The 57,671-nt window shown below is 39.0% G+C and carries 54 protein-coding genes and 2 tRNA genes (2 of these 56 cut by a window edge); 35 read left to right on the top strand and 21 right to left on the bottom strand.

Annotation, left to right across the window (positions count from 1 at the left end; all coding sequences use genetic code 11):
- The 14 genes from sprA to LZF87_RS01510 form a co-directional block, all read left to right on the top strand.
- Positions 1–72 carry the final stretch of a cell surface protein SprA gene (gene sprA, locus LZF87_RS01575; protein ID WP_244343843.1) on the top strand. It extends 7,125 nt beyond the left edge of the window, so only the last 72 of its 7,197 coding nucleotides appear in the window; the start codon falls outside the window, past its left edge; the stop codon is at positions 70–72.
- Between the two features lie 61 nt (positions 73–133).
- Positions 134–514, top strand: a complete 381-nt coding sequence (gene gcvH, locus LZF87_RS01570; RefSeq protein WP_023573352.1) for a glycine cleavage system protein GcvH — start codon at positions 134–136, stop codon at positions 512–514.
- On the top strand, positions 504–893 hold the full coding sequence (locus LZF87_RS01565; RefSeq protein ID WP_244340606.1) for a VanZ family protein: 390 nt from the start codon (positions 504–506) through the stop codon (positions 891–893). The genes gcvH and LZF87_RS01565 overlap by 11 nt, the downstream gene beginning before the upstream one ends.
- Positions 894–938: 45 nt before the next feature.
- Positions 939–1,682 (top strand): deoxyribose-phosphate aldolase, encoded by a 744-nt coding sequence (deoC, locus tag LZF87_RS01560; protein ID WP_244340604.1) that lies wholly within the window; start codon positions 939–941, stop codon positions 1,680–1,682.
- Positions 1,683–1,754: 72 nt separating this feature from the next.
- The gene (locus LZF87_RS01555; RefSeq protein ID WP_244340602.1) at positions 1,755–3,890 is read left to right on the top strand and encodes a gliding motility protein RemB; all 2,136 of its coding nucleotides are present in this window, start codon (positions 1,755–1,757) and stop codon (positions 3,888–3,890) included.
- Positions 3,891–3,943: 53 nt separating this feature from the next.
- Positions 3,944–4,486: an SRPBCC family protein gene (locus tag LZF87_RS01550; protein WP_244340600.1), complete on the top strand. Its 543-nt coding sequence runs from the start codon at positions 3,944–3,946 to the stop codon at positions 4,484–4,486.
- Positions 4,487–4,625: 139 nt separating this feature from the next.
- Entirely contained in the window at positions 4,626–5,540 is a 915-nt protein-coding gene (cyoE, locus tag LZF87_RS01545) for a heme o synthase (protein ID WP_413614294.1), read from the top strand.
- A 6-nt stretch (positions 5,541–5,546) separates the two neighbouring features.
- Positions 5,547–6,134: a cytochrome c oxidase subunit 3 gene (locus LZF87_RS01540; protein ID WP_244340598.1), complete on the top strand. Its 588-nt coding sequence runs from the start codon at positions 5,547–5,549 to the stop codon at positions 6,132–6,134.
- A 44-nt stretch (positions 6,135–6,178) separates the two neighbouring features.
- Complete coding sequence (locus tag LZF87_RS01535) at positions 6,179–7,156, top strand: cytochrome c oxidase subunit 3 (RefSeq protein ID WP_244340596.1); 978 nt, start codon at positions 6,179–6,181, stop codon at positions 7,154–7,156.
- 21 nt (positions 7,157–7,177) lie between these two features.
- Positions 7,178–7,534, top strand: a complete 357-nt coding sequence (locus LZF87_RS01530; RefSeq protein ID WP_244340594.1) for a cytochrome C oxidase subunit IV family protein — start codon at positions 7,178–7,180, stop codon at positions 7,532–7,534.
- A 78-nt stretch (positions 7,535–7,612) separates the two neighbouring features.
- Positions 7,613–8,263: a hypothetical protein gene (locus LZF87_RS01525; protein WP_244340592.1), complete on the top strand. Its 651-nt coding sequence runs from the start codon at positions 7,613–7,615 to the stop codon at positions 8,261–8,263.
- 6 nt (positions 8,264–8,269) lie between these two features.
- Positions 8,270–8,896: an SCO family protein gene (locus tag LZF87_RS01520; protein WP_244340590.1), complete on the top strand. Its 627-nt coding sequence runs from the start codon at positions 8,270–8,272 to the stop codon at positions 8,894–8,896.
- Positions 8,897–9,448 carry a DUF420 domain-containing protein gene (locus LZF87_RS01515; RefSeq protein ID WP_244340588.1) on the top strand — a complete coding sequence of 184 codons (552 nt, stop codon included), beginning with the start codon at positions 8,897–8,899 and terminating at the stop codon, positions 9,446–9,448.
- A complete protein-coding gene (locus LZF87_RS01510) occupies positions 9,438–9,716 on the top strand; it encodes a hypothetical protein (RefSeq protein ID WP_244340574.1) in 279 nt (92 codons plus the stop codon). Before LZF87_RS01515 ends, LZF87_RS01510 begins: the two co-directional genes overlap by 11 nt.
- Before the next feature lie 53 nt (positions 9,717–9,769).
- On the opposite strand, the gene LZF87_RS01505 is transcribed toward LZF87_RS01510, so the two are convergent.
- Both LZF87_RS01505 and LZF87_RS01500 read right to left on the bottom strand, forming a co-directional pair.
- On the bottom strand, positions 9,770–10,177 hold the full coding sequence (locus LZF87_RS01505) for a hypothetical protein (protein ID WP_244340560.1): 408 nt from the start codon (positions 10,175–10,177) through the stop codon (positions 9,770–9,772).
- Positions 10,178–10,331: 154 nt separating this feature from the next.
- The gene (locus tag LZF87_RS01500; protein ID WP_244340558.1) at positions 10,332–10,850 is read right to left on the bottom strand and encodes a helix-turn-helix domain-containing protein; all 519 of its coding nucleotides are present in this window, start codon (positions 10,848–10,850) and stop codon (positions 10,332–10,334) included.
- 302 nt (positions 10,851–11,152) lie between these two features.
- Between LZF87_RS01500 and LZF87_RS01495 the strand changes: the two genes are divergently transcribed.
- The 3 genes from LZF87_RS01495 (at position 11,153) to LZF87_RS01485 (ending at position 18,229) form a co-directional block, all read left to right on the top strand.
- A complete protein-coding gene (locus LZF87_RS01495) occupies positions 11,153–14,548 on the top strand; it encodes a T9SS type A sorting domain-containing protein (protein ID WP_244340556.1) in 3,396 nt (1,131 codons plus the stop codon).
- A gap of 166 nt (positions 14,549–14,714) precedes the next feature.
- Positions 14,715–16,643, top strand: a complete 1,929-nt coding sequence (locus LZF87_RS01490) for a T9SS type A sorting domain-containing protein (protein WP_244340554.1) — start codon at positions 14,715–14,717, stop codon at positions 16,641–16,643.
- A gap of 305 nt (positions 16,644–16,948) precedes the next feature.
- Positions 16,949–18,229, top strand: a complete 1,281-nt coding sequence (locus tag LZF87_RS01485) for a DUF445 domain-containing protein (protein WP_244340552.1) — start codon at positions 16,949–16,951, stop codon at positions 18,227–18,229.
- Positions 18,230–18,707: 478 nt separating this feature from the next.
- On the opposite strand, the gene LZF87_RS01480 is transcribed toward LZF87_RS01485, so the two are convergent.
- The gene (locus LZF87_RS01480; RefSeq protein WP_244340550.1) at positions 18,708–20,099 is read right to left on the bottom strand and encodes a DUF4403 family protein; all 1,392 of its coding nucleotides are present in this window, start codon (positions 20,097–20,099) and stop codon (positions 18,708–18,710) included.
- A gap of 144 nt (positions 20,100–20,243) precedes the next feature.
- On the opposite strand from LZF87_RS01480, the gene LZF87_RS01475 reads away from it, so the two are divergent.
- The 3 genes from LZF87_RS01475 (at position 20,244) to tsaB (ending at position 23,755) form a co-directional block, all read left to right on the top strand.
- On the top strand, positions 20,244–21,623 hold the full coding sequence (locus LZF87_RS01475) for a TolC family protein (protein WP_244340548.1): 1,380 nt from the start codon (positions 20,244–20,246) through the stop codon (positions 21,621–21,623).
- Between the two features lie 3 nt (positions 21,624–21,626).
- Positions 21,627–22,949, top strand: coding sequence for an efflux RND transporter periplasmic adaptor subunit (locus LZF87_RS01470; RefSeq protein ID WP_244340546.1), 1,323 nt, complete (start codon positions 21,627–21,629; stop codon positions 22,947–22,949).
- Between the two features lie 134 nt (positions 22,950–23,083).
- Positions 23,084–23,755: a tRNA (adenosine(37)-N6)-threonylcarbamoyltransferase complex dimerization subunit type 1 TsaB gene (tsaB, locus tag LZF87_RS01465; RefSeq protein ID WP_244340544.1), complete on the top strand. Its 672-nt coding sequence runs from the start codon at positions 23,084–23,086 to the stop codon at positions 23,753–23,755.
- Here the strand turns inward: tsaB and LZF87_RS01460 are convergent.
- The 4 genes from LZF87_RS01460 to LZF87_RS01445 form a co-directional block, all read right to left on the bottom strand.
- Positions 23,745–24,521 carry a mechanosensitive ion channel family protein gene (locus LZF87_RS01460; RefSeq protein ID WP_244340542.1) on the bottom strand — a complete coding sequence of 259 codons (777 nt, stop codon included), beginning with the start codon at positions 24,519–24,521 and terminating at the stop codon, positions 23,745–23,747. The genes tsaB and LZF87_RS01460 overlap by 11 nt on opposite strands.
- Positions 24,522–26,543, bottom strand: a complete 2,022-nt coding sequence (locus tag LZF87_RS01455) for a thioredoxin domain-containing protein (protein ID WP_244340540.1) — start codon at positions 26,541–26,543, stop codon at positions 24,522–24,524.
- Between the two features lie 60 nt (positions 26,544–26,603).
- Positions 26,604–26,807 carry a dodecin family protein gene (locus tag LZF87_RS01450; protein ID WP_023573373.1) on the bottom strand — a complete coding sequence of 68 codons (204 nt, stop codon included), beginning with the start codon at positions 26,805–26,807 and terminating at the stop codon, positions 26,604–26,606.
- A gap of 93 nt (positions 26,808–26,900) precedes the next feature.
- A complete protein-coding gene (locus LZF87_RS01445; RefSeq protein WP_244340538.1) occupies positions 26,901–27,800 on the bottom strand; it encodes a NifU family protein in 900 nt (299 codons plus the stop codon).
- A 219-nt stretch (positions 27,801–28,019) separates the two neighbouring features.
- Here LZF87_RS01445 and LZF87_RS01440 point away from each other — a divergent pair, with 219 nt between their 5' ends.
- Positions 28,020–29,018, top strand: coding sequence for a PorP/SprF family type IX secretion system membrane protein (locus LZF87_RS01440; RefSeq protein WP_244340536.1), 999 nt, complete (start codon positions 28,020–28,022; stop codon positions 29,016–29,018).
- A 47-nt stretch (positions 29,019–29,065) separates the two neighbouring features.
- Entirely contained in the window at positions 29,066–29,587 is a 522-nt protein-coding gene (locus LZF87_RS01435; RefSeq protein ID WP_244340534.1) for a gamma carbonic anhydrase family protein, read from the top strand.
- Here LZF87_RS01435 and murI read toward each other — a convergent pair.
- The 8 genes from murI to LZF87_RS01395 form a co-directional block, all read right to left on the bottom strand.
- Positions 29,584–30,363, bottom strand: a complete 780-nt coding sequence (gene murI / locus LZF87_RS01430; RefSeq protein WP_244340532.1) for a glutamate racemase — start codon at positions 30,361–30,363, stop codon at positions 29,584–29,586. The genes LZF87_RS01435 and murI overlap by 4 nt on opposite strands.
- A gap of 63 nt (positions 30,364–30,426) precedes the next feature.
- Complete coding sequence (locus tag LZF87_RS01425) at positions 30,427–30,936, bottom strand: OmpH family outer membrane protein (RefSeq protein ID WP_244340530.1); 510 nt, start codon at positions 30,934–30,936, stop codon at positions 30,427–30,429.
- A 24-nt stretch (positions 30,937–30,960) separates the two neighbouring features.
- Positions 30,961–32,076, bottom strand: coding sequence for an OmpH family outer membrane protein (locus LZF87_RS01420; protein WP_244340528.1), 1,116 nt, complete (start codon positions 32,074–32,076; stop codon positions 30,961–30,963).
- A 38-nt stretch (positions 32,077–32,114) separates the two neighbouring features.
- Entirely contained in the window at positions 32,115–34,865 is a 2,751-nt protein-coding gene (bamA, locus tag LZF87_RS01415) for an outer membrane protein assembly factor BamA (RefSeq protein WP_244340526.1), read from the bottom strand.
- A complete protein-coding gene (locus tag LZF87_RS01410) occupies positions 34,798–35,538 on the bottom strand; it encodes an isoprenyl transferase (RefSeq protein ID WP_244340524.1) in 741 nt (246 codons plus the stop codon). The genes bamA and LZF87_RS01410 overlap by 68 nt, the downstream gene beginning before the upstream one ends.
- 1 nt (position 35,539) lies before the next feature.
- Complete coding sequence (locus tag LZF87_RS01405; protein WP_244340522.1) at positions 35,540–36,223, bottom strand: DUF6089 family protein; 684 nt, start codon at positions 36,221–36,223, stop codon at positions 35,540–35,542.
- A 152-nt stretch (positions 36,224–36,375) separates the two neighbouring features.
- The gene (locus LZF87_RS01400; RefSeq protein WP_244340520.1) at positions 36,376–37,260 is read right to left on the bottom strand and encodes an NAD kinase; all 885 of its coding nucleotides are present in this window, start codon (positions 37,258–37,260) and stop codon (positions 36,376–36,378) included.
- A 15-nt stretch (positions 37,261–37,275) separates the two neighbouring features.
- Positions 37,276–37,935 carry a CBS domain-containing protein gene (locus tag LZF87_RS01395; RefSeq protein ID WP_244340515.1) on the bottom strand — a complete coding sequence of 220 codons (660 nt, stop codon included), beginning with the start codon at positions 37,933–37,935 and terminating at the stop codon, positions 37,276–37,278.
- 92 nt (positions 37,936–38,027) lie between these two features.
- Here LZF87_RS01395 and LZF87_RS01390 point away from each other — a divergent pair, with 92 nt between their 5' ends.
- The 8 genes from LZF87_RS01390 (at position 38,028) to clpX (ending at position 46,607) form a co-directional block, all read left to right on the top strand.
- Positions 38,028–38,741: a pyridoxine 5'-phosphate synthase gene (locus LZF87_RS01390; protein WP_244340509.1), complete on the top strand. Its 714-nt coding sequence runs from the start codon at positions 38,028–38,030 to the stop codon at positions 38,739–38,741.
- Positions 38,741–39,508 carry an alpha/beta fold hydrolase gene (locus LZF87_RS01385; RefSeq protein ID WP_244340507.1) on the top strand — a complete coding sequence of 256 codons (768 nt, stop codon included), beginning with the start codon at positions 38,741–38,743 and terminating at the stop codon, positions 39,506–39,508. The genes LZF87_RS01390 and LZF87_RS01385 overlap by 1 nt, the downstream gene beginning before the upstream one ends.
- A gap of 143 nt (positions 39,509–39,651) precedes the next feature.
- Complete coding sequence (locus LZF87_RS01380; protein ID WP_244340505.1) at positions 39,652–40,920, top strand: OmpP1/FadL family transporter; 1,269 nt, start codon at positions 39,652–39,654, stop codon at positions 40,918–40,920.
- A 20-nt stretch (positions 40,921–40,940) separates the two neighbouring features.
- Entirely contained in the window at positions 40,941–42,530 is a 1,590-nt protein-coding gene (locus tag LZF87_RS01375; RefSeq protein WP_244340503.1) for an SGNH/GDSL hydrolase family protein, read from the top strand.
- A gap of 156 nt (positions 42,531–42,686) precedes the next feature.
- The gene (locus LZF87_RS01370) at positions 42,687–43,031 is read left to right on the top strand and encodes a phage holin family protein (protein WP_244340501.1); all 345 of its coding nucleotides are present in this window, start codon (positions 42,687–42,689) and stop codon (positions 43,029–43,031) included.
- Positions 43,032–43,231: 200 nt separating this feature from the next.
- A complete protein-coding gene (gene tig, locus LZF87_RS01365) occupies positions 43,232–44,557 on the top strand; it encodes a trigger factor (protein WP_244340499.1) in 1,326 nt (441 codons plus the stop codon).
- An 85-nt stretch (positions 44,558–44,642) separates the two neighbouring features.
- Positions 44,643–45,302 carry an ATP-dependent Clp endopeptidase proteolytic subunit ClpP gene (gene clpP, locus LZF87_RS01360; protein WP_244340496.1) on the top strand — a complete coding sequence of 220 codons (660 nt, stop codon included), beginning with the start codon at positions 44,643–44,645 and terminating at the stop codon, positions 45,300–45,302.
- A 72-nt stretch (positions 45,303–45,374) separates the two neighbouring features.
- Positions 45,375–46,607 carry an ATP-dependent Clp protease ATP-binding subunit ClpX gene (clpX, locus tag LZF87_RS01355; protein WP_244340494.1) on the top strand — a complete coding sequence of 411 codons (1,233 nt, stop codon included), beginning with the start codon at positions 45,375–45,377 and terminating at the stop codon, positions 46,605–46,607.
- Between the two features lie 37 nt (positions 46,608–46,644).
- Here the strand turns inward: clpX and LZF87_RS01350 are convergent, their stop codons facing one another.
- The 4 genes from LZF87_RS01350 to mutS form a co-directional block, all read right to left on the bottom strand.
- Complete coding sequence (locus LZF87_RS01350) at positions 46,645–46,986, bottom strand: DUF1508 domain-containing protein (RefSeq protein ID WP_244340482.1); 342 nt, start codon at positions 46,984–46,986, stop codon at positions 46,645–46,647.
- A gap of 236 nt (positions 46,987–47,222) precedes the next feature.
- A tRNA-Leu gene (locus LZF87_RS01345) sits at positions 47,223–47,306 on the bottom strand.
- A gap of 14 nt (positions 47,307–47,320) precedes the next feature.
- Positions 47,321–47,393 (bottom strand) — tRNA-Gly (locus LZF87_RS01340).
- Between the two features lie 143 nt (positions 47,394–47,536).
- Positions 47,537–50,143 carry a DNA mismatch repair protein MutS gene (gene mutS / locus LZF87_RS01335; RefSeq protein ID WP_244340473.1) on the bottom strand — a complete coding sequence of 869 codons (2,607 nt, stop codon included), beginning with the start codon at positions 50,141–50,143 and terminating at the stop codon, positions 47,537–47,539.
- A gap of 143 nt (positions 50,144–50,286) precedes the next feature.
- Between mutS and LZF87_RS01330 the strand changes: the two genes are divergently transcribed.
- Together LZF87_RS01330 and LZF87_RS01325 are read left to right on the top strand one after the other, a co-directional pair.
- The gene (locus LZF87_RS01330; protein ID WP_244340471.1) at positions 50,287–50,847 is read left to right on the top strand and encodes a DUF1573 domain-containing protein; all 561 of its coding nucleotides are present in this window, start codon (positions 50,287–50,289) and stop codon (positions 50,845–50,847) included.
- Positions 50,848–50,915: 68 nt separating this feature from the next.
- The gene (locus LZF87_RS01325; RefSeq protein ID WP_244340466.1) at positions 50,916–51,446 is read left to right on the top strand and encodes an RNA methyltransferase; all 531 of its coding nucleotides are present in this window, start codon (positions 50,916–50,918) and stop codon (positions 51,444–51,446) included.
- A 26-nt stretch (positions 51,447–51,472) separates the two neighbouring features.
- On the opposite strand, the gene folK is transcribed toward LZF87_RS01325, so the two are convergent.
- The gene (gene folK, locus LZF87_RS01320) at positions 51,473–51,982 is read right to left on the bottom strand and encodes a 2-amino-4-hydroxy-6-hydroxymethyldihydropteridine diphosphokinase (RefSeq protein ID WP_244340464.1); all 510 of its coding nucleotides are present in this window, start codon (positions 51,980–51,982) and stop codon (positions 51,473–51,475) included.
- A 126-nt stretch (positions 51,983–52,108) separates the two neighbouring features.
- Here folK and sppA point away from each other — a divergent pair, with 126 nt between their 5' ends.
- Complete coding sequence (gene sppA, locus LZF87_RS01315; RefSeq protein ID WP_244340462.1) at positions 52,109–53,875, top strand: signal peptide peptidase SppA; 1,767 nt, start codon at positions 52,109–52,111, stop codon at positions 53,873–53,875.
- A gap of 99 nt (positions 53,876–53,974) precedes the next feature.
- On the top strand, positions 53,975–56,605 hold the full coding sequence (locus LZF87_RS01310; RefSeq protein ID WP_244340460.1) for an AsmA family protein: 2,631 nt from the start codon (positions 53,975–53,977) through the stop codon (positions 56,603–56,605).
- A 26-nt stretch (positions 56,606–56,631) separates the two neighbouring features.
- Here LZF87_RS01310 and LZF87_RS01305 read toward each other — a convergent pair whose 3' ends face one another.
- On the bottom strand, positions 56,632–57,429 hold the full coding sequence (locus tag LZF87_RS01305; RefSeq protein ID WP_244340458.1) for a DUF2797 domain-containing protein: 798 nt from the start codon (positions 57,427–57,429) through the stop codon (positions 56,632–56,634).
- Between the two features lie 128 nt (positions 57,430–57,557).
- On the opposite strand from LZF87_RS01305, the gene LZF87_RS01300 reads away from it, so the two are divergent.
- Positions 57,558–57,671, top strand: the beginning of a protein-coding gene (locus tag LZF87_RS01300; RefSeq protein ID WP_244340456.1) for a GH3 auxin-responsive promoter family protein. 1,413 nt of this gene lie beyond the right edge of the window; 114 of the gene's 1,527 nt are visible here — the first part of the coding sequence; it begins with the start codon at positions 57,558–57,560; the stop codon falls past the right edge of the window.

The following is a 57,671-nucleotide window of genomic DNA, read 5'->3' as shown; positions in this document are numbered from 1 at the left end:
GTTATATCTACTACATTCCCGATAACAAACATCCGTTCAGGATTTACACTACGATATAACTTTGGAAATTAAAGAAAAAACATTTTATAGTTAACGCGAATAAATATACATTTGTCGAATAAAAATTAACACAATGAATATACCAGCTAATTTAAAGTACACAAAAGACCATGAATGGGTTAGCATTGATGGCGATGTTGCAACTGTAGGGATTACAGATTTTGCACAGAAAGAACTTGGAGATATCGTTTACGTTGAAGTAGAAACGTTAGATCAGACTTTAGCAAAAGATGAAGTTTTTGGAACTGTTGAGGCAGTAAAAACTGTTTCTGATTTATTTTTACCGCTTTCAGGTGAAATCATCGAGTTCAACGAAGAATTGGAAACAACTCCGGAAGCTGTGAATTCAGATGCGTATGGAGCAGGATGGATGGTGAAAGTTAAAATTTCTGATGCTTCTGAAATCGATTCATTGTTATCCAGCGAACAATACAAAGAACTGATTGGAGCATAAGAAAAATTTTCTTTTAGCTGTTCTCTGGACTGCGGCTATAGGTGCAGCTTGCATGATTGGTGCAGGTAATGTGCCCAAAGTAGCAGTTTTTGGAAAAGACAAAACGATTCATGCTATATTCTATTTTGTTTTTTCCGTATTGTGGTTCTTGTTTCTCACTAAGGAATTGCCTAAATTAACATTTGCCCAAAAGGCTTGGTTTGTATTGGCTTCTACTTTTTTGTACGGCGGAATAATAGAAATTTGTCAGAGTCAGTTTACCGCTACGCGGCAAGCCGATGTGTATGATGTGATTGCTAATATATCCGGTAGTATAGTTGGAATTTTAGTCCTGCATTTTATTACGAAACCCAGAGAGGACAGTGCTTCAAAAAAATAGTACAAATAAATCTCCCACTTCGGGGGATTTTTTTATTTTTATCGCATGGATATACAACAATACTTGGATTCAACCTACTTAAAAACAGCGGCTCAGGCCGGTTTGACAAAAGTCCAGAACAGAGAAGTTGTTAAGGGTTTTGTACAAGAAGCCATTGATGAAAAATTCAAGTTGATAATGCTTCGTCCCGATATGGTTGCTATGTCTAAAGAAATGGTTTCCAGCGCGAATTCAAAAGTCTGCATCGGAACAGTGATCGATTTTCCGGAAGGGAATGGTTCAATCGAAAAAAAACTCAAGGAGGCCGCCACGGCAATTGCTGATGGTGCGGACGATCTTGATTTTGTGGTCGATTATGAAGCGTTCAAACGGGGTGAGCTTGATTTGGTGAAAAAACAGGTCTTGGAAGGAACCCGCCTCGGACTTTTCCATAACCGGATTGTTAAGTGGATTATCGAAGTTGCGGCACTTGATGCGCATCAGATTGTGCAGCTTTCTGCTCTGATAAAAAATGTAGTTATTGCCAATTTTAAAGAAGAACAGTACGGTAGTGTCTTTGTAAAGTCTTCAACCGGTTTTTATAAAACGGAAGAAGGATTGCCTAATGGAGCCACTATTCCGGCGATAAAATTAATGATTGAAAATGCTTTTCCACTGCCAGTAAAAGCTGCTGGAGGTGTGCGTAGCTACGAGGAAGCAATAGAGATGATTTCACTCGGCGTAAAGCGAATCGGAACGTCGTCTGCAAAGGCAATCGTAACTGGTCAAGTGTCCCAAAATGAATATTGAAAAAAAACCTGTTGAACGAATAACTTTAGATATAAGTCCCCAAAAAATCTAGTTATAATCCTAAATAATCAAATGAAGTATTTATTACCGTTATTTTTTTTCCTTGGCTTTGGCCAATTTGTTACTGCTCAGATTACTACCATGGAACAGTTTCCGGTTTTTCCGGACTGCAAAGTAGCTACTACCCGTGAACAAGAAGCATGTTTTTATAATCAACTGCAGAATTTTGTTTATGATAATTTTAAAGTACCGCAATCCGTAACCGATAAAAATTTCAAAGGCAATGTAATTGCTCTTTTTGAAGTGGATACTACCGGAACGTTTAAAGTTCTTTATGTCGATGCCCCTTTTCCGGAACTGATTGATGAGACAAAACGTGTTTTTTCGCAATTGCCAAAAGTCGAACCTTCTAAATATGCCGGAAAACCTACGTATTCAAAATATTCCATAAAAATTGCTATTCCTACAGTTAAGCCAACTGTTTTCGGTGCGCCGGCAATAGTGGATCAGGCACAAAAGAATGCGACTATTGATCCTAAATCGGAATCGAAAGAATATGAATCGGTCAAATATCAGAAATTTGATAATCCTCAGTATAGAAGCAGTTTGAATATTCCTTTTACACATACTGCTTACAGTGAGTTCGATGCATCTCTGAATCAGGTTGGGACTAATAATCATACTGCTTCAAAACCTTATGTTTATACAGAAGTGACTAAGTATAAGGATTTAGAAGGGGTGTACAAGCAAAACCTGCTAAAAAAGGAATCTTGGTTTGGTCGAAAATTGTGGAATGAGCATTTGATTGCACTTAAAGGTGATGTTTATTGGTTTACTCTGGATCCGATTTTTGACTTCCGATTAGGGAAAGACTTCAGCAGTGAAACTGTTGATAATACTTTTGTGAATACCCGTGGAATCAACGTCCAGGGAGGTCTTGGAGAGCAGTTGTTTTTTACGACGTCGATTTTTGAAAGCCAGGGACGATTTGCCGATTACTACAATGAATATGCTGAATCGATTAAACCTTCGGGAGGAAATCCGGCTATTATTCCTGGAATTGGTATTGCTAAACGATTTAAAGAAGATGCCTATGATTTTCCTTCAGCAGATGCCAACCTAATGTTTGCCCCGGCTAAGTTCATTAATCTTCAGCTGGGTTATGGCCGAAACTTTATCGGAGACGGTTATCGTTCTTTGTTTACCAGTGACGCGGCAAGTCCGTATCCTTATTTTAAAATTAATACGACATTCTGGAAAATCAAATATACCAATACTTATATGTGGCTGAAAGATGTTCGTCCTGAAGTTACCGTGGATGGAACCTATGCGTCAAAATATATGGCCAATCATTATTTGAGTTGGAATGTGTCAAAACGTGTCAATATTGGTTTCTTTGAATCGGTTGTCTGGACGGATACTAACGGCAGGGGATTTGATATGAGTTTTGTTAATCCGATTATTTTCTTCCGTTCTGTAGAGTTTTCATCTTCCTCAAAAAGCGGAAATGCCACTTTAGGTTTTGCTTCAAAATACAAATGGAACAGCAAAGTAAATCTGTATGGGCAGTTTTTCCTGGATGAATTTTCATTGGATGACATGAAAGCAGGCAATCAAAGCTGGAAGAATAAATTTGCCTATCAATTAGGGGCAAAATATTACGATGCTTTCAAGGTTAAGAATCTGATGCTGCAGTCGGAATTCAACTTGGTTCGTCCATATACATATTCGCATAGTGCCGCTATCACTAATTACGGTCACAACAATCAAAGTATGGCTCATTTGTGGGGAGCGAATTTTTATGAATTGGCGTTTATCGGGCGTTATTATAAAGGGAGATGGTTTGCCAATACGAAGTTGACATATGGAGTAAAAGGGTTCGATTTTGAAAAACCAGCTCCGGGTGTCGAGATTGCTAATTCCAATTATGGGGGAGATATCTATCGTGAATATGAGCAGGATCGTTATGCTGATACAGGTGTAAAAGTCGGACAAGGAAATAAAACCAATATTCTGATTGCTGATTTGCAGGGAGGTTATGTGGTTAACCCTGCTATGAATCTGAAAATCTTCGGAAACTTAATTTACCGAAATTTTGATCCGACTACTGAAGTTAACAGTGAGACTTTAAAAATTACTCGAAGAAGTACAACTTGGTTTTCCATAGGTTTGAGATCGGATTTGTTTAACTGGTATTATGATTTTTAATATTTTATAAATTTTTTTCGTACATTTAATAGCCAACTTTAAAAATCAACGGTATGCAAATTGTGAAAAAACTGCTATTATTTGTACTGGCCATTGCTGTTATCTTAATGGTTGCCGGCCTTTTTGTTAAGAAAGACTATGCTTTGGAGCGAGAAATTATTATTAATAAACCAGTAGTTGAAGTTTTCAAGTACGTACGAATGGTCAAAAATCAGGATAATTTCAGTGTTTGGAATAAAAAAGATCCTGGGGCTAAAAAAGAATACAAAGGAATTGATGGAGAAGTAGGTTTTGTGTATTCCTGGGATAGTGAGAATGACGAAGTTGGTAGGGGCGAGCAGGAAATCGTGAAAATAGTCGAAAATGAAAGAATCGATTTGAAATTGCGTTTCAAAGAGCCTTTTGAGGCTGAGGATGATGCTTATTTCGTGACTGAAGATCTTTCTCCGAACCAAACCAAAGTGAAATGGGGTTTTAAAGGTCATCTGGATTATCCGATGAATTTGTTTCTTTTGATGGTGGATATGGAAAAAGAGATTGGCGGAGCTTTGGAGACGGGTTTGAGTGATCTGAAGAAAATTTTGGAACAACGATAAGATTAAAACGATAAAAAACGAAAGGCAGGCTGAAAAGTTTGCCTTTTTTGTTAAAACTTTTTTTGCGACTTGATTTTAAAGGATTGCTATTGAGAAATATAAATTTTGAAGTATATTTGCCACCGTTTTTGGAAACTAAATGAAGACTGCATTGAATACTTCGGAAAAATCGTTAACATTAGCTTCGTTGCTTACTGATTTTAAAGAAATCACAAAGGCCGGATTGGCTGTCAGTGTGGTTTTTTCTTCTATCGTTGGATATCTTTTAGGTGTTTCGGAAGAATTTCCGTTTTCATGGGTAACCTTCATATTGCTTGCCATTGGGGGATACTGTATGGTGGGCGCTTCCAATGTTTTCAATCAAATCATTGAAAAAGATTTGGATGTATTGATGGACAGGACCAAGAACAGGCCTTTGCCTTCTGGTAGGACATCAAAACAAAATGCATTTATTCTTGGCGTAATCCTTACGCTGATCGGATTGGCGATTTTGTACAGCATTAATCCGAAAACATCCATGTTCGGTGCGATTTCAATTTTTCTTTATACCTGTGTCTATACGCCTTTAAAGACGGTTACGCCACTTTCGGTTTTTGTTGGTGCATTCCCCGGAGCTATCCCTTTTATGTTGGGTTGGGTTGCGGCTACCAATAATTTTGGGATTGAAGCCGGAACATTGTTTTTGATTCAGTTTTTCTGGCAGTTTCCTCATTTTTGGGCAATTGGCTGGTTTTTATATAAGGATTATGAAAAAGCAGGTTTCTTTATGTTGCCTACCGGGAAACAGGATAAGAAAACGGCGCTGCAAACCATTTTGTATACCATTTGGCTGATAGTGGCTTCGTTACTGCCGGTATTAGGTTTTACAGGGGAATTGAAGTTGAGTTATATCGCTGCAGGAATCGTATTGCTTCTGGGTTTATGGATGCTTTATTTTGCAGTGAAATTATATAAAGAAATGGATGAGAAAGCAGCTAGGAAGCTAATGTTGGTAAGCGTGTCTTATATTTCCTTGTTGCAGTTGGTGTATGTTATAGATAAATTTTTAAGATAGAGTATTATGGAAATGGAAATGTCACTTCAGGAGCATAATGAAAGAAAAGCAAAATCGTATAAGATGTTGCTTTGGTTTGCAATGATAAGTATTGTTATGGTTTTTGCCGGATTGACAAGTGCTTATGTGATCAGTAAATCACGACCGGACTGGTTGAATACTTTTACCTTGCCATCGGCATTTATTGCAAGTACAGTGGTAATGGTGTTGAGTAGTCTTTCTTTTCATTTGTCGAAGAAAGCTATTCAGAAAGATAACAGAAAAGCGACAACCATGTATTTGTTAGCTACATTGGTGTTAGGTTTAACTTTCGTTTTTTTACAGTTTCAAGGATTTAGTCAGGTAATTGCTTCTGGGTATTTCTTTACCGGAAGTGAAAGTACTATTACCACTTCGTTTCTTTATGTGGTGGTTATCGTGCACTTAGCACACCTTTTTGGCGGGCTTGCAGCGCTTTTAATCATAATTTATAATCATTTTAAACAAAAATACAATTCAACTCAAACCCTTGGTATTGAGCTAGGTGCAATGTTTTGGCACTTTCTTGATTTCTTGTGGTTGTACTTGTTTTTATTTTTCTATTTCTACAAATAGAAAAAAGATGTAAATTTGGGAACTTTTTAACTAATAACTTTACAATGGGAGCGACAGTTACTACAACAGCTACTAACGAAAAAACTTGGGATGGCGGAAATGAGCCAATGGGAGCAAGTTACGGCAAAATGATGATGTGGTTTTTCATCGTATCAGATGCTTTAACATTCTCAGGATTCCTTGCAGCTTACGGATTTTCAAGATTTAAATTTATCGAAACTTGGCCAATTGCCGATGAAGTGTTTACTCACTTTCCTTTCTTACATGGTGTAGATGCACCTATGTATTATGTGGCCTTAATGACATTTATATTAATCTTCTCCTCTGTAACTATGGTGTTGGCTGTAGATGCAGGACATCAATTGCAAAAATCAAAAGTTGCAGTTTATATGCTTTTAACCATTTTAGGAGGTTTGATCTTCTTGGGTTCTCAGGCATGGGAGTGGAAAAATTTCATTCAGGGTTCTCACGGAGCTGTAGAAACTAAAGGAGGCTCTATTCTTCAATTCGTTGACAAGGATGGTAAGAGAGTTGCATTGGCTGACTTTGCATCGCATTTGCCGAAAGAGAGGATTCAAAAAGAAACTCACTTAGGTGTTTGGTTTGAGAGTGGTGAGACAATGGCTAGCTACTCGGTTGCGGAGGTTGTTGAAGGTTTCAAAGCAAACCCGAATTTGTTAATCCGTTCTGAGCATTTAAATAGCGATAAAAAGAAAACCGTTTTATCCAGAGAAGAGTCTTTAGCTCGTTTGAAAGAAGCTACTATGGTTGTTGAAGGAGCTAACCTGAAACATAATGAATACGGTCATAAATTATTCGCTAACTTCTTTTTCTTTATCACAGGATTCCACGGATTCCACGTATTCTCCGGAGTGGTTATCAATATCTTGATTTTCTTCAACGTAATTCTAGGAACGTATGAGAAAAGAAGAAGCTATGAAATGGTTGAAAAAGTTGGATTATACTGGCACTTTGTAGATTTAGTTTGGGTGTTTGTATTTACATTCTTCTATTTAGTATAATTTATATAATAAGAAAGTATCATGGGACAGGCACACGCACACGAATCAAATACGAAAAGAATATGGGTAGTATTTGCCCTTTTATCGGCAGTAACTATCGTTGAAGTTTACTTGGGAATAGAAAAGCCACTTTGGCTTTATAAACCGGAACTTTTATCAATGAATTTACTAAACTGGATATTCATCATATTGACGATTGTTAAAGCTTACTACATTATGTGGGCTTTCATGCACTTGGAAGGTGAGAAAAACAATTTCAAAACGTCAATTGTTGGACCATTGGTGTTTTTAATACTCTATTTAGTGTTCATCTTACTAGTAGAAGGTAATTATGTTTTTGATGTGTTTAAAACTTCACATTATAAGTGGATTTTTTAAGAACATATTAACTTATAAAAAGGGTACGCTATTGCGTACCTTTTTTTATTTTTGCACCCAAGTAATCAGTAGTATAACATGAAAAAATATATTGTCCTTACAGTTTTATTCGCTTTGCCTATTTGTGCCTATCTTTTTTTCTCTTCCGGCGTAAATAACTTTGTGAAATTACCTACCCTTACGTCTAATGTGCCGGAGGTGTCACAATGGACTTCCTTGGACGGAAAACCAATACAGCTTAAGGAAAAAATAACCGTATTGGGTTTTCCCGGTTCAGAGATTATAAAGGAAAAAGGAAATGCGTTCAATCTGGATCAGAAAATCTACGATAAGAACAAAGAGTTTAAAGATTTTCAAGTGGTGATGGTGGCTCCGATAGGAACTGAAAATCAAGCTAAGCAGTTAATGGCAGAATTGGGTACGATTTCCGATTTGTCCAACTGGCATTTCGTTTTCGCCAAACCGGAAGAAATAAAAGCATTCCACTCCAAATTGAAACTGGTAGGGCAGCTGAATGATAACTTAGCGACTTCCAATGTTTATATAATCGATAAAGACTTAAATCTTCGAGGGCGTAAAGGAAAAAACAAAAAAGGAGAAGTAGAGTATAAAGAAGGTTATAACACTATTTCAGCAGCCGATCTTCATAATGAAATGTCGGATGATGTAAAAATCATTTTGGCTGAATACCGCCTGGAACTCAAAAGAAACAATAAAAGAAAAATATAATAAGCAATGAAAAACAAATCATATATAGGTATTTCATTCATCGTATTGCTGTTCGGGATATGGGCGGTGCCGAAAATAGTGGCAAAATTCCAGAAATCAGATTTGCATACCATGGGACCGGTGCCTGCTTTCGAATTAACGGATCAGAACAATAAGAAGATTTCCAATAAGGATTATTTAGGCAAAGTATATGTGGTGGAGTTCTTCTTTTCGACTTGTCCGACCATCTGCCCGAAAATGAATCAGAACATGCTTCAGTTGCAAAAAGATTTCTATGGTAAGCCGGACTTCGGAATTGCATCGATAACGATTGACCCTGCAACCGACACACCGGAGAATTTGAAAAAGCATGCCGAAACATTAGGAGTGAAGCACTACAATTGGCATTTTCTGACTGGCAATAAAGAGTACATTTATAAATTGGCTCAAAGCGGATTTAATCTTTATGCGGGAGAAAACAAAGATGTAAATGGAGGATTCGAACATTCCGGAATGTTTGCGCTGATTGACAAGGAAGGTAATATTCGTTGCAGAAGAGATACATACGATAATCCGATTTTATACTACGACGGATTGGAACAACCGGGTATTGACATGTTAAAAGAAGATATTAAAAAACTATTAGAAGAATAAATGGAAAATACATTAACAAACGCTGAAGAAAGCAAATACAATAAATGGATTGTACTCTTGTCTGTGGCAATTCCTTTGGTAGTTGCCTTATTGTTCGGGGTTAACCTGAGGAAATTAGGATACGACGTGCAGCCGTTGTCTTTTTTGCCGCCAATTTACGCTACTGTCAACGGGATAACGGCTGTATTGCTGGTTGCGGCAGTTTGGGCTATTAAAAACGGCAAACGAAGCCTGCATGAGCGTCTTATTAAAGTTGCCATAGCTTGTTCGGTTGCTTTTTTAGGAATGTATGTGGCGTATCACATGACGTCGGATTCTACAAAATTCGGTGGTGAAGGAATAATTAAATACATTTATTATTTCATTTTGGTAACCCATATTTTGCTTTCAGTGGTTATTATTCCTTTTGTTTTAATTACTTACGTTCGTGCGATTTCCAAAAGCTTTGAACGTCATAAAAAGATTGCTAAGATTACATTTCCGTTGTGGCTGTATGTGGCGGTAACTGGTGTAATTGTTTATTTAATGATTTCTCCATATTATGTTCAGTAAAGATAAAATTGGAAAAGGAAGAAAGGGAATGAGGGTAGTATTGCTTCTGCTTCTGGTTTCTTGTTTCTTTTCTGTTGATGCTAATGCGCAATGTGCTATGTGCCGAGCTGCTTTAGAAAGTGAAGAATCCGGGGTTCAGGCCGGCGCGGTTAACGACGGAATTGTTTACTTGATGGCGATTCCGTATATATTGGTTGGTGCGATAGGTTATGCGATTTACCGATTGAAATACGGGAAGAAAAACAAGGAAAAAGTAATGAATAACTAAAAAAGAGGGCTGTCTCAATGTGAAGACAGCCCTCTTTTTTTATTACAGTTTTATTACAGCATAGCCTTGTGTGCTGTAACCCCGGCAATGAAACCGTCTACTGCTGCAAGTTCATTATTAATGCGATCCAGGTCAAGTTCTTTTTCCAAAAGGGCGACCGAACCGTAGCGCTCTTTTCGATCCTCCAATTGTAATTTTTTGTATTGCAAAAGACTTGTCCTCTTCAGTAAGTCTTTTTTTGTAACTCCGTCAGGTAAGGCATTTGCCACGATGGTGTTGGCCTCAATTTCAGCGATTACTCCTTGTAATATCGCTTCTATTTCTACGGAAGTGTGGCTGTAATTGTCCGTAAGCCTGTCAATCATATACTGCTTATGAAGTAAATCGGATTTTTCTTTTTCTGCCCATGTTAATAGTACATCGCAATCTGCTATTGTACTGATTTTGTCTAACGAATACATAATTTAAGAAGTTTAAAAGTTAATAGTATTCCTACATCTTTCAAAACCAGTGCCAAAAAAATGCGCAATTCTTAAAAAAGTTAATTTTAACATTTTGTAAGAAAATATTTTGTTTTAATGTTTTAAATATGCAATTGAACGGCAGTATGTTTTCTTATGATTTTAATTTTTCTTCGATTTTTAATTTTAACATTTCGAGATTCTCTTTCTTGAGTTGCAATTCATTCAAATGGGATAAACTATGTTTCTTTAAAGTGAGGATGACCCTCTGGTGCACCCTTTTGATTAGTGCCTCAATGTGCGGAATGTTTTTTTGCGATTCGAGAGCTGCTACGGTTTCCAATGCGGCAAAGCTTTCTGTCCTTATGTTTTCGACAATAGTAATATTCTTTTCGATGCGGTCTAATTTAAGGCTCATATTGCCGTATTCGTGCTGAAGTTTGGTTTTTGCGTCCAGCTGTTCTTTTTTAATTAGTTTTTGTATTTCTTTTGATGGTTGTTTTTTCTTTTGTACCGTTTGCATAAGACTTCCCAATTGTTGTTTTGAGTTTAGCGATAAATCCCTTTTGCCGGATTTAAACATAGACCAATTACTTCTCTTTATTCCCAGCAGTATAGCCATTTCTTCTTGTGTTAATCCAAGGGTGTTTTTTATAGTTTGACTGTCTTCCATTTGTGCTTAATTTTTTATTTTTAAGAAATGGGCACAAATTTTATACCGTTTTTCTGAAACGGATTTTATTTGATGCAAAAAAAATGTGCTCATTTTAAAAAAAAAATAATTTTGACACGTATTCGATAAGCCCTCTAATGCTCATAATTCATAACTCCCACCTCGTAATTCGTAATTCTTCATTCGTAATTCTTCATTCGTAATTTTTAACTTAAAATTCGTAAACAAAATCACCTGTTTTAGTGATTGTTTGGTCGTTATAAATTGGTTTTCTTTACCAAGAATTATTAAACAGTTATTTGATGAGGAAATATTATTTGTTATTAGTATGCATTTTGAGTTTAGGATACATCGATACTTCGTTTGCACAGGGTGCGCCACAGCTTCAATGGGTTTTAAATGCGGCTAACGATGCCAACACTCCGTGGGGAGGAAGTTCCGTGGGAGCAAGTATAGCAGTGGATGCCTCAGGGAATCGCTATGTGACAGGTTATTTTACAGATATTGCTGATTTTGACCCTTCGTCAGGCATAGCCAACCTGACTGCGATAGGAACTGGAGATATTTTCATTGCGAAATATGATAGTAGCGGTAATTATCTATGGGCGAAGGCTATAGGGGGGGCATATGGGGATATAGGTCGCTCGATTGCTTTAAATAACAGTGGCGAGGTATATGTTACGGGATTTTTTTGGCAAACTGCAGATTTTGACCCTTCTGGGGCGACCGCTAATTTAACCTCGGCAGGTGGTTCAGATGCCTTCGTGGCGAAATATGACACCAACGGAAACTACCTTTGGGCGAAAGCCATGGGAGGAGCAAGTCAGGATCTGGCTTATTCTCTTGTTATAAACAGTGGAGGAGAGGTATATGTTGCAGGGTCTTTTGAGGGAACTTCCGACTTTGACCCTTCAGCGGCAACGAACAATATTACTTCCGCTGGGAACAATGATATTTTCATAGCGAAATACGACACTAATGGGAATTGCCTTTGGGCGAAAGCCATGGGGGGAACAAGTAGGGATGAGGCGATGGCGATCGCTTTAGACGGTAGCGGACAGATCCATATTACTGGGTACACTGGAGGTGGCGATTTTGATCCCTCAGTTGCTGTGACCAATTTGAGTCCAACTGGAGAAACCGATATCTTCATAGCAAAGTACGACAGTAATGGGAATTATATCTGGGCTAAATCCATCACTAGTGGCATATCTAGTCAGGTGGGGACTTCTATTGTGGTAAAAAGCGACGGTAACGTATATGTCACGGGATATTTTTCTGGTTGGGCCGATTTTGACCCTTCAACGAACACTGCCTATCTATATTCGAAATCTGATTCTCAGGATGTATTTATTGCGGGATACAGCTCGAACGGCGATTATCTTTGGGCGAAAGCGATGGGAGGGACTGGTATTGATGAAGGCCATTCTATTGCTCTGGATCAATATGGAGACTTGTGGGTCGCAGGGGATTTTAGTGGTACAGCAGATTTTAATCCTTCATCATTAACAACGAATCTCGTCTCGAATGGAGATTCGGATCTCTTTATTGCGAAATATCTCACTATGGATTCCCGTGGAGGTGAACTTGTTTTTGCAAGAAAACGAGGAGGGTCAAAAAGAGATAGTGCTGGTTGCATAGTATTAAAAAATAACGGGAATGACCACAATGTATATGTCACCGGATCTTTTCAGGAAACTGTTGCTTTCAACCCTCCGAATAGTAATTTGACAGCGGGGACAGGAGCTTCAAACTGTTTTATTGGACACTATTTTAATTCTGCGGGTGGATTTATAGATTACAGAGATGCACAGGCTATAGGAGGATATCCAAATCAGTCTCCTCGCGAAAGCGGAAAAAGTGTGGCTACAGATTCTTTTGGGAATGTGTATGTTGTGGGTACTTTTTCCGGGACTGCGGATTTCGATCGTTCGGCAGCCACGGTCACTCTGACCGCGGCAGGAGGTGGTGATATGTTTCTTGCGAAGTATGACAGTAATGGGAACTATCTTTGGGCAAAAGCTATTGGAGGAGCAAGTAAATATGAGACACCAATGTCTATAGCCGTAAACACTGTTGGAGAGGTTATAATTGGAGGTTTTTTTTATGATACAACCGATTTTGATCCTTCGGCCGCTACAGCCAATTTGACGTCGCAAGGGGATTCTGATGTTTTTATTGCAAAATATGACAGTAATGGGAACTACCTTTGGGCGAAGTCCATGGGAGGCACAGGTTATGAATATTCTTTTAATATGGTGTTAAACAACAGCGGGCAGATCCATATTATTGGCGAGCTGGATTCTCAATCGGCCGATTTTGATCCATCGGGAGCCACGGCTATTATATCCGCGATTAATAATACGGATGGATCACAGAGTGCTGATTTATATATTGCGAAATACGATACTAATGGTAATTATCTTTGGGCGAAGGTTTTGGGTGGCGACCAATCTGGTTCTATGGGATTTGAGTCAAAACTGGTTGTGAATAGTAGCGGGGAAGTGTATATCGGGGGAGGTTTTAGCGGTACCGTCGATTTTGACCCTTCGACCGCAACGGCTAATTTAACTTCGGTAGATAATAGTTGGGATATGTTTATTGCGAAATACGACAGTTATGGTAGTTACCTTTGGGCGAAGACTATGGGGGGAGAAGGAAAACATGATATAGTTAAAACCATTGCTGTAAGCAGCAGTGGGGATTTGTTTGTCATAGGCGCTTTTGGAAGTACTGTCGATTTTGACCCTTCAGCAGCCACAGTTAATTTGACAGCGACAGGAGAGACCTCGAATTTGTTTATAGCGAAATATGGCAGTAACGGTAATTACATTTGGGCGAAAGCTACGGGAGTTATAGATAATGTGTGGGGGCTTAATCCAAGTTCCATTGCTTTAAGCAGCAATGATGATATGTATATTGGTGGTGTTTTTCAGGGAACTGGCGATTTTGATCCTTCGGCTGCAGTGGCCAATCTGACTTCGGCGGGAGGTAATGATATGTATGTCGCAAAATACGACAGCAACGGAAACTACCTTTGGGCGAAAGCCATGGGAAGTGCGGCTGATGACAATGTCAATTCCATTACGCTAAACAGTAATGGAGAGTTGTATGCAACCGGGTCTTTTCAAAATACAGTCGATTTTGAATCTGTAAATACCTGCAATGACAGCCTGACTGCTATGAGTGAAGACATGTTTTTGGCTAAGTATGGTAATGGTACGTGTATTTTCGCAGTCTCACCTACAGTAACGCAAGTAGGTGCTACTTTAACAGTGAATTCAACTGCCGATACTTACCAATGGATCGATTGTGATAATGGGAATGCACCAATACCGGGTGCAACAGGTCAGTCTTTTACTCCTGCGGTGAGCGGAAATTATGCCGTAGTATTAACAGTTGGAAGTACGCAAGTTACTTCGCATTGCAGTAGATTATTAGGTGTTAATGACGAGGAAATGGCATCTGTAATGTTATATCCAAACCCAACAACGGGTAACTTTACCATCAGCTGGGCTGGTGAGTTGGAATCGGCAGAGATTGTTGTTACCGACATAATGGGGAAAACTATCAAAACAATGCAGTGCCAAGGACAGCAGGAAGCAAGACTTTCTTTGGACGGCGCTGCAAACGGTATCTACTTCGTTCGTTTACAGAGCGGGCAGAAAACCAAACAGTTTAAGTTGATTAAAAAATAGTAATGTTTTCAAATTGATATAAGAAGGCCTTTCCTAAACGGAAAGGCTTTTTTTGTTGGGTTTTTGAATTCCTAATTCTAAACAATGAAACAAAAAGGCTAAGTTTTGTGATTGCCTGAACTTTAAATATTGTTTTCTTTTGTAAGGAATCTTAATCAGTTATTAAATGAAGAAATTTTACTTGTTGATAATATGTGTTTTGGGCTTAGGAAATGCTTTTCCTTCATTTGCACAGGGTGCTCCGCAACTGCAGTGGGTTTTTAATGCGGTAAACAATTCTGCTCCTGAAGCACCATCAATAGGAAGAAGTGTGGCCACTGATACTTTTGGGAATGTTTATGTTGCGGGAGAGTTTTTCGGTACAGCCGATTTTGATCCATCTGCTGCCATAGCTACTTTAACCTCGACGGGTACGGACGATATCTTTATTGCTAAATATGACGGCAACGGAAACTATCTTTGGGCGAAAGCCATAGGGGGAGCAGGTGAAGATTGGGTGTCATCGCTTCTTGTAAATAGTAGTGGTGGGCTTCATATTACTGGGCATTTTGAAGGTACAGCCGATTTTGATCCCTCATCAGCCACAGCAAATTTAACTTGTGTATATGATTCTGATCTTTACATAGCAAAGTACGATAACAATGGCAATTACCTTTGGGCGAAAAGCATGGGTGGTGCAGATTCAAATTATGAATATCCTTTGGCTTTTGCGATAAGCAACAGCGGGGAGTTGTGTGTTGCAGGACGTTTTAATGGTCTTACCGATTTTGACCCTTCGGGCAATACCGTCAATTTGAATGGGGGCGATGACGATACCTTCATTGCGAAATATGATGCCAATGGAAATTATCTTTGGGCAAAACATATCGCGGGGAATGGTACCAGTGAACCCACTTCTCTTGTGTTAAATAGCATTGGAGAACTATATGTTACTGGTAGGTTTAATGATACATTTGATTTCGATCCTTCGGTAGGTGTGGTAAATTTGGTAGGAACTAATGATTTTTTTATAGCTAAATACGACAGCAATGGTAATTATCTTTGGGCGAAAGGTATAGGAGGGCCAAGTGGTGATATTGGTTATTCAATAGCCTTAAATAACAACGGTGATATTTATGTTACAGGTGCTTTTAGAAGTACGGTCGATTTTGACCCTTCGGCCGGAATAGCCAATTTGAGTTCGGCAGGTGCCGGCGATATTTTTATTGCGAAATACGACAGTAACGGGAACTACCTTTCAGCAAAAGCTATGGGGGGGACAAATGGAGAAGCTGGGAGGACGATAAGACTAAACAGTAGTGGAGAGTTGTATTTGATTGGGAATTTTTTTGGGACTGCCGATTTTGACCCTTCGGCCGGAATAGCCAATTTGAGTTCGGCAGGTGCCGGCGATGTTTTTATGGCAAAATACGACAGCAACGGGAACTACCTTTGGGCAAAAGCTGTGGGGGGAATAGGTAATGAAGTACCATGGTTTTCTGCTTTAAATAATAATGGGGATTTGTATGTAACAGGGTATTTTGATGCAACTGCCGATTTTGACCCTTCAATTTCATGCGGTACTCTAACTTCAATGAATGATTATGACTTCTTTCTGGCTAAGTATACTAATGATGCGTGTACTGCCGTTACCGCACCTACAGTAATGCAAACAGGTAATACATTAACAGTTAATAGCACAGCAGACGCTTACCAATGGATCGACTGTAATAACGGAAACAATTCAGTGCAGGGAGCTACGAACCAATCTTTTACACCTGCAGTAAACGGCAACTATGCCGTAGTGCTAACAACGAGATGTTGTCAAAGTACTTCGGCTTGTCAAACGGTAGTATTAGGTGTTAATGACGAGGAAATGGCTTTAGTAACATTGTATCCAAACCCAACAACAGGTAATTTTACCATCAGTTGGGCTGGTGAGTTGGAATCGGCAGAGATTGTTGTTACCGACATAATGGGGAAAACTATCAAAACAATGCAGTGCGAAGGACAGCAGGAAGCAAGGCTTTCTTTGGACGGCGCTGCAAACGGTATCTACTTCGTTCGTTTACAGAGCGGGCAGAAAACCAAACAGTTTAAGTTGATTAAAAAATAGTAATGTTTTCAAATTGATATAAGAAGGCCTTTCCTAAACGGAAAGGCTTTTTTTGTTGGGTTTTGGCTTCGAGAGCCTCGGCCACCGTGCTTCGGCCCTTCGCTCAGGGTAATAGTCAGTCACCGTGCTTTCGCCATCTTCACTCGCTAGCGAATAATAACAAGATAGGTAAAGAGTATGGTCAATTTATCGTAGACGTATCAATTTATTCAATAACTTTAATATGAAATTAAATCTGTAGCTCACAAATTAAAAAGTGTCCACAGAATTCAGCGTTTCTTAAATCGTAAACAATAGCTGCGGTTATGAAAAACAGGGTCGGGACCATTTCGTTACTGATTGCCTTTGGCGGTTTTGCCGTTTTGGAAACAATGATGCAAGTGGGGATAATTGATCATTGGGGCTGGAGCGTACTTAAAGCCGGTTTTGAAGCTGGTACAGTTGGCGGCATGGCCGATTGGTTTGCTGTGAGTGCTCTTTTCTACGAAATCCCCATTCCTTATGTCCGAAAGCATACCGATATCATAGCAAAGAACAGGGCAAAGCTCACCGAAGGAATAGTAGACCTGGTGACTAACAAGTGGCTGTCGCCTGAAGTCATTGCCGAAAAACTGCACGACATCGATCTGGCTCAAAAAGTAATTGTGTTCCTGAAGAAACCTTCCAATCAGGAAAAGGCAATTGGCCTAATCAAGAAAATTGCCTTGAAACTATCCGATGAACTGGAAAATCCCAATCTGGCAAAGTCACTGCAGTCGATGCTGACAGAACAGCTGTCGGAACTGGATTTGGCTTCCTCGTTAGGAGTCTGGCTGGAGAAGTCGATCAAAAACGGCGACCACAACCAAATCTGGGAACAGTTGCTTGAGGCGGGCGCAAAGTCAATCACCGAACCCGAGATAAGGGAACTACTGATAGACAAACTGCGAGATGCTGCCAAAGAGTATGGCAATAAGAGTATTTTAAAAGGACTGACGGTAGCTTTGGGGAGAACATTTAATGCGCTCGATTTTGAAGCTATTGCCGACGAACTGCTGGTGAAAGCGAATGAATTTTTGACCGAAGCCAGGTATAATCCGAATCATCCGGTGCGCTCTAAATTTGACAGTTGGATGCTTGATTTTGCCCATAGGCTGACTACCGGGGATGAGGAAACCCGTAAACTGGTTGATGATTTCACCAATCGTTTTACAGGGCATGCCGATCTTGGCAAGATTATCCAACGGATGTTGGGGGGATTTAAAAATACACTCGCCGAACAGCTCGATAACAATGAAACCCCGCTGATGCAGTTTGTGATTGGGAAACTGAACCAAATTCTGGATAATTTGGAAAATGACACTCAAGCGCGGGAGAGAATTAACCACTGGATAAAGGATACCATCTCCCAAATGCTTGAAGAATTTCATGGCGAGATAGGAAACATGGTGCGCTCAAGTTTGGAAAAATTGGATAATAAGGAATTGGTAGTGCAAATAGAGGAGAAAGTTGGCAATGATTTGCAGTACATACGACTGAATGGTGCCTTGGTTGGCGGATTGGTCGGGGTAATGATTGCCTTGGTAAAAGTCATGTTTGAGGTTTAATTCGCATACATAGAGGGGAATATTATTTTGGGTTTTAAATAAATGTGGCTTCGAGAGCCTCAGCCACCGCGCTCCGATTCTTCGACAAGATGAGGGCAAGTTTAAGTCATTGTGCTTCGACCCTCTGACAATCTCAGGGTCCTACTAGGTACCGAGCGGGTATTAAATTAACTTTCTCTGTTGTATGCTCTTTAAAACTGGAGGTTCTTAACTCTCCGGTGGCTGAGGCTCTCGAAGCCACACATCATTGAAATTGAAGTCGCAATCATGTAAAAAAGCTGTGCCTTCGCGAGCCTCAGGCACTGTGCGGACATTGTATGATAACTTTATCTAGAGCCAGGTGACCCTCGGCAATAAAAGCAATAAAAAAAGCCGTTTCAGATAAAGAAACGGCTTTTTTACTACTGTTAACTGTGATTGCCTTCTGCCTTCTGCTCACTGCGACTGAATACTGCGACTGTTCACGACTGCCCACTGACTAATCCATTCCCTCAATCTTCACGTTCATCTGACCGGAGCCTTTAATGAAAGCAATGATCGCCTTGTCTGTAAGTGCTACTCTGTCAAATTCAAGGTCATTTAATGTTCCGTTTACAAAAACACCTTTCATCGGGGAATAATTGGTAAGATATGGTAATAGGTTTTTCTTCGCTTCGTCCAAATTTCCCTGAATCGAATAACGGCAGGTCTTTTGGATTTTATTCAGGATGATGCCGCTCAGAAGCCAATTGGCAGTTCTTGTTAATGCACCCTTGGTGTCTAAGACATAATCCAACTGGTCAAAGTATATTTCTTTGGTTGCGGCATTGTAACTCGGATAACCGGACAAATAAATGGTTCCATTTACGCTTCCGATCATATCCAACGCAACAATCATCTTGCCGTCTTTGTGCCATAAATCTACTTTCTGTACCGTTACTTTTCGGCTTCCCGATGAGAAGACCTGTCCCTGGAATTTCTTATTTATAAGGCGTGAAGCGGTTTCGTAGGTGGAAACAGCTGCTACGCTGGCTTCAATTTTATTTGGCATACTGGTTACCGGTTTCAGTACTATGTTTTCCTTTTTAAAGGTGTTGGCGGGCTTTTCTCCCACGACGGTCTGCATACTGCATTTCAATCCCATGTCCATGGTGATTTTGTTTTTAGCCAAAACAGCATCGGTTACATACAATTCGGCCGGGATCATTTTAAACCAGGCTTCATATTGCTCACTGGTTTGAATCGGAATGCTCAATTTTTCCAGAACCGATAAAACTGTCGGCCTGAAATCAACCGACTTGCCAATAGCATTATCTATTTTCTTGGCGATTTTCGATTTGAAAATGCGAAGTGTCGGATTTACAATGTAGGTAATTGGTATATTTTTTCCAGAAACAACAATGGATGGGCTTTCACTCCATTCAAAATCTTCAATGCTTGATGAAGTGGTAAGTTTCCAGTTCGAGAGTTTTACATCGCTTAAAATAGTAACCGTACCGTTAAGATTGATTTCACGGGTGTCATTCAGTCCCAGGTAATCGGTTCCGTATTTTAGTTTAATCCACATTTTCAAAGGGACTACCGATTCGAGATTTCCGTTTTTCTCGGTTAGTTTTATGGGTGCCTGTTTCCATATTTTCATCTCGGTTTTATCATCAGAAAGTATGCTGTCGTTGTAAATTAAACCAGTTAAAGCTTTGTTGAGTTGGGTCTCAACTTCCTTTAACGGGATTTCGACAGGCATGTTGATAAAGGAAGTGCTTGTTTCGTATACCGCCGGGGTATTGTCGCTCGGTACTGGTTTTAGCGCTTCTATTTTTTTTGAGGATGAGCAGCCAATTGGGACGGCCAATAAAGAAAAAAAGACTAATAAAGAGAAAAGTAGCTTCATGTGGGTTTTAATAAATCGGAGTAAAAGTAAAATTTTTATTCTTAGCGTGCTGTAACTTTTTGTAAAGAAATGCGTCTTATGGTTTTTAAGAATAAGAGCGTACTTTCTGATAAAATCGGTACAGGCTCTTTTCAAAATCAGTATATGAAAAGAACAATTACAGTTAAAACACTGTTTTTCGGATTGCTGTTGATGTCATTTCATTCCAAAGGGCAATCCAAAAAATGGACTCTTGAGGAATGTGTGAACTATGCAATGGAAAAAAACATATCCATACGGAACACAACCTTGGATAAGGAACTTTCGGATATTTCCAAAAAGGAGGCGTATGGTAATTTCCTGCCAAACGTGACTGGGTCGGCCTCGCATTCCTGGAACATTGGTTTGAACCAGGATATTACTACGGGTTTACTGAGAAACCAGACCACGCAGTATAGCAATGTTGGGGTCAATGCGGGTGTTGATATTTATAAAGGGCTTCAGAATCAAAACCGCTTACGAAAAGCCAATCTTTCCATCATAGCGACACAATACCAGTTGACCAAAATGCAGGAAGATGTTTCGCTTAATGTCGTGAACGCCTATCTGCAGATTATTTTCAATAAGGAAAATTTAAAAGTGCAGCAGGAGCAGTTGAGTTATGAAAATAAACAAATGCAGCGCACTCAGGAATTGGTTGATGCCGGCGTTGTACCAAAAGGAGATTTGATGGACGTGAAAGCCACAGTAGCGACCACTACCCAAAGGATGATTGCTGCTGAAAACGCGTTGCTGATTTCAAAACTGAGCCTGTCGCAATTGCTTCAGTTGGAGGATTTTCAGAACTTCGATATTGCCGATACTTCAGTGCCTGTTCAGGAAAGCAGTATTTTGTTGCAGGAGCCTAAAGTTATTTTTGACAAGGCGAAAGAAATACGAACCGACATCAAAATGGCGGAAACAAATGTTGAGATTGCCGAAAAAGATTTGAAAATAGCGCGTGGTGCCTATCAGCCAACATTAGGCGGGTTTTACGGTTTTGCTACCCGTGCTTCGTATTCGGATAGATTAGAGTTGGATCCGGTTACCAATAGTCCAATTGTTGTAGGGCCAAAACCGGTTTTAGACCAGTTCGATGAAAACAAAGGACATAATCTCGGATTGTCATTAAATGTTCCGATTTTACAAGGTTTGTCAGTCAGAAATAATGTAGCGCGTTCAAAAGTAGCTTTGGAACGTTCTAAAATTAATTTGGAACAAAACCAGTTGGATTTAGAGCGTACGGTTTATACGGCATACACCGACACAAAAGGCGCTTTGAAATCGTATGAAGCAGCGGTGACTACTTTAGAGGCCAGAGAACAGTCATATAATTATGCAAAAGAGCGCTACGAAGTTGGTTTAATGAATGTTTTCGATTTCAATCAGGCACAAACATTATATGTAAATGCTCAATCGGAGGTTTTAAGAACTAAATACGATTATATTTTCAGAACAAAAATATTGGAATTTTACTTCGGAATACCAATTGTACAAAAACAATAAATCATGACAAAAAAGACAAAATATTTAGTGTTAGGAGGAACATTAGTCTTAGTTGCGGCATTGGTAATGCTAAGCAAAAAAGGGGTTATCGGGAATAAAGACGAAGGAAAAGAGGTTGAAATTGCCAAGACCGATGCTATCACTATTGTGGAAACGGTTTCGGCTACCGGAAAAGTCCAGCCGGAAGTGGAGGTTAAAATTTCTTCGGAAGTGTCGGGAGAGATTATTTCGCTGCCTGTTAAGGAAGGACAAACCGTTAAAAAAGGGGATTTACTGGTGAAAATCAATCCGGACATTTATGAGTCGGGTGTGAATCGTACCGTGGCTTCCCTGTCGACAACCAAAGCAGGATTAAATCAGGCCGATGCCCAATTGAAAGAAGCAAAATCAAATTACGACAGAAATAAAAGACTGTTTGAAAAAGGAGTGATTTCAAAATCGGAATGGGATAAGGTGGTTTCTGCATATGAGGTTGCCGAAGCGAATAAACAATCGGCTTACTATAACGTGAAAAGTGCTTCGGCTACTGTAACGGAAGCAAAGGATAACCTTGGAAGAACTACCATTTACTCTCCTGCGGACGGAACGATTTCAAGATTGGATGTGGAATTGGGAGAGCGCGTTTTAGGAACCCAGCAAATGGCAGGAACTGAATTACTACGCGTAGCCAACCTGAACAATATGGAAGTGGAAGTGGATGTTAATGAAAACGATATCGTTAAGATCAGCATAGGAGATGAAGCTAAAATTGAAGTGGATGCCTATTTGAAAAAAGAATTCAAAGGGATTGTTACCAGTATTTCCAATTCGTCTGTAGCAACGACTTCTGCGGATCAGGTGACCAATTTTAAAGTGAAAGTGCGTATTTTGAAAGAATCGTATGCAGATTTAACAGAAGGAAAGCCGGCTAACTTTTCGCCTTTCCGTCCGGGGATGACGGCTACGGTGGATATCATAACCACCCGAAAAGAAAATATCCTTGCTGTGCCAATCAGTGCGGTTGTAATGAAAACAGATACTACTGCTGTTAAAAAGGATGTGGTAGAGGAACTAGAAAAAGAACAGGAAGAGAAAATCAAAGGCTCTACCGATAAAAAATACGAATGTGTATTTGTTAAAGTTGGAGACAAAGCAAAATTGCGCGTTATCAAAACCGGTATTCAGGACGATACCAATATCGAAGTGCTTAGCGGATTGAAAAAAGGAGATGTTGTAATCGTGGGGCCTTATACCACCGTAACCAAAGAATTGAATCCGGGAGATAAAGTCACAACCAAGAAGAAAGATGCCGGAGAAAAAGACAAAGACAAGGAAGAAAAAGCATAGGAGGATTAATTCAAATTAAATCAAATTCCAAAATCCAAATGGTTTGCATAAAGCAGCTGTTTGGATTTTTTTTGGAATTTTGGATTTGTAATTTGGAATTTCAAAACCGTATCTTTGCTAATAATTTCAAAGTCATGGCTTATATTTTAAATGTTGAAACGGCAACCAAAAACTGTTCGGTAACCATTGCGAATGAAGGGAAAACCATCGTTTGTGTGGAAGTAGCCGATGAAGGATATTCCCATGCGGAGAAGCTGCACCTTTTTTTTGAGGAAGCTTTGCGTCAGGCTGGGATAACGTTTCAGGATTTAAAAGCTGTGGCCGTTAGTCAGGGACCGGGTTCTTATACGGGATTACGTATAGGTGTTTCGGCGGCGAAAGGATTGTCGTATTCACTCAATATTCCATTGATCGCAACCGATACGTTGGAGGCTTTGGCACGCAAAATCAGTATCGAAAATGGTTCTATAGTTCCTATGATTGATGCCCGTCGCATGGAAGTATTTGCTTGCGGTTTTGATCGAAATTATGTGAAGCAGTTTGAAACCAGAGCGGATATAATCGATGCGAATTCGTATACCGAATTATCCGGAACTATACACTTGGTGGGTGATGGTGCTCCAAAATGCAAAGAAGTTCTCAACTCAGAACGTTTTGTGTACCACGATGAAGTTGTTTATCCGTCTTCTAATGAAATGGCCGCAATGTCATTTGAAAAGTACAAAAAAAGCGACTTTGTGGATGTCGCTTATTTTGAACCTTTTTATTTGAAAGATTTTGTGATGACTACTAAGCCTAAAGTTTAACTACGCTTTTACTTCGTTCCAGTATATCTGAATTAACCATGTGGAAATCTGCGTTCTTTACCCATACGCGAACGGCGAAATTTACGGTAGAGTCGGTAAGTTCGTTCACGGTAACTTCCGGGGCCGGTGATTTTAATACTTTCGAATGGGTAGTAACGATTGTTTCCAATTCACTTTTTACGGCTTTGATATTCGAATCATAGCTTGTACGTACAATCAAGTCACTGCGGCGCGTGCTTTTTTGAGAAAGGTTTTTGATTTTTCCGTTGGATAAAATACCGTTGGGTATATAGATGATGTGGTTTTGAGCGGTTAGGATTTTGGTCGTGAAAATCTGAATTTCCAACACTTTTCCTGATTCTGATTGTGCTTCAATCGTGTCACCCGCTTTAAAAGGTTTGAACATGATAATCAGCATTCCACCCGCAAAATTCGAAAGTGAACCTTGCAGTGACATACCGATGGCTAAACCGATGGCTCCAAAGATGGCTACGAATGAAGTGGTTTCGATACCAAGGCGTGAAATAACCGTTACAAAGAGCAATACGCGGGCACCCCACATCAGAATGTCGGAGATGAAATGGATTACCGTAGGATCCAATTGTCGTTTGACCATGATTTGTTCGGCCAATTTTCTGAAGATCTTAATTCCCCAGATGCCGACAAGCAATACCAAGGCTGCAGAAATTACCTTTGGCGAAAAATCGATTAAAACATTTACATAGTGTACGACGAGATTGTGCGCTTGTTCTACTTGAATAGTCATTTAGTTGATTTTTAGTTCAGATACCGTGGCCTCGAGTGAGGTATTGGGTAACAAACAGTTTTTATTGTGGCAAATATAAAACAGAAGACTTTCTTCGTCAAACCGGTTGGTTAAAAAAGGCAGATCGGATTGGGTTGTACTTCCTGCAACTATTACATTGGGAAGGTATTCGGCGTTTATCTTTTTCAGATTTTCAAGTGCTTTTTTGCCGCAAATGGCAAGTTCTTTATTGTCTTCGGACTGATGCAGCCATAAAATCATCCAGTTTGAATAGGCCGAAGCATAATCCAGATGCGGAATCATGTGATGCAGCATTTGCAAAGCTGTTTTTTCGTAATAAGAGTTATGATATAAAAGAGATAAGACAAATAAGTTATTGGCCATTACTGAATTAGATGCCGGAATAACATTGTCTTCCGTTTCGAAGTGGGAAGCGATGAGTTGTTTTTCGTTGCGGGCAGTAAAGGCAAAAAACTGTTGGTTTTCATCATAGAAATGTTCAAGGCAATAATCAGTTAACTGTTTGGCGTGCTTCAGATAATTTTCCTCTAAAGTGGCCTGATACAATCCTATAAAAGCATCGATTACAAAAGCATAATCCTCTAAGAAACCTTTAATAGCGCTCTTTCCGTTTTTATACGAATGCCAAAGAAAGCCATCTTCCGACCATTGTTTTTGGATGATAAATTGGGCATTTTTTTTGGCGATGTTCAGATAATGTTCGTTGCCTAGCGCTTTGTAAGCGTCCACGTAACCTTTCAGCATCATAGCATTCCATGATGTCAATGATTTGTCATCCAGCCTTGGTTTTGGACGTTTTTCCCTTTCGGAAAAAAGCAGTTGTTCCCAATTTTTCTTTTTATCGAGTAATTCGGTTTCGGTCAGGCCGAATTGTGATGCGATATCTTCTGTCGACTGGCTTTGAATCAAAACATAATTGTCTTTTTCCCAATAACCGAAATCATTTATGTTGAAGAGTTCTGAAAAAATTTCAAAATCGTCTTTTAATAATTTCTGCAATTGGTCTTTTTTCCACACATAAAAAGCACCTTCTTCCAGTTCGGCAATTTCGTTGATGCTGTCGGCATCCAATGCGGAATAAAATGCATTGTCTGGATTGAGCAATTCGCGTTCGATGAAGACCAGCGTTTTTTCAATCACTTCCTTGTAAAGAGGGTTTTGCGTTCTTTTGTACGCTTCTGCATATAGCGAAATCAATTGTCCGTTATCGTACAACATCTTTTCAAAGTGGGGAACATGCCAGCGCATGTCTACCGAATATCTTGAAAAACCGCCGCCGACTGCGTCAAAGAGGCCTCCGGAAGCCATTCGCATAAGCGTCAAATCGACAAAATCCAATAAATCTACGGATTTCGTTTGATAGCCATAACGTTGCAAAAACAAATAATTGTTGGGCATCATGAACTTAGGTGCCCTTGCATAACCGCCAAATTCCCAGTCGAAACTTCGAGACCATTTTTCCACCATGGGCTTGATGTTGGCAGGGTCGATTTTTTCGTCTGATGGATTTTTTTGAACAAGGCCCAGCAGCGAAATTCCCTGATGGAGTTTTTCTGCATAATCGATCATCTTTTCCGGACTTTCCGTAAAAAGTTTTTGAAGCTGCTGCAGGATGTCGATCCAATCCGCTTTTCTGTGATAGGTTCCGCCCCATACCGGACGGCCATCGGGAAGGCAGACCACATTTAAAGGCCAGCCGCCCTGTTTTGTCATTAACTGAACGGCTTTCATGTAAATGGCATCAACGTCGGGACGCTCTTCGCGGTCTACTTTTACGGATATGAAATTCGGATTCATTACGTTCGCAACATCTTCGTCTTCAAAACTCTCATGCTCCATTACGTGGCACCAATGGCAGGACGAATATCCGATGCTCACGATAATGAGTTTGTTTTCGTTTTTGGCTGATTGCAGGGTGTGATCATTCCATGCCTTCCAATGGATGGGGTTGTTGGCGTGCTGTAATAAATACGGACTGGTTTCGTGCTGTAGTTCGTTCATAATCGCAGATAAAAAAAGCGTTCAATATTGAACGCTTAAAGATACGGTGATTTCCCGATATTATTTTATTTCGAACGTCAGTTTCAGATTGACCCTGTAGTGTGTGACTTTGCCTTCGTCGTTCACAACAGCACTTTGCTCCTGAACATAAGCCGATCGGATATGTTTTAGTGTTTTGGCAGCTTCAGCTACTCCTTTACGGGTTGCTTCTTCCCAGCTGACATCTGAGCTGGATAAAATTTCGATTACTTTTAGAACTCCCATAATCTATTGTTTTTAAATGTTTTACCTGTTAAAATTAAAAGGTAATCGTGTTGAAAACAATTCCTGTGGGAAGTTTTAGAGCAAAAGACAGAATTATCCGTTGACTGCTTCTACTTTGATTTCCTGATCGTGTAACATTTCTTTCAGCATGTTTTCGATACCGCTTTTCAATGTAAATGTTGATGACGGACAACCGCTGCATGCGCCCTGAAGAATTACTTTTACCCGTTTTTCTTTCTCATCATACGATTGGAAGGCAATGTTTCCTCCGTCTGACTGAACTGCAGGTTTTACGTATTCTTCCAGGATGTTTATGATCTGTTGTGAAGTAGCGTCAAGTTTATCGAAATATGCTTCCTGTTGTTTTTCGTGGTTAGCTGTTTTTACTATTTGAGTTTCATCAATAACGATTTTGTCTTCCTCGATATATGTTTTAATGAATGCGCGGATTTCCTGCGTGATTTCCATCCAGTCAGCGATTTCGTATTTGGAGATGGAAACATAATTTTCGTCGATAAACACCTCTTTAACGAATGGGAATCTGAATAATTCTTTTGCTAATGGTGAAGCGGCGCTATCGTCTATATTTTTGCATTCCACTGCCGTTTTAGTCAGCATTTTGCTGGCTACGAATTTCATAACAGATGGGTTAGGTGTGGTTTCGCTGTAAACCGTTACAGGGATTTTTTTATTTTCCGAATCTTCGATGTTCAGTATTTTTCCGCCTTTGTCAACAAACGTTTCGATTTGTTCGGCCACCAATTCCTTCACTTCGTGCCATTCCACGATTGAAAATTTTTCAATAGCGATGAAATTTCCTGAGATGTAAACCGTTTTTACAAACGGAAGGTAGAATAATTGTTTAGCAAGAGGAGATGGTGCGGTCTCATCTATGTTTTTGAATTCAAAATTCTGGTTTTTGGTGATAAAATCCGGAAATTCAAATTTTAATATGCTGGGATTCTGTGTTTCTCGTATCGTTACTTTTTTCATCTTTTTGTTATTTTTTGCAAATTTAAGGAAGTTGTATGCTATGAATAATTATATTTGACGTTTTAAAGAAAAAATTAACAGATTGTTTTCATTTTTTTATACTAAAATGTGCAAAAAAAAAATCGATTGTTTTTGTTATTTAAAAATTTATATATTTGGGGAGTATTGAAAAATACCCCTATTTTTTAAACAAACTACCCCTATCAATAATAAAGAAATATGAACATACTGAAAAAGCGCTTTTTAATTTTAGCTTTATTTTTGACCCAACTATCATTCTCTCAGGAGGGACTTCCTGTTTATTCAGATTATTTATCGGATAACTATTATTTAATTCACCCTTCCATGGCGGGAGCTTCTAACTGTGCAAAAGTGAGATTGACAGCACGTAACCAATGGTTTGGTGAGGCTGATGCTCCGGCATTGCAAACGTTGAGTTTTAACACGTCTTTGGGTGATGAAGGAACATCGGCTTTTGGTGCTATTGTGTTCAATGATCGTAACGGATATCACTCACAGACAGGTGCCAAAGTTACTTATGCTCACCATATCCGTTTTTCTCAAGGTAATGACGATTTGAATATGCTTTCTTTTGGAGCAAACGTCGGAATTATTCAGAGTAGATTGGACGAATCTGAATTTGAAGGATTTGATCCGGTTGTTGGAGGTACAAAGCAAGATTATACTTATTTCAATGTGGATTTGGGAATGTCTTATCACTTTGTTGATTTTTACGCTCATTTTACTGTTAAAAATGCAATTGAGTCTAAACGTGAAATTTATACCGATATCGAATTCGACAATTTAAGAAAATATATTGTTTCTGCAGGTTATACCTTTGGAAACGAAGATGGTCTTTTATGGGAGCCGTCAGTTATGTTTCAAGCATTTGAGCAAACCAAAGAGAAATCTATTGATATAAACCTTAAACTTTATAAAAATATGGAGGACTTCGGTAAAGTTTGGGGAGGTCTTTCATATAGAAGAAGTTTTGATGCAACGCAATATTATGAAGGGGGAACTGTTCAAGACCAATCGTTGCAGTATTTTACGCCAATCGTTGGTGTAAATTACAAAAACTTCATGTTTGCTTACACGTATTCTTATTTATCACAAGCTGTTAAATTCGATAACAGTGGTTTCCACCAGATTACATTAGGTTTCAACTTTAACTGTAAACGTGAGCCTTACCACTGTAACTGTCCTGCAGTAAATTAATTAAAATTTAATATGTCCCGTTTATCGGGACTTTTTTTTGATATAATATGGCATTGATTAAAGAAGTCAGAGGAAAATATCCTCAAATACCGGAGGATTGTTATGTAGCAGATAATGCTACCATTGTTGGAGATGTTACTTTAGGGGCATCTTGTAGTATTTGGTTTAATGCTGTTGTACGCGGCGATGTTCATTCGATCACCATCGGTAACAAAGTGAACATTCAGGACGGTGCAGTAATTCATTGTACTTACCAAAAACATCCGACTGTAATAGGGAATAATGTTTCTATCGGTCATAACGCTATAGTGCACGGCTGTACAGTACACGATAATGTATTAATTGGAATGGGAGCTATTATTATGGATAATTGCGTTATCAATAGCAATACAATCATTGGGGCAGGCTCTGTTGTTACACAAAATACCGTTGTGGAATCCGGGGCGATTTACGCAGGAATCCCTGCAAAGAAGGTGAAAGATATCAATACGTCTGATTTCGCCGGTGAAATCGAGCGTATATCCAATAATTACGTCATGTATTCGAGTTGGTTTAAGGAGGGAAATTAAAAGTCCCTTTCAAATACATTGTCGTTGAATCCAAGAATGTCTTTAAGAACCGTGGAGTCACTGTTGGCATAAAAAATCTGCTTTTTAGTTTCATCGGAACTATTTAGCAGATTATTTTTTATAAGGATATTTTGGGTTTGCTTGGCCACAGCTTCCCCAGAATCAATGATTTTTATATGGTCGGGTATGATTTTTTTTATTTGAGGAATCAAGTAGGGGTAATGGGTGCAGCCTAAAACCAGATAGTCTATGTTCGCTGCAATCATTGGTTTGAGGTATTCTTCCAAAAGTGAAGTCATTTCAGGCGAATCTATTTTGCCTTGTTCAACCAATTGAACAAGCCCGTGACCAATTTGCTCGATAATTTTGACGTTCGAGTGGGAGGCAACCGCTTTGCTAAAAAGTTCGCTGTTAATGGTTCCTTTGGTTGCCAAAATACCGATGGTTTGTGTCTTCGATTGATTTGCGGCCGGTTTAATAGCCGGTTCAATTCCTATAAAAGGAACGTCATATTTGGCGCGTAGTTCTTTAATAGCATTTGTCGTGGCAGTATTACAGGCGACCACTATTAATTTGCATCCTAGATCTAATAACATCTCTGTGTTTTTGCAACTCAACGCAATTATTTCCTCTTTGGGACGTTGTCCGTAAGGAGCGTTTTTACTGTCTGAAAGGTAAATAGTGTTTTCGTTGGGCATAAGGCTGTGAATTTCCTTCCAGATGGATGTACCGCCAATGCCAGAGTCGAAGATGCCTATAGGTTTATTGCTGCTCATAAAACAAATGTAAAAAAAACTGCTCTAAATTTAGAGCAGTTTTTCGTATTTAGGAAAATTTTATTAGAATCCTAATTCTTTTTTAACGTCAGTCAATAAGCTTGGACCTTCTGCTACGATTACACCACTACCTGGAGTCGCATCAAGTACATATTGGAAACCTTTAACTTTTGCTACTTTCTGAATAGCTGCCTTAGCTTTGTCCATGATTGGTTTTACAAGGTCCATTTCTTTTTGCTGTAATTCTTTCTGAGCAGTATCTCTGTATTGTTGGATACGCTGTCCCATATCCTGCATTTCTTTTGCACGGGTTTCGTTTACGGCTTCAGTAACTGTTGATGCTTCTGATTCGTATTTTTTCATTTTGTTCTGGTACTCAGTTACCATGGTTTTGTATTCGTTGTCATAAGTTTCGCTTATCTTTTTAACCTGAGCCTGAGCTGTTTTCATTTCTGGCATGTTAGTCATTAGCTCCTGAACATCGATATGAGCTACTTTTGCTTGTGCTGAAATAGTTTGGTTTGCACCGATGAACAATGCTGCAGCGATAAGTAAAGTTTTTAATTGTTTCATTGTTAGAATAGTTATTAGTAATTTTTAATTTTTGTTTTCTTCTGTTTTATTTTCCTCTGTTTTGTTTTCCTCTGTTTTGTTTTCTTCAGCTTTCTTTTTTGCGGCTTCTTCTCTTTCTTTTTTGGCTTTTTCCCTGTCTTCTATAATTTTTTTACGTTTTTCTTCCAGTATTTTTTTTCTTTCTTCCAATAGCTTTTGGCGTTCTTCAGCAGCTGTTTTCTTTTTTGCTTCGGCTTCCGCTTTTTTCTCGGCATTTATTTCAGCCTGAGTTTTTTCTTTTGGTTTATCGTCTGTAAGTTTGTCTTCACTCGCTTTTCCGTCAGCAGGTTTTTCTTCACTCGCTTTTCCGTCCGGCGTATCTGTTGCAGGTGCAGTGGTTGTTTTACCTTGTTGCTTGTTCTTTCTTTCTTCTAAAAGTTGTTTTCTGCGTTCTTCGGCTTCTTTTTTCTTTTGTTCGATGGCCTGTTTTCTTTCTTCTATAAGTTTTTCACGAGCCGCTTTTTTCTCGTCTAATTTTTTCTGTCTTTCAATCTGATCCGGATTTTCGGCGGCCATGTCGTCTAAAGCATCTTGTTTTTCCTGCTCTTTTATTTGCTTTTTAGACATCTGTTCTTTCTTTTGAGCACGCATTAAAACTCGCAACACTCGGTCGCTTAAGTCGAAGCGTTGATTTGCAAACATCATGGTTAAATCCGATGACTTGTCAAATATAAAATCATATTTCTGAGCCGCAGCTATGTCTTGTACGGCTGTAAATACCTGATCTTGTATTGGCTTAATCAAGGTGGATTTCTGAATCATTAAGTCACCGTTAGGACCGAATCTTTTTTGCTGATATTCCAACAATTCTTTTTCAAGAAAGCCTATCGCTTCTTCTCTTTCTGCAATTAGTTCCTTGGTTAAAAGAACTTTTTCAGTATTTAAATTGTCTTTCAGTTTGTTTATCTCATTTTTCTTAACTTCAATCTCCTGTTTCCAGGTTTGCGCTTTCTGTTCCAATTGGTTTTTGGCTTCGGCATATTCCGGTGCTTTCTCCAAGATATAATCCATGTCAATATAACCTACCTTCACGCCTTTGCTTTGGGCGTTTGCAGTTAAAAAAGCGAAGCTTACAAGTACAAGTAAAAAATGTTTTCTCATAATGTTGATAAAGTTAATTTCAACTATCATGCCAAACTTTAAAACTGTTGGCCAATGATGAAGTGGGTTTGCCATCCGCTTTTTTGGGTTTGTCCCGGAACTGCGTCAAATCCGTGAGCAAAATCAATACCCAATAAGCCAAAGGCAGGCATAAATACTCTTAAACCAACTCCTGCTGATCGTTTTAAAGAAAATGGCGTGTAGTTCTTAAACGAATCGAAGGATGCACCTGCTTCTGCAAAGGTGAGGGCGTAAATGGAAGCCGACTGTGCTAAAGTTATCGGATAACGCAATTCCAATGAAAACTTATTGTACACGGTCGCTCCAACCTGTTGTCCGTATTTCGGACCTGGTTCTTCAATAATAGGAGCTAGGGACTGATTCGGATATCCTCTCAGCTGAATTACCTCGCGGCCGTCCATAGAGAAGTTTGCCAATCCGTCACCACCTAAATAAAAACGCTCGAAAGGTACCAGACCTCTTTCCTGGTTATAAGCACCAAGGAATCCGAATTCCCCTAAGGTACGTAAAACTAATTTTTCATACACTTTAGTATACCAATCGGCTTTAAATTTAATTTTATAATACTCTAACCATTTGAAGCGAATCTGATCCACTTTGGCCTGATCCGCAGCAGCTAAGGTGTAATCGTTACCTGGAACCGCATTTCCGTCTTCATCCAAGTACGTGCCTGCAGGAACGTAGGTGCCATCAGCTGTCTGTTGCGCCTTAGTGGTAACTACTTTATTTTCCTCTAAATTACCTAAATTTCCGTAATCTACACCATTAAAAAGAGAATATGGCAGAGTAAATTTACCTGTAAGCGAAAATTCCGAGCCATAAGTTGGGTAAATTGGGTTGTTACCTTTACTGTTTCTTGATAAGGCTACGGTATAGGTTAAGTTTCTGGAATCTCCGTTACCAAAGGTGAAAAGACCGGTAAAATAGTTGTTTAGGTTGTAGTACTGGAAGGATACAGATTGCGATAAAATGAAGTAATCATCCGGTACTGATAATTTTTTTGCCATACCAACAGAAATTGAAGAAATGGTAAAGCTTTGTTCTTTTGTCACATCGCGGGTTGAGTAATTGTATAAATACTGTTTACTGTGGGAAAGGGAAGTTGAAAAACTCACTGGTTTCTTACCTCCAAACCAAGGTTCTGTAAAGGATAAACTATACGTTTGGAAATAGGAACTACCTTGTAAACGCAATGCCATTTTCTGACCATCTCCCATTGGAAGTGGTTTGTAGGCATCTTTGTTGAATAAATTTCTTATGGAGAAGTTGTTAAAGGAAAGCCCTAAGGTTCCGATAAAACCGCCACCACCGTATCCACCTTGTAGCTCTACCTGGCTTGATCCTTTTTCAACTACATTGTAATTGATATCCACAGTTCCGTCAGCGCCGTTGGGTTTTACATCCGGCTTAAGGGCTTCTGCGTCAAAGAAACCTAGCTGACCAAGTTCACGAAGGCTTCGCATCACATTATCCTTGCTCCATTTCTGGCCTGGTTTTGTACGTAATTCTCGGTAAATAACATGGTCATTTGTTCGGTCGTTTCCTGTAACCGTAACTTTGTTGAAATAGGCAACAGGGCCTTCCGTTATGCGGATTTCAAAGTCTATGGTGTCGTTAGCGGTTTTTACTTCAACAGCGTTAATGTTGGAGAAAAGATATCCGTTGTTTTGGTATTCGTTGGTTAGGTCCTCTCCGTCGGGTCTTGATTTATCCGCGATACGTTCCTGAAGTAATTTTCCGTTATAAACATCGCCTTTTTTAATGCCTAATATTTGTTCAAGATGTCGATTGTTGTATACTGTATTTCCTAAAAAACGAATGTCGCCGAAATAATATTTTTTCCCTTCTTCAAGTTTGATCTTGATGTCGACAGTGTTTTTTTTCTTATCGTAAGTTACGGTTTCATCAGTGATTCTTGCATCGCGGTATCCGTTTTCCTTGTATTCATCAACAAGGGCAACCAAATCCTCATTGTATTTATCTTTGATGAATTTAGAAGATTTATAGATTCGCATTGGATTCCAAATGCTTTTCTCTTTAGTGTTTGAAAGGGTTCTCTTAAGTTTGTCTGTTGTAAATTCAGAGTTGCCTTCAAATACGATGTCGTTGATTTTTACTTTTTTGCCACGGTCAACATTAACTACCATGTTTACTCGGTTCTCGGTAGAATCGGGAATAGTATTTATGGTTACTTTTGTATTGTAAAAACCGTCTTTTTTGTATTTGTTTTCGATGTAATTCTTTGTGGTTGTTAAAAGGTTTTCATTAACAACTTTGTCTTTCTTTAGATCATTGTCTTTAATTAAATCGTCAACTTTTCCTTTTTTTACACCTTGGAATTTAACTTCGTTCAGTTTTGGTAATTCGTTGATGTTTAACTCAAGGAATATACTGTCGTTCTGAATTTTTTGGACATAAAAGTTGATGTCATTGAAAAGACCTAATTTCCAAAGTTTTTTAATGGCGCTACTGATTTCATCACCGGGAACGGTAATGGTTTCTCCTTTTTCTAAACCTGAAAATGTAACAATTGTCTGTTGATTGTAGGTTATTTTGCCGGTTACATCAACATTGGCAAGAACGTATTTTTTTCCTGCTTCGGGCGCGTTGTTATCTTGATCTTGAGCGTTTACGGTGGAAATACTTCCTAAAAATATAATTGCAAAAACTAGTTTTATAGTTTTTTGAAACATTTTGAAATTATTTAATTTGTTCACTTGTTTTTCCAAATCTTCGTTCTCTTTTTTGATAGCTGATAATCGCGTCATATAAGTCTTTTTCTCTAAAGTCAGGCCATAATACATCAGTAAAATAGAACTCAGCGTAAGCAATTTGCCACAGCAAAAAGTTGCTGATGCGCTGCTCACCACTAGTTCTAATTACTAAATCTACATCGGGTAGATCATGCGTGTAAAGATGCTGATTAATAATCGTTTCATCAATATCAGTTGCCGAAATTATGTTATTTTTAACTTTATCGCTGATGTTTCTTACAGCTCTGATGATTTCTTCACGAGAGCCATAGCTTAAAGCCAGCGTTAAAGTCATTCGTTTGTTGTTTTTTGTTTTGTCAATTACGTCAAGTAATTCTTTCTTTACCGAAGTGGGAAGACTGTCAAGATTTCCGATGGAATTCAAGCGGATGTCGTTCTTGGTAAGTGTTTTCAGTTCTCCCTTTAAAGAAGAAATTAAAAGTTTCATCAAAGCTTCAACTTCAAATTTTGGGCGGTTCCAGTTTTCAGTTGAAAATGCGTAAAGGGTTAGGTTTTCGATGCCTAATTTGGCACAGCTTTCCACCACTGCACGAACCGATTTTGTTCCGCTTTCATGGCCAAAAGCGCGAAGCATTCCTTTTTGTTTTGCCCAACGTCCGTTCCCGTCCATGATTATGGCCAGGTGCTTGGGTAAATTATCTTTGTTTATATTTTCCGGTAAACTCATTTTATTCTGCGCAAAAACAAGGGTTTTGTCCAAAAGTATATGTTAATGTTACTCCTGTGAAAACGTACCAGTCATTGCTGTTTAAATTTCCAAAACGTAAAGAAGCATAATCCGAATTATCCGGGTTGCTTCCATCTAAATTATCTGTAAAGGTGTATTTTACACTGCTTTCCAATCCTAAGACAAAACTGTTGGCGATTCGGGTTTTTACACCCAAAGTCATTGGTATGGCGAAAGAATATTTGCTGTCGTCGATTTTAGTTTGACCGTTTAGTACGTGCAATTCGTCATAACGAAAACCGCTTATTCCTGTATATACATATGGTGTAAATAAAAAGCCACTGTTGTGTAGGTCAAAATCAAAGAAATTAAATTCCAAGCCGGCCGAAAGTTCTTTGATTTCGTTTTCAAAATTGTAGCCGCGTTCTTTTCTTGCCGAGGCATCTGAATCTAAATCGTCGGAGGTTATTTTTCCTTGGGTGTATGACAAGCGAAAGGAATGTCGTGTACTTCGGTTCCATTTATACAAAACGCCGAAACTAAAATCCTTTGGCGCAATATAAGTCGTCGGACCTACATCGCCAATGTAATTGCTTCCGCCCAGAAAAACCCCAAATTCATGAATTTGCGCATTGGTTTGTGTCCAGAGCATTAGAAAGAATATTGCTGTAAAGATTCTCTTCATTTTGTTAAAATAGTGTGCAAATATAACAATATAGATTTCTAAACCATCTTTGTTATAGTATTTTCACGTGATTAAAAGTAATAAAATTAGAATTAATCTTTACCTAACGGAAATTGTGAGCTTTGTAGTATGATTCTGGGGGTTAAAATTGTTTAATTGCGTTTGTCTTCTCCCCAAAGCAATTTGTTTCGCAATGTTTTCAGGAAGCCTTCTTCAGGAAAGTCAACCATGTTTATGGTAAACGGAGCTTTTTTTACATGAATTTCATTTTCGTTATCAATTGCCTTTGTGCCTGAGTCGAGTGAAACCAGAAATTGAGGTTCTCTACTCGATACTTTAAGTTTTATTTCGGTTTCATCGCAAATCACCAAAGGACGAACATTCAAATTATGCGGGGCGATGGGAGTGATTACAAGGCATTTTGACTCTGGGGTGATTACGGGTCCGCCACAGCTTAAGTTGTAGCCGGTGGATCCTGTCGGGGTCGAGATAATTAGTCCGTCTGCCCAGAAAGAAGTTAGGTATTCACTGTTTAAAAAGGTTTCAATGGTAATCATCGAAGTAGTGTCTTTGCGTGAAACGGTGATTTCGTTTAAGGCGACATTCAAATCGTAGATATCGCAAGGATCAGGATAACATTCCAGGCTCAATAATGTTCTTTCGGATACCTTATAATTGCCCTCGAGTAAAAAAAGAATTGATTTTTCTACGGATTCACGCTGCACATTGGCCAGAAAACCCAAACGGCCGGTATTTATTCCGACAATAGGTATTTTTTTGCTTTTTACGAAAGTTGCTGCACGAAGCATGGTTCCGTCGCCGCCAATACTGATGAAAAAATCGAAGCTGTCGTTTAATTCGGTATGGTTTGAAAAAGTAGGTATTTCTTTTTCGAAAACGTTGTTTTGGGATAATATAGCGTGATAATTAGCTTCAAAAACCACTTCAGCGTTGTTTTTTTGGATAACTCCTAAAATCCTGTCGATGATGTCTTTGGTGTTTTGTTGAAAGGTTTGTCCGTAAATCGCTAACTTCATAGAATGCTTTTCTAATTACATGTTTAAATATTTGTCCAGATAATCCGAACGGTCTTTCAGATTGTTTAGATACGCATCTTCCTGGTGTTCACTGATGATGTCGTATTCGTATCTTCGGAATGTCTGAATGATTTCGTTCATACCACCAAGGCTTAATTTTAGAGTTATCTGTACTTTTTCCATATCATTATGAGAAATAAAAAGCCCCAGTAGTTTTGCATTGTTACTTTCTACAATCTGTGCGATTTCGCTCATACTGTATTCTTTTATGCCTTTTTGAACTACAATAAAGCTTCCATCTTCTCTCAGAAATGGTGTGTCGTGAAAACATTTGATTACATCGGCGATTTCATAGTATCCGATATATGTGTTGGTTTCGTCTAAAATAGGGACAATGTTGGTTTCGTTTTTTGCGAAAATTTCTAGGACATCCAGCCATGGCATTGTGTTCCTCGCAAAAAAGCGTTCGAAAGTATAGCGGAATTCGCCAATTTTTCTGTCACTGTCTAAAAGTTCGACATCGTCGGCACTTGCACAACCGATATAAATGCCTTCTTCCAGAACAGGAAAATGGCTGTACGGGAATTCAAGAAATAGATCCTGAACCATTTCGATGGTGTCTTCAATGTGAATCGGATCGACCTCGTTGTTGATATATTCGGTAATTTCACTCATAACTTAAAATCGAAATCGACTGCAAAATAATCAAAAAATAGGACATTTCAGCTTAATTTTACTTTGTATTTTTGTTGGAAAATTATTTTAGCATGACAAAATTATCTGTAAACATAAATAAAATAGCCACGCTGCGAAATTCCCGCGGTGGTAATGTACCTAATCTGCTTCAGGTTGCAGTCGATGTTCAGCGTTTTGGAGCCGAGGGAATCACGGTGCATCCACGACCAGATGAAAGACATATCCGCTATCAGGATGCCAGGGATTTGGTTTCGGTTGTCTCGACGGAATACAATATTGAAGGGAATCCGCAGCATAATTTTATCGATTTGGTATTGGAGTGTAAACCGACGCAGGTGACTTTGGTGCCGGATGCCATTGGAGCGCTGACTTCCAATGCGGGTTGGGATACGGTAAAAAATCAATCCTATCTGAAAGAGGTTGTTGCCGAATTTAGAGCCAACGGGATTCGTACTTCGATTTTCGTTGATCCGGTCCTGGAAATGATTGAAGGTGCAAAAGCGACCGGAACTGACCGTATCGAATTGTATACCGAAGAATTCGCGCATCAGTACGGATTAGGAAATAAAAAAGGAATCGAGCCATATATTGCTTCGGCGGTTTTGGCTAATGAATTGGAGTTGGGAATCAATGCCGGTCACGATTTGAGCCTGGATAATATTAAATTCTTCAAAGAAAATATTCCAGGGCTTTTAGAGGTTTCGATTGGACACGCCTTAATTTCTGAATCGCTTTACCTTGGGCTGGAAAATGTGGTTAATATGTATCTGCAACGTTTGAAATAATGGAATTACATTCAAGAATAGAGGGCGAAGGACAACCGCTGTTAATCATTCATGGTTTTTTGGGGATGTCCGACAACTGGAAGACTTTAGGAACGCAGTTTGCCCAACAGGGATTTCAGGTGCACATGATCGATATGCGGAATCACGGTAAAAGTCCCCATTCGGAAGATTTTACTTATGAGGTAATGGCTCAGGATTTGCATGACTATTGTGAAAGGTATCAATTGAAAAAGATAAATCTCATCGGTCATTCGATGGGAGGGAAGATTGCAATGCTTTTTGCGACGACTTATCCCGAAATAGTTGATAAACTTATTGTTGCCGATATAAGTCCGAAATATTACGCGCCACACCATCAAACGATTTTGGCAGGATTAAACGCGGTGGATTTTTCAACAAAACCAAGTCGTGCTGAAGTTGAAGAAACGGTTTCGGATTACATTAAAGACTTCGGAACACGACAGTTTCTTTTAAAAAGTTTGTATTGGGTAGAGCCGGGGCAGCTTGGGTTTCGATTTAACCTAGATGTTTTTAACCGAAAAATAGAGACTATCGGCAATGCTCTTCCATTTGAAAATCATTTTGACGGCCCTGTTTTGTTCCTACGCGGTGATAAATCTGATTATATTCTGGATTCGGATTTTGAAACCATTCGGCATCATTTTTCTGATGTTGAGATAGTTACAATTAAGAATGCCGGACATTGGCTCCACGCCGAGAATCCAAAGGATTTTTACGAGTCAGTTATGGCCTTTCTGAATAAATAAAATTGTTTTCTATAATGTGTTTGTTAAAATAGTATGTTAGCATAACATTTTTCTTAAAAAAATTGTAAAATCCATATTTTGTTATAAATTTGGAATAATCATTTGAGAAAATGACCAAAGACTAACTCCTATTTTATAACTCTATGAGAAAACTATTATCCTTAACATTATTGGCTTTAGCGTCGACTTCTGCATTTGCGGGAGGGTATCGTGTGAGTTTACAAGGGCAGAAGCAATTAGCTATGGGGCATACTGGCGTGGCTGTTGTAAACAGTGCCGAAGTTATGTTTTTTAATCCTGCTGGGATTTCCTTTTTGGAAGATAAATTCAATGCTTCTATCGGAGGCAATCTTCTTTTTGCAGAAACAAAATTCCAAAATGAAACCTATAATTGGCAAAGTTCAACTGAGAATATGGGGACGCCTTTTAATATTTATGCTTCCTATAAAATAAACAAATGGTTGTCCGCAGGTATTGCTGTCTATACACCATACGGTAGTGAAGTGGAATGGGAAAAGGATTGGCAGGGTTCACATCTGGTAAACAGAATCGATTTAAAAGCGATTTATATTCAGCCAACCGTTTCATTTAAGGTGAATGATGCGTTCGCCATTGGAGGTGGTCCTATCTATGTTATCGGGTCCGTGGAGTTTAACAAAAACCTGAACAGAAGTTTGTCCGATGAAAGCGGAAACCGATCAGATGTGTCGCTGGATGCTAATGGAATTAACGCTTGGGGGTATGCTGCCGGATTTATGTTAAATCCTTGTAAAGAGATGCGTTTAGGGGTGAATTACCGTTCGGAAATTATTATGGAAGCCCGTGGAGGTATGGCTACTTTTCATGAAGTCCCGGCTTTTGCGCAAGAAACGTTTTCCAATACTACTTTCAATGCTGATTTACCGTTGCCGGCTGAATTAACGGCTGGTTTGTCGCTTAATCTTACGGATAAATGGATGATCGCTTTCGATTACAACAGAACGATGTGGAGTGCTTACAAATCCCTTGATATTGATTTTGATAACAAAGTACCTACTTCGGTAAACCCTAGAAATTATCAGAATACTAATACATATCGTGTAGGAACGCAGTATATAGCAACTGATAAATTTACTTTCAGAGCGGGATGGTATAAAGATGAAAGTCCAATTGAGTCAGGTTATTTTGCTCCTGAAACACCTCGTAACGATTCAATGGGGTATACAGGAGGTTTGACTTACCAAATCAATAAAAATTTAGGTGTTGATGCTTCATTCCTGTATTTACATTTTGATGAGATTGATGCATCTTATGATCATTACCAGGAAACTACTTTGGTTAACGGACAACCTGTTACCAGTACAATTCCGTTTGGAGGGACTTATAAGTCAACGGTTTTCTCTCCGGGTGTTGGTGTAACGTATAGCTTCTAAATCAATTAAAGGAAATTAAGATGAAAAATAAATTTATATATTTTGCTGTAATTGCAGCTTTGGGTTTTGCTTCATGCGAACCTGAATTTGAAACTGAAGTTAGCGATGCTTCCTACTCATCGGGAGAGGCTGATTTCTCTTCTTATGTGGCTATCGGGAATTCCCTTACGGCCGGTTTTATGGATAATACGGTTTCCCGCGGCGGTCAAGCGTATTCTTATCCAAACCTTTTGGCCAAGCAGTTTAAGGTAGTTGGAGGAGGTGAATTTACGCAGCCTTCCTATGCGGATGACGTGAATAATCTTGGAGGTCTGACTTTAGGCGGACAGGTGATAAGAGGAACCCGACTGGTAATTGATTACTCTGTAAAACTTCCTGAAAATATTGCCGGAACCCCGACAATTGAGGTTTCGAATCTTCAAGCCAAAGCCTATAATAATATGGGTGTGCCGGGAGCGAAATCATTTCATTTGTTGGCGCCGGGTTATGGTAATTTGAGCGGAGTGCAACAGCAAACAGCAAATCCGTACTTTGTTCGACATGCTACAACTCCGAACGCTACCGTTTTGGGGGATGCCATGATTAAAAAGCCAACTTTCTTCACCAATTGGATTGGTTCAAACGATGTATTGTCTTATGCTACATCCGGAGGTGTAGGAGTGGATCATAATGCAACCGGAAATATGGATCCTTCGACTTATGGAGGTAGTGATATTACAAATGCTGCTGCTTTTAAAGTTGTTTATGAAGAAATTGTTAATACTTTGACTTCCGGAGGTGCAAAAGGAGTGGTGTGTACTATTCCGAGTGTAACGGCAATTCCGCTCTTTACTACTGTACCTTATAATCCATTAACTGTCGTAACTGTGGCAGACGGTAATCAGGCAGCTTATGAGGCGACTATCAACGCTTTAAATGCCCAGTTGTATAGTCGATTAAAACAGGTTTTGACTGCTTTCGGTGCCGGAAACAGAATTAATTTACTGTCTACCACATCGGCGAATCCTTTGTTGATTAAAGACGAAACACTGCAGGATTTATCAGCTGAGTTAACAGCGGCACTTACTCCGTTGCTTGGTGCTGATGATGCTGCGGAATATGGTGAGGCGTTTGGACAGGCAAGGCAGACCACTGCCCAGGATTTGGTTCTTTTAACTACAAGACCGGTAATTGGAACGGCGCCTGAAGATGTTCCTGCTCTGATTAATAAGTATGGTATTACCTATCCGTTGGAAGACAATCATATTTTGATTCCATCTGAAAAAAAGGCTATTGCAGATGCAACTTCGGCTTATAATGCGGCAATTAAATCAGCTGCTGCTACCAAAGGTCTTGCGGTTGCCGACATGAATGCAATTATGAATAAGTTAGCAAACGGATTACGATTGGACGATGGTCAGATTTATACGGCTGATTATTTTACATTAGCTGGTAGTCTGAATAACTACAGTACGGTATTGTTCTCTTTGGATGGAGTGCATCCGAATCCGAGAGGGTATGCGGTGCTTGCCAATGAAATTATCAAGGTGATCAATTCACATTATAAAGCGAAACTGCCGATTCATGAAATAGGAGGTTTCCCGGGGATTACCATACTGGGATCCAACTAAAAAATATTAGTTTAAAAAAAGCGCTGAATTTTCGGCGCTTTTTTTATTTTTACCGCTTTTTAATTTTAACAATATTGTGAAATCAGTTAATTGCAAAACAGCAACAGAATGTCTTGTAATGGTCAGATTTCTATAAAAAACGAATAGTATTTACATATGAAAAATTTACTTGTCCGACTTTTGATTACAACAATTCTGATTATTGTTTTGTCGTATTTTCTACCGGGTATTGACGTTACTTTCAAGGCGGCTTTAATAACAGCAGTAGTGTTGGGGTTGCTTAATACATTTCTGAAGCCTGTTTTGGTGTTTTTTACCTTGCCGATCACCTTGATGACGTTGGGGCTGTTTTTGTTGGTTATCAATACCTTTATGGTTTTGCTGGCAGACTATTTGATTGACGATTTTACTGTCAAATCGAACATATTTGTCAATGCTTTTATTTTTAGTGTTGTGCTGTCTTTGAGTCAGTGGTTTTTGAACCTGTTTGTTAAAGATTAATTTTAATGCAGTGTTGTTTGTCTGATAAAAGACGGTTTTTCTACTAAGAATAGTGGATATTTATTCGTTTTTTGTTGTCTTTCGGCCTAAGAAATGCGAATAATTATAATCAAATGAATGACAATAAGTTAAAAACTTGGTAGGGTTGTAAAAAATCTATATTTTTGCGACCCTATTTTAGTATGTAAAAAAAGTAAATAATGAATATTACAAGAAACAACGTAGACGCGTTAAATGCGATTGTAACGGTGGAAGTTACAAAAGACGATTATGCAGGTCAGGTAGAAAAAGTATTGGCTGATTACCGTAAGAATGCTAGTATTCCGGGATTCCGTAAAGGTGCTGTGCCAATGAGTTTAATTAAAAAGCAATATGGTAAAGCAGTTCTTTTGGATGAGGTGAACAAGTTGTTGCAAAATTCATTAAACAATTATTTGGTTGAAGAGAAATTGGATATTTTAGGGAACCCACTTCCTAAAGTAACTGAAGATTTCAACTGGGATGCTGAAGATTATAAGTTCGAATTCGAATTAGGTTTGGCTCCTGAGTTCAATGTGGATTTAACTGCAAAAAATAAAATTACAAAATATACCATTGTTGCTGACGATAAAATGTTAGACGAACAAGTGGAGCGTATTCAGAAACAATACGGTAAATTGATTTCAAAAGAAAAAGTTGAAGAAGGTGATGATATCAGAGGAACTTTCTCTAACGAAGAAAAAGGAATTGACAATTCTGTAAATATTTCTTTGGATATTTTCAAAAGAAAAACTGATGTTAAGAAATTCATCGGTAAAAAAGTTGGTGACGTAGTTGCTTTAGGATCAAAAGGTCTTTTTGACGACGATCATAAATTAATGGATTACCTAAGAGTAGATCACGACGATGTTCACGGTTTAGATATTGAAGTTAACTTCACGATTGAAGAAATCAACACTTCTGAGAAAGCTGAGTTAAACCAGGAGTTATTCGATAAATTATTCGGAGCTGGAAACGTGACTTCAGTTGAAGAAGTAAAAGCAAAAATCAAAGAAGATGCAGAACAGCAATTCGCTGCTCAGGCAGATCAGAAATTCTTAAATGATGTTACTAAGTTCTTGATCGAAAACACAAAATTCGATTTGCCAGCTGAATTCCTTAAGAAATGGATTCAAACTGTTGGAGAGAACCCTTTAACTGAGGAACAGGCAGAAGAAGAGTATGCTAAATCGGAAAACGGATTACGTTACCAGTTAATCGAAGGAAAAGTAATCGTGGAAAACAATTTACAGACTACTTTCGAAGAATTGAAAGACTTCACTGCTGATTTGATCAAAAAACAAATGGCACAATTCGGTCAAATGAACCCAACTGATGCTGATGTTGACGGTATCGTGGCACGAGTGTTATCAAACCAAGAAGAAGTAAAGCGTCTTTCTGAGCAGATTATGAGCCAGAAGATGGTAAACTTGTTCAAAGAAAAAGTTTCTGCTACCTCTAAAGAAGTTTCTTATCAAGACTTTATTAAAGAAATGTACGGAGAATAATTTTTCGTGAAAAAATAAGTATATTTGAGCGTCAGACATTTGTTTGACGCTTTTTTTAACCTTATAAATCAATAAAGTTTACGATATGAATTACGGTAAAGAATTTAAAAAATATGCCACGAAGCATCACGGAGTGAACAGTATGTATTACGATAAAATCGTAGGAAGTATGACTCCGTATATTATAGAAGAACGTCAGTTAAATGTTGCGTCCATGGATGTGTTTTCTCGTTTGATGATGGACAGGATCATTTTTTTAGGCACAGGTGTTGATGATTATGTGGCAAACATTATTCAGGCGCAATTGTTGTTCTTGGAGAGTGTGGATGCTTCAAAAGATATTAGTATCTATATTAATTCGCCAGGAGGTAGTGTATATGCCGGATTGGGGATTTATGATACCATGCAGTTCGTTAAGCCAGATGTAGCAACTATCTGTACAGGAATGGCGGCTTCCATGGGGGCGGTTCTTTTGTGTGCAGGTACGGAAGGAAAACGTTCGGCGTTACCGCATTCCCGAGTAATGATTCACCAGCCGTCAGGAGGTGCACAAGGTGTAGCTACTGATATGGAAATTAATTTGAAAGAGATGTTGAAGTTGAAAGAGGAATTGTATCAAATCATTTCGCATCATTCAAAACAACCTTTCGAGAAGGTATTTAAAGATAGTGAAAGAGATTACTGGATGAAGTCTGAAGAGGCTAAAGAATACGGTATGATCGATGAGGTTTTGAGAAGAAGTTAAATTAACGCAAGTTAAAAGTTAAAGGGCTTAAAGTCAGGAATATACTTTGTAAATTTGCACAAAAATAAAAATATGGCTAAAGAAGTTTTAGAGTGTTCTTTTTGCGGAAGGAAAAAGCCAGAAACCAATTTGCTGATTGCTGGTATCAATGCGCACATCTGTGATAAATGTATTGAACAGGCACACGGCATTGTGTTGGAAGAATTAAAACAAAGCGGGGCCTCCGGATTGCTTACCGATTTGGTATTGAACAAGCCGAAGGAAATCCGTGCGTTCCTGGATCAATATGTTATTGGTCAGGATCAAACCAAAAAAGTTTTGTCTGTTGCGGTGTATAATCACTATAAGCGTTTGTTGCAAAAACAGTTTGACGATGAGGTTGAAATTGAAAAAAGCAACATTATCATGGTTGGGCAAACGGGTACCGGAAAAACTCTGGTGGCCAAAACGATTGCCAAAATGCTGAATGTTCCGCTTGCCATAGTGGATGCAACAGTATTAACCGAAGCTGGATATGTGGGAGAGGACGTGGAAAGTATTTTAACCCGATTGTTGCAGGCAGCCGATTACGATGTGGCTAAAGCCGAAAGAGGAATCGTTTTCATCGATGAGATTGATAAAATTGCCCGTAAGAGTGATAATCCATCTATTACACGGGATGTTTCCGGAGAAGGCGTGCAACAGGCCTTGTTAAAGTTGTTGGAGGGTACAGTTGTGAATGTTCCGCCTAAAGGTGGTCGTAAACATCCGGATCAGAAGTTTGTTGAGGTGAATACTCAGAATATTTTGTTTATTGCCGGAGGAGCTTTTGATGGAATAGATCGTATTATTTCCAAACGTCTGAATCGTCAGGCTGTTGGATACGGTTCGTCTAAAAACACAGATGCTATCGATAAGGACAATTTGTTGCAGTATATCATTCCGAAAGATATTAAGGATTACGGATTGATTCCTGAGATTATCGGACGTCTTCCGGTGTTGACTCACATGGATCCGTTGGATAAAGCTACATTGAGAGCAATCTTGACCGAACCTAAAAATGCTTTGGTGAAACAGTATAAAAAACTGTTTGCGATGGATGATGTAGAATTTGCTGTCTCTGATGATGCTTTGGACTTCATAGTTGACAAAGCTTTGGAATACAAATTAGGGGCGCGAGGATTGCGTTCTTTGTGTGAAGCTATCTTAACCGATGCTATGTATGATTTGCCAAGCTCTGATGAAACCAGCTTGTTTATTGATAAAGAATATGCGGAACATTCGCTGAGTAAAAACCTGCTTCAGCGTTTGCAGGCTGCATCCTAATAAAAATATCCCGACTTGTTCGGGATTTTTTTATGCTTTAATCGAAAAATATTTCCTCTGAGAAGTCCAGGATTTCAGATTCAGTGAAGTTGTTTTTCATTTCGTCTAATCCTTTGGTGAGAAGTCGTTCGGTAGTAAATTTTCTGCTGATGCCGTGGATGTGGTCTTTGTATATCAGTTTAAAGAAAAACTTTCCTGCCGGAGTCTTGAATTTCAAAAACGAAGCGTTTTCAGCGCGCTCTTTTAAAAAAAGAATGTCTTTCTCGCAATCTTGTTTGGTTTTGTAGCTCTGACTTGTAAAAATGGTTTTTCCTCTACGGGAATTGAATTCGAATTTGATAAGTCCGTTTTCTTTTCTGCTGATGACGAAAGTTCCCATTTGTGATGATTGTTTAAAGGCTGCAAAAATATAAAAGTCCCGAAATAACACGAGACTTTTTATTTAATGATATGCTCTTTTTTGTTCTTTTTGTTTTGTTTGATTTCCCTGTCGGACTCGATCTGTTTGTTGGAAGGGCTCACTTCGTATTTGTAAAAACTTTGAAATGTTTTAGGGTTGACAGAAATGATAGTTAAGGGAATAAAAAAAGCTCCAAACATAGTTTGAAGCTTTTGTACTCAAGGCGGGACTTGAACCCGCACGGACTAATGTCCACTGGATTTTAAGTCCAGCGTGTCTACCAATTCCACCACTCGAGCATTATGTTGGTTTGAGCGAAAAACGGGGTTCGAACCCGCGACCTCAACCTTGGCAAGGTTGCGCTCTACCAGCTGAGCTATTTTCGCATTATCATCTTTTTAAAGAACTGCTATACTTGTTCTGTATTGCGAGTGCAAATTTAGCACATAAATTTAATCTTGCAAGTGTTTTGGTGAAAAAAAATAAAACTTTTTTTTAATTCTTTGATAACGTATGGTTTATAAATATATTATTTTTTAGTCAGCATGCGCTTGATTTCATTCAGCTTCATTAATGCCTCAACCGGAGTCAAGGTGTTGATGTCCAAATTCAGGATTTCTTCCTTGATTTCTTCCAAAAGCGGATCGTCTAAATTGAAAATGCTCAGCTGCATTTCTTCCTTGTCCGATTTTATTCCCGCCAATGCTTCCCCGGAATGATCCTTTTCCAGCTTCTTAAGGATTTTTTGAGCTTTCTGAATTACGGTTTGCGGCATTCCGGCCATTTTAGCCACATGGATACCAAAACTGTGAGCACTTCCTCCTTTTACCAGCTTTCTGATGAAAAGAACGGTATCTTTTAATTCTTTTACGGAAACATTGAAATTCTGAATGCGTTCAAAAGTAAGTTCCATTTCATTCAGTTCATGATAATGGGTGGCAAACAGCGTTTTTGGTTTGTTTGGATGTTCGTGCAGGTATTCTGCAATCGCCCATGCAATCGAAATTCCGTCGTAAGTAGAAGTCCCTCGTCCGATTTCATCCAATAAAACCAGGCTTCGGTTTGAAATGTTGTTCAAAATGGATGCGGTTTCATTCATTTCTACCATGAACGTGGATTCTCCCATCGAAATGTTGTCGCTGGCCCCCACACGGGTGAAGATTTTGTCTACAATGCCCATACGCACATTTTCTGCCGGAACAAAGCTTCCCATCTGTGCCAACAAAACAATCAAGGCAGTTTGGCGCAGGATGGCCGATTTACCCGACATGTTCGGACCGGTGATCATGATAATCTGCTGGGATTCGTTGTCAAGAAAGACATCGTTTGAAATATAAGGTGTGCCAACAGGTAACTGTTTTTCAATCACAGGATGACGACCGTTTTTAATGTCTAAATCGAAACTCTCGTCGATTTCCGGACGGATGTAATTGTTTTCAATCGCCAATTGGGTGAAAGAACACAAGCAGTCCAATTGGGCCACCAGGTTGGCATTCAGTTGTACTGGTTTGATGTAAGTGGAAATCCAAAGTACCAGTTGTTCGAACAAATCGGATTCAAGCTTGTGGATTTTTTCCTCAGCCCCTAAAATCTTGGTTTCGTATTCTTTCAGTTCTTCCGTGATGTAACGCTCGGCATTTACTAAAGTTTGCTTGCGGATCCACTCGGAAGGCACTTTGTCTTTATGTGTGTTTCGAATTTCAATATAGTAACCGAAAACATTGTTGAATGATATTTTTAAGGAAGGAATTCCGGTTTTCTCGCTTTCACGTGTCTCCATGGCTTCCAGATATTCTTTTCCGGAAAAAGCAATGCTGCGTAATTCGTCTAATTCCGGGTGAATTCCTTTAGCAATAGCATTTCCTTTGTTGATGGCAACCGGTGCTTCAGGATTTAAAGTGGTTTTGATTTTTTCACGCAATAAATCACAGGAATGCAAGCTGTCGCCAATGGTTTTCAAGGCTTCATTGGTGCTTTCCAAAGCCTGTGTTTTCATTGGAATAATGGCGTCCAACGAATTGCACAGGTAAACCACTTCACGCGGACTCACTTTCCCGGTAGCAATTTTCGAGATCAAACGCTCCAAATCGGAAATTTGCTTGATTTGGTATTGCATTTTTTGCAGTACTTCCGAGTTGGTTTTCAGGTATTCCACCACTTCATGGCGTCCTTCTATTTTCTTGGCATCCTTCAACGGAAGTGCTAACCAGCGTTTCAGCAAACGTCCGCCCATCGGTGAAAGGGTACGGTCGATAACTTCCAAAAGGGTAACTGCGTTCGGATTGTAGCTGTGGTATAATTCGAGATTTCGAATTGTAAACTTATCCATCCAAACGTAAGCGTCTTCGGCTATGCGATGGATGTTGGTAATATGCTGTATTTTATTGTGTTGTGTTTCGGATAGATAATATAAAATCGCTCCCGAAGCAATGACACCTTCCTGCAATTCTTCGATTCCGAAACCTTTTAACGAATTGGTCTGAAAATGGCTGGTAAGGCGCTCGAAAGCGTAGTCTTCTTTGTAAATCCAGTCTTCCAGAAAGAACGAGTGGAAATCTTCCCCAAAATGTTCTTTAAACTGATTTTTATAATGTTTCTGAACTAAAATTTCACTCGGATTAAAGTTCTGTAGCAATTTGTCAATATATTCTTCGTTTCCCTGTGCTGTCAAGAATTCTCCGGTAGATACATCCAAAAAGGCAACACCGATATTTTTCTTTCCAAAATGTATGGAAGCCAGAAAGTTGTTGGATTTCGAATGCAGTACTTCATCATTCAAAGCTACTCCTGGTGTCACCAATTCCGTCACTCCTCTTTTTACGATGGTTTTGGTCATTTTCGGATCTTCCAACTGATCACAGATAGCTACACGAAGACCGGCCTTCACTAATTTTGGAAGGTAGGTGTTCAGGGAGTGGTGCGGAAATCCGGCCAAAGCGGTTTCCGAATCAGAACCGGCACCTCTTTTGGTTAAGGTAATGCCTAAAATTCCAGCAGCGCGTATAGCGTCGTCTCCAAAAGTTTCGTAAAAATCGCCCACTCGGAACAATAGACAGGCATCGGGATATTTGTTTTTTATCTCGTTGTATTGTTTCATTAATGGTGTTTCCTTCGGCGCTTTTTCTTTTGTCGACATAATAATAGGTTTGTTTGCAAATATACACGAAGACTTTATTTCAGGAATGCTGTCTTAAAAATTAATTAAAATTATGATTTCGTATAAATCGAATAATCTTTTTTTAATAGATTTGCGTACTAAATGTTTAAAAACAAAAAGTTATGAAAAAAATATTGTTACTAAGCGCATTTTTTGTATTCGGTCTTACGGCTGCTACAGCACAGGAAACGGCGAAAACGACTAAAGCTACTACTGAAGTAAAAAAATCTAAAAAATCTAAGAAATCTACAAAAACTGCTGCTCCTGCAGTTAAAGGACCTGGTATCGTTTTTGAAAACGAAACTATCGATTACGGAACAATCAATCAGAACGAAAACGGTCAGAGAGAATTCGTATTCACTAACAATGGTGACGAACCTTTGGTGATTAAGAGTGCACAAGGATCTTGCGGATGTACAGTTCCTGAAGCTCCAAAAGAGGCGATCGCACCGGGAGCAAAAGGTGTTATTAAAGTAAAATACGATACTAACAGAGTAGGCGTGTTTACTAAGAACGTTACGGTTACAACAAACGCTTCTGAAACTCCTAAATTGTTAATGATCAAAGGAGATGTGAAAGCGGTTCCGGCTCCAGCTGCGGCAACACCGGTTACTCCTGTTGCTACTCCAGCAGCACCTGTTGCACCAGCAACACCTGTAAAAATTCAGGAAGTAAAAAGCTAAATTTTACAAAAAAATAAATACGAAGCCTTCAAAATGTTTAATTTTGAAGGCTTTTTTAATGCAATAAAATGAGAAAACTGGAGAATAGCGAACTGGAGCGCAAAAACATCGAAGAATTCAAACAGGCAAATAAAACACCTTTAATCATTGTTTTGGATGATATCCGAAGCCTTCATAACATCGGTTCGGTTTTTAGGACCGCAGATGCATTTCTGATCGAGAAAATCTTTTTGTGTGGAATAACTGCGACACCGCCCAATAAAGAAATCCATAAAACAGCTTTGGGGGCTACAGAAACTGTAACGTGGGAATATGCCAAAGATGTTTTGGAAGTTATTGATAATCTGAAAAAGGGATCGGTTGCAGTTTATGCCGTGGAACAGGTTGAAAATTCAGTAATGCTGAACGATTTTCAGATAAAAGAAAACCAAAAATACGCTTTGGTTTTCGGAAATGAAGTTAAAGGAGTGGCGCAGGAAGCCGTTCATTTGTGTGATGGTGTGATTGAAATTCCTCAGTTAGGGACCAAACATTCCTTGAATATTTCGGTTAGTGCCGGAATTGTGGTTTGGGATCTGTTTCAAAAGATGGCAACATAGCGCTGGTTTTGAATAGTGAAATCTTCTCAGGGAGCCTTTAAATCGACTATTGCCACACAGTCACTGTTGTCTTTCGTTTCTTTTATCAGTTCGGCAATTGATTTATTCGTTTTCGGATGGAGCCAGTCATAGTTTAAATCCAGCATCGGTAACAAAACGAACAGTCGGTTTTGCATCTGCGGATGCGGAATGTGTAATGTTTCGGTTTCTATTACAAGATCATCAAAAGTAACAATGTCGATATCGATAATTCTTGCCTGATAGCCAAGTTGTCCGTTTCGGATACGGCCAAGTTGTTTTTCGGCTTCCAGAATTTTGGTTAAAAGCTTTTCAGCAGGCAAGCTGGTATGAAGTAATAATGCGCAATTGTAAAAATCCTCGCTTTCAAATCCCCAGGAAGGTGTTTCATATACTTTCGAAACACGAATAACGGTACCTACGGTTTTGTGGATTAAGGAAATACATGTCTGGAGGTTATCCAAACGGTCTCCCTGATTGCTTCCTAACGATAAAACGACTTGATGCTGACGGTCCATACGGCAAAATAACTAAAAGAAATTCAGAATTGAAGCGTTTTTTCCTTCTTCTTTGGTAATTAATTTTTAGTCCTTACCTGTAACAATTTTAACATTTTGGCTACCTATCTTATAAAATAAAAAGCGATGAAATTTTTAGGAAATGTATTGGCGACAGTCGTTGGATTGTTCGTGTTTTTTATGATTTTCTTCTTTGGGATTGTTCTGATCGGCGCAATTTTTGGGGGTGATGGCGATCATGTCAAAGTGAAGAAGAATTCGGTTATTGAATTGGATTTGAAGGAAGTGACACAGGACTATGGAGGGCAATTCAAGTTCACGGATTTTGATTATTTTGAAACCAAACACGATGGCGTAACCGATGTTTTAAATGCTATCGATGCAGCCAAAACCGACGATAAAATTAAAGGGATTTCGATTTTGAACGATGAATCCGTAGTAGGATTAGCGCAAAGTAAAGCCATTCGCCGTAAGCTGGAAGAATTCAAGAAATCTGGGAAATTTGTTGTTGCTTATGCCAATGCGTTTTCACAGAAAGAATATTACCTGAATTCCGTTGCCGACACGATTTATCTTAACCCGGTTGGAGAAATGGAATTTAAAGGATTGTCTGCCGAAGTGTTGTTCTTTAAAGATTTCGAAGATAAATCCGGAGTTAAAATGGAAGTCATCCGTCACGGTAAATACAAAAGCGCCGTAGAGCCGTTTTTGGAAAATGAGATGAGTGAAGCCAATAGAGAACAAATGAGTGCTTTGTTGAATTCAATGTGGACTTCGGTTGTTGACGATATTTCCAAGAGCAGAAAGATTTCCGTGGATAGTCTAAATGCTATTGCCAACTCACTTGGAGCGCGTACCCCTGAATTGGCGTTGCAGAAACACCTGATCGACAAGATTGGTTATGAAGACGAATACCACAATGGTATCCGTAAAGCTTTGAAGGTTGATAAAGAAGATGAATACAACAAGATTAGCATTCTGGATTATGCCGAGGGTGTAGCCAGAACCAATATCGATTATTCCAAGAAAGATATAATTGCCATCGTTTATGCTCAGGGAGAAATACAATCCGGTGAAGGTGATGTGAGTTATATAGGTGAAGGTTCTATGCGCCGTTCATTGGAAGAAGCGAGGAATGACGAAGATGTAAAAGCAGTGGTTTTACGCGTGGATTCTCCGGGAGGGAATGCACTGACTTCCGAATTGATCTGGAGGGAAATTGAACTGACTAAAAAAGTGAAGCCTGTCGTTGTTTCAATGGGGAATTTGGCCGCTTCTGGTGGTTATTACATTTCGTGTAATGCTAATACGATTTTTGCGGAAGCCAATACGATTACGGGTTCTATCGGAGTTTTTGGTGCTTTGCCTAATTTTCATCCGTTGGCTACTAAATTGGGGATTAATGCCGAACAGGTAAAAACACATCAGAATGCAAGCGGTTACAGTGTTTTTGAACCGATAGATGCTAAATTTAAAGAAGTTGTAACGGAGAGTATTGAAACCATTTATACTACATTCTTAAAGCGTGTGTCGGCAGGAAGAAAAATGACCGTTGAACAGGTTGATGCCGTTGCGCAAGGACGTGTGTGGACTGGCGCCGATGCTATAAAGTTAGGATTAGTGGATAAAATCGGTGGAATGGATGCGGCGATTAAACATGCGGCGACATTGGCAAAAATAAAAGAGTACAGGACAGAAGATTTTCCGGAATACGAAAAAACCTTTGAAGATTTGCTTCGTAATTTAGGAGGCATTTCAATGTTCCAGTCAAAAGAAGCTTTGATAAAAGAGGAAATCGGAGAGGAAAATTATCAGGTTTTAGACCGAATTCGAAAAGTAAACCAACGAAGAGGTGTTCAGGCGGTAATGCCTTTTGATTTCAATGTTCAGTAAAAATCAACGACCATAAACAACTAAACCAACTTATTTACGTTTTATAGATAAGTTGGTTTTGTTTTTTGTAGTATTTTCGTAAGATTAATAGTTTTAAAAATGGCAAAGAAAATTTTGAAGATAGCAGGGATTTCTCTGTTGGTTATTATCGTCGCTTTAGCAGCGACGCCTTTTTTGTTCAAAGACAAAATAAAAGAGCTGGTAACTAAATCTATAAACGAAAAAGTCGATGCTAAGATAGCTTTTGAAGATGTTGGGTTAAGTCTTTTTAAAAACTTTCCCAATGCCAGTGTAACTATCGATAAGCTGAGTATTATCAACAAGGCGCCTTTTGAAGGGGATACGTTGTTTTATGCCGGCGAAGTCAACTTGAAGATGTCTGTAAAGGAGTTGTTCAAAGGGGAAGGTGAAGCTATGAACATTGAAGGTTTTTCTTCAAAAGACGGATTGGTGAATATCATTTTTAATAAAGACGGTATTGGTAATTTCGACATTGCTTTGAAAGAAGAAAAGCCTGGAGACGAGGTCAAAAGCAAACCGTTTGCTATGAGTATTCAAAAATATTCGATTGAGAATCTTCGTTTCCGTTATACGGATGAAAAATCCAAAATTAAAATGGTTATCGATAGCCTGAACCATGAAGGAACGGGTGATTTAGCAGCGGATAATCTGGATTTAAAGACCAAGTCGACAGCCAAATTGTCATTGGATGTGGACAAAATGAATTACATGAAAGATGTAGTGTTGTCCCTTGATGCCGTTTTGGGAATCGATATGAAAAATCAAAAGTACACGTTCCGAAACAATAAGGCATTAATTAATCAGTTACCATTGGAGTTTGACGGGTTCATCCAAATGGTGGAAAAGGGGCAGGTGTACGACCTGAAATTCAAAACACCTACTTCTGATTTTAAAAATTTCTTAGGACTGATTCCGGCGGCTTATGCGGGTAATATCAGTACCGTAAAAACTACCGGTGAATTCCGGGTGGGTGGAACTGTGAAAGGTGAGTTGACCGATGCAACCATTCCAAAATTCAATATTGCTATCGCCTCTGATAATGCTTCGTTCCAGTATCCGGATTTACCGAAATCGGTTCAGGATATTAAAATAGATACTAAAATCATCAACGAAACAGGTTTAATGAATGATACTTATGTGAATGTAGATAAATTGTCGTTCCGTATCGATCAGGATGTTTTCAGCGCAAAAGCTAACATTAGAAATATAGCCGAAAATGCCTTGGTAAATGCCGAATTGAAAGGGGTTGTTAATCTGGCCAATGTAACTAAAGCTTATCCGGTGAAATTGGATAAACCGCTTTCCGGAATCCTGAAAGCCGACGTGGTTACGAAATTTGATATGAAATCGGTGGAGACGAGTCAGTACCAGAATATTCAGAATTCGGGGAATATGACGCTTACCGGCTTTAATTATACCGGTCCTGAAATGGCGAAACCAGTTCAGATTTCACAAGCGGTTGTGGCGTTTAATCCGAATCAGATTCGTTTGAATCAGCTGGACTTAAAAACAGGAAAATCAGATGTACATCTTACAGGTACTTTAGATAATTTCTATGGATTCGTATTTAAAGATCAGATTTTGAAAGCGAATTTCAATATGAATTCCAATCAGTTTTTGGTCTCCGATTTTATGGCGCCTTCAGCTCCGGCAGCTAAAGAAGGAAAAGAAGGAACGGCAAAAAAAGAAGCGGTTAAAATTCCGGCCTTCCTGGATTGCGCCGTTACTGCTAAAGCGAATACCGTTGTGTATGATAATCTGACATTAAAAGATGTTTCCGGGAAAATGATTATCCGTGATGAAGCGGTAACGCTGCAAAATTTGAAAACCAGTCTTTTCGACGGTATAATCGGAGTAGATGGCGTGGTTTCAACCAAAGGAAAAGTTCCGTCGTTTAAAATGGATTTAGGGTTGAATAAAGTTGATATTGCCAAATCGTTCACTCAGTTGGATATGTTGAAATCCATTGCGCCTATTGCAGGGGTTGTCGACGGTAAGCTAAATTCAACTATAAAGCTTTCCGGTAATCTCGACGCAATGGAAATGACGCCTGATTTAAAAACGATTTCGGGTGATTTGTTCGGACAACTTTTGAGTGCCAAAGTGAATGCGCAAAATTCACAGTTGTTGTCGTCATTGGCATCAAACGTGAAATTCATCGATATAAGTAAGTTAAACCTTAATGATGTAAAAGCAGCCCTTTCCTTTACTAACGGCAGGGTTAATGTGAAGCCGATAGACTTAAAATATCAGGATATTAAAGTGACAGTAGGTGGGACACACGGTTTTGATCAATCGATGAATTATAATCTGAAATTTGATGTGCCCGCAAAATATTTAGGTTCCGATGTGAATAAATTGTTGGCAAAACTGACTCCGGCAGAACAAGCGAAGCTTCAAAATGTACCTGTAAATGCTGTTATGACCGGAACTTTCAAGAATCCGAAAGTGAGTACTGATATGAAGCCGGCGATCGCTAATATTACAAAGCAACTGGTTGATTACCAAAAAAACAAGTTGATAAATCAGGGAACTTCGGCTTTAGGGAATATACTTGGAGGTACTAAAGGGGCTACAGCTCCGAAAGACACCACTAAAACTAAGACTACACAGCCAAAACCAGATGTTAAAGAAACTGCTACAAAAGCTTTAAAGGATTTGTTTGGTAAGAAGAAAAAAGAAGAACCGAAACCAACTACAACACCATAAAAAAAGCCCCAATTAAGGGGCTTTTTTTATGATAAATTTATTTTTACTACATAGCCTTCAAAGGTTCGTACATTGAATACGGTCCCGTCTTCAAAGATGAGATATTGGCCTTTTACACCTGAAAGTTTTCCTGAAAATTGAGGTGTTTTGTCTAAGTTTAAACTGTTTACTTTTTTTGGATATTCCAAAACAGGATAGACCAAATCGTATTTTGTGTCAGGGACAACCGCAAAATAAGGTTGTACCTCTTCTGGAATCAGATTGCCTAGACCGTTTCTTTCGGCTACTAGGTCCACTTCCGGGATTTCATTTTTAAGCATCTTCTGCCAGTTGGTTTTGTCGGCATAATGATTTTTTAATGCAACTTCTGTAATACCTGCCAAATAACGGTTTGGAACTTCTACGATAGGTACTGCCTGAATGGCGCCCTGATCAATCCATCGGGTAGGGACTTGTGTTTTTCGGGTAACGCCAACTTTTATTTCGCTCGATAAGGCCAGATAAACAATATGTGGTTGTAATTGCACTCTTTTTTCATATTCCAAATCACGGTCTTCAATGCCTAAATGGGCAGTACTTAATTCTGGTTTCATGATCCAGTCTCCTGCCGCTGCACTCGACATGAAACAATCGTAACAAAATCCCTGACGGAAAATTTTCTTTTTCTTTCCGCAATTCAGACACTGATATCCCTGAAAGGTGATTTCCAATTCCTTGTTAAGCAGTTGGTTGATATTTAAAAAGCTGTTTTCGAAAACCAGATAATATTGAATTGGGTTTCCGAACTCGGTTTGCATTTTTGTTAGTACGCCTTCGTAAGTCATTTTTTTAGGATTAGAAAATTTAGGAATCGATCCTGACGGTCAAAATTATCGCTAAAATTTGTTATATTTGGTAATATTGTAAAGTTATAATTCATATTTTACAATTCATAATTCATAATTGCGAAAACATGCCGTTAACGATCATAAATTCAATTGCCAGCTGGATTCTGAAGAAGAGAATTCATCAGATGGAATTGTTTTTGAAATATCCCAATGAAGTGCAGGAGGAACTGCTTTTTAAC

It is taken from the genome of Flavobacterium enshiense (genome assembly GCF_022836875.1).
GTDB lineage: Bacteria > Bacteroidota > Bacteroidia > Flavobacteriales > Flavobacteriaceae > Flavobacterium > Flavobacterium enshiense_A.
This window is presented reverse-complemented; position numbering and strand designations above follow the sequence as displayed.

Excerpts from the sequence above, each read along its gene's own strand:
- LZF87_RS01305 (WP_244340458.1), bottom strand. The coding sequence starts at position 57,429 with ATGACTTACGAAGGCGTACTAACAAAAATGCAAACCGAGTTCGGAAAC.
- LZF87_RS01395 (WP_244340515.1), bottom strand. The coding sequence starts at position 37,935 with ATGAGTGAAATTACCGAATATATCAACAACGAGGTCGATCCGATTCAC.
- LZF87_RS01435 (WP_244340534.1), top strand. The coding sequence starts at position 29,066 with ATGGCATTGATTAAAGAAGTCAGAGGAAAATATCCTCAAATACCGGAG.
- LZF87_RS01370 (WP_244340501.1), top strand. The coding sequence starts at position 42,687 with ATGAAAAATTTACTTGTCCGACTTTTGATTACAACAATTCTGATTATT.
- LZF87_RS01500 (WP_244340558.1), bottom strand. The coding sequence starts at position 10,850 with ATGGAAGACAGTCAAACTATAAAAAACACCCTTGGATTAACACAAGAA.
- LZF87_RS01420 (WP_244340528.1), bottom strand. The coding sequence starts at position 32,076 with ATGAGAAAACATTTTTTACTTGTACTTGTAAGCTTCGCTTTTTTAACT.
- tig (WP_244340499.1), top strand. The coding sequence starts at position 43,232 with ATGAATATTACAAGAAACAACGTAGACGCGTTAAATGCGATTGTAACG.
- sppA (WP_244340462.1), top strand. The coding sequence starts at position 52,109 with ATGAAATTTTTAGGAAATGTATTGGCGACAGTCGTTGGATTGTTCGTG.
- LZF87_RS01485 (WP_244340552.1), top strand. The coding sequence starts at position 16,949 with ATGAAAAACAGGGTCGGGACCATTTCGTTACTGATTGCCTTTGGCGGT.
- LZF87_RS01450 (WP_023573373.1), bottom strand. The coding sequence starts at position 26,807 with ATGGGAGTTCTAAAAGTAATCGAAATTTTATCCAGCTCAGATGTCAGC.
- mutS (WP_244340473.1), bottom strand. The coding sequence starts at position 50,143 with ATGTCGACAAAAGAAAAAGCGCCGAAGGAAACACCATTAATGAAACAA.
- LZF87_RS01555 (WP_244340602.1), top strand. The coding sequence starts at position 1,755 with ATGAAGTATTTATTACCGTTATTTTTTTTCCTTGGCTTTGGCCAATTT.
- LZF87_RS01310 (WP_244340460.1), top strand. The coding sequence starts at position 53,975 with ATGGCAAAGAAAATTTTGAAGATAGCAGGGATTTCTCTGTTGGTTATT.
- folK (WP_244340464.1), bottom strand. The coding sequence starts at position 51,982 with ATGGACCGTCAGCATCAAGTCGTTTTATCGTTAGGAAGCAATCAGGGA.
- clpP (WP_244340496.1), top strand. The coding sequence starts at position 44,643 with ATGAATTACGGTAAAGAATTTAAAAAATATGCCACGAAGCATCACGGA.
- LZF87_RS01475 (WP_244340548.1), top strand. The coding sequence starts at position 20,244 with ATGAAAAGAACAATTACAGTTAAAACACTGTTTTTCGGATTGCTGTTG.
- LZF87_RS01490 (WP_244340554.1), top strand. The coding sequence starts at position 14,715 with ATGAAGAAATTTTACTTGTTGATAATATGTGTTTTGGGCTTAGGAAAT.
- murI (WP_244340532.1), bottom strand. The coding sequence starts at position 30,363 with ATGAGCAGCAATAAACCTATAGGCATCTTCGACTCTGGCATTGGCGGT.
- LZF87_RS01385 (WP_244340507.1), top strand. The coding sequence starts at position 38,741 with ATGGAATTACATTCAAGAATAGAGGGCGAAGGACAACCGCTGTTAATC.
- LZF87_RS01350 (WP_244340482.1), bottom strand. The coding sequence starts at position 46,986 with ATGGGAACTTTCGTCATCAGCAGAAAAGAAAACGGACTTATCAAATTC.
- LZF87_RS01445 (WP_244340538.1), bottom strand. The coding sequence starts at position 27,800 with ATGAAAAAAGTAACGATACGAGAAACACAGAATCCCAGCATATTAAAA.
- deoC (WP_244340604.1), top strand. The coding sequence starts at position 939 with ATGGATATACAACAATACTTGGATTCAACCTACTTAAAAACAGCGGCT.
- LZF87_RS01510 (WP_244340574.1), top strand. The coding sequence starts at position 9,438 with ATGTTCAGTAAAGATAAAATTGGAAAAGGAAGAAAGGGAATGAGGGTA.
- LZF87_RS01425 (WP_244340530.1), bottom strand. The coding sequence starts at position 30,936 with ATGAAACAATTAAAAACTTTACTTATCGCTGCAGCATTGTTCATCGGT.
- LZF87_RS01405 (WP_244340522.1), bottom strand. The coding sequence starts at position 36,223 with ATGAAGAGAATCTTTACAGCAATATTCTTTCTAATGCTCTGGACACAA.
- gcvH (WP_023573352.1), top strand. The coding sequence starts at position 134 with ATGAATATACCAGCTAATTTAAAGTACACAAAAGACCATGAATGGGTT.
- LZF87_RS01530 (WP_244340594.1), top strand. The coding sequence starts at position 7,178 with ATGGGACAGGCACACGCACACGAATCAAATACGAAAAGAATATGGGTA.
- LZF87_RS01375 (WP_244340503.1), top strand. The coding sequence starts at position 40,941 with ATGAAAAATAAATTTATATATTTTGCTGTAATTGCAGCTTTGGGTTTT.
- LZF87_RS01390 (WP_244340509.1), top strand. The coding sequence starts at position 38,028 with ATGACAAAATTATCTGTAAACATAAATAAAATAGCCACGCTGCGAAAT.
- LZF87_RS01470 (WP_244340546.1), top strand. The coding sequence starts at position 21,627 with ATGACAAAAAAGACAAAATATTTAGTGTTAGGAGGAACATTAGTCTTA.
- LZF87_RS01400 (WP_244340520.1), bottom strand. The coding sequence starts at position 37,260 with ATGAAGTTAGCGATTTACGGACAAACCTTTCAACAAAACACCAAAGAC.
- LZF87_RS01480 (WP_244340550.1), bottom strand. The coding sequence starts at position 20,099 with ATGAAGCTACTTTTCTCTTTATTAGTCTTTTTTTCTTTATTGGCCGTC.
- LZF87_RS01460 (WP_244340542.1), bottom strand. The coding sequence starts at position 24,521 with ATGACTATTCAAGTAGAACAAGCGCACAATCTCGTCGTACACTATGTA.
- LZF87_RS01440 (WP_244340536.1), top strand. The coding sequence starts at position 28,020 with ATGAACATACTGAAAAAGCGCTTTTTAATTTTAGCTTTATTTTTGACC.
- LZF87_RS01550 (WP_244340600.1), top strand. The coding sequence starts at position 3,944 with ATGCAAATTGTGAAAAAACTGCTATTATTTGTACTGGCCATTGCTGTT.
- LZF87_RS01325 (WP_244340466.1), top strand. The coding sequence starts at position 50,916 with ATGAGAAAACTGGAGAATAGCGAACTGGAGCGCAAAAACATCGAAGAA.
- LZF87_RS01330 (WP_244340471.1), top strand. The coding sequence starts at position 50,287 with ATGAAAAAAATATTGTTACTAAGCGCATTTTTTGTATTCGGTCTTACG.
- LZF87_RS01505 (WP_244340560.1), bottom strand. The coding sequence starts at position 10,177 with ATGTATTCGTTAGACAAAATCAGTACAATAGCAGATTGCGATGTACTA.
- LZF87_RS01540 (WP_244340598.1), top strand. The coding sequence starts at position 5,547 with ATGGAAATGGAAATGTCACTTCAGGAGCATAATGAAAGAAAAGCAAAA.
- LZF87_RS01455 (WP_244340540.1), bottom strand. The coding sequence starts at position 26,543 with ATGAACGAACTACAGCACGAAACCAGTCCGTATTTATTACAGCACGCC.
- LZF87_RS01515 (WP_244340588.1), top strand. The coding sequence starts at position 8,897 with ATGGAAAATACATTAACAAACGCTGAAGAAAGCAAATACAATAAATGG.
- LZF87_RS01495 (WP_244340556.1), top strand. The coding sequence starts at position 11,153 with ATGAGGAAATATTATTTGTTATTAGTATGCATTTTGAGTTTAGGATAC.
- LZF87_RS01520 (WP_244340590.1), top strand. The coding sequence starts at position 8,270 with ATGAAAAACAAATCATATATAGGTATTTCATTCATCGTATTGCTGTTC.
- LZF87_RS01380 (WP_244340505.1), top strand. The coding sequence starts at position 39,652 with ATGAGAAAACTATTATCCTTAACATTATTGGCTTTAGCGTCGACTTCT.
- tsaB (WP_244340544.1), top strand. The coding sequence starts at position 23,084 with ATGGCTTATATTTTAAATGTTGAAACGGCAACCAAAAACTGTTCGGTA.
- cyoE (WP_413614294.1), top strand. The coding sequence starts at position 4,626 with ATGAAGACTGCATTGAATACTTCGGAAAAATCGTTAACATTAGCTTCG.
- LZF87_RS01535 (WP_244340596.1), top strand. The coding sequence starts at position 6,179 with ATGGGAGCGACAGTTACTACAACAGCTACTAACGAAAAAACTTGGGAT.
- bamA (WP_244340526.1), bottom strand. The coding sequence starts at position 34,865 with ATGACGCGATTATCAGCTATCAAAAAAGAGAACGAAGATTTGGAAAAA.
- LZF87_RS01525 (WP_244340592.1), top strand. The coding sequence starts at position 7,613 with ATGAAAAAATATATTGTCCTTACAGTTTTATTCGCTTTGCCTATTTGT.
- clpX (WP_244340494.1), top strand. The coding sequence starts at position 45,375 with ATGGCTAAAGAAGTTTTAGAGTGTTCTTTTTGCGGAAGGAAAAAGCCA.
- LZF87_RS01410 (WP_244340524.1), bottom strand. The coding sequence starts at position 35,538 with ATGAGTTTACCGGAAAATATAAACAAAGATAATTTACCCAAGCACCTG.